Origin of the sequence: Paracoccus ferrooxidans (assembly GCF_029909815.1) — a bacterium.
GTDB lineage: Bacteria > Pseudomonadota > Alphaproteobacteria > Rhodobacterales > Rhodobacteraceae > Paracoccus > Paracoccus versutus.
Genome location: NZ_CP038198.1, coordinates 1335361 through 1389647, shown reverse-complemented (window position 1 = coordinate 1389647; position 54287 = coordinate 1335361). Strand labels below are relative to the sequence as shown.

Below are 54287 nucleotides of genomic sequence, written 5' to 3'. Positions count from 1 at the left end.
CGCCCGCGCCGGGCAGGCCGCGCATGATCTGCAGCGAGGTGTCGAAATCCGGGTCGCAGCCCATCATATAGGCGACGAAGGCCTTGCCGTCCGTTTCGGCCAGCCGCGCGAAAGTGTCGTCGATTCTGCTCATGCGCCCCGTTCCCTCATGGTCCGCCCAGCCCTAGCCCGGCTTGAGGGGCAAGATCAACGGCCCGCCACTGGACTTGCGCGTCATCGCCCCATAATAAGCGCGGAAATCCGGGAAAAGGGGTGCATCATGGGCTTTCGCATGGGGATCGTCGGCCTGCCGAATGTGGGCAAATCGACGCTGTTCAACGCGCTGACGAAAACCGCCGCCGCGCAGGCCGCGAACTTTCCCTTCTGCACCATCGAGCCGAACGTGGGCGAGGTCGCCGTGCCCGATCCGCGGCTGGACAGGCTGGCCGAGATCGCGGGGTCCAAGCAGGTCATCCCGACCCGCATCACCTTCGTCGACATTGCCGGCCTGGTGAAGGGCGCCAGCAAGGGCGAGGGGCTGGGCAACCAGTTCCTGGCCAATATCCGCGAGGTCGATGCCATCGCCCATGTCCTGCGCTGCTTCGAGGATGGCGACGTCACCCATGTCGAGGGCCGCGTCGACCCCATCGCCGACGCCGAGACCATCGAGACCGAGCTGATGATCGCCGACCTGGAATCCGTCGAGCGCCGGCTGGCCAATATCCAGCGCAAGCTGAAGGGCGGCGACAAGGAGGCGGTGGCGCAGGAAAAGCTGCTGAAAGCCGCGCAGGCGGCGCTGGAATCCGGCCGCCCCGCCCGCACCGTCGAGGTCGCGGACGAGGATCGCAAGGCCTGGGACATGCTGCAACTGCTGACCGCCAAGCCGGTGCTGTTCGTCTGCAACGTTGAAGAGGACAAGGCCGCCAGCGGCAACAGCCAGTCCGAGCGCGTGGCCCGGATGGCGGCCGAACAGGGCGCCGGCCATGTGGTGATTTCCGCCAAGATCGAGGAAGAGATCAGCCAGCTTCCGCCCGAGGAGGCCGGCATGTTCCTCGAGGAGATGGGCCTGCACGAGGCTGGCCTGGATCGCCTGATCCGCGAGGGCTACAAGCTGCTGGGCCTCGATACCTATTTCACCGTCGGCCCCAAGGAGGCGCGCGCCTGGACCATCCACAAGGGCACGCTGGCCCCGCAGGCGGCGGGCGTGATCCACGGCGATTTCGAGCGCGGCTTCATCCGCGCCGAGACCATCGCCTATGACGACTATGTCACCTGCAAGGGCGAGGCCGGCGCGCGCGAGGCCGGCAAGTTCCGCGTCGAGGGCAAGTCCTATGTGGTGCAGGACGGCGACGTGCTGCATTTCCTGTTCAACGCCTGACCGGCAGCCTAGCCGGCGCCTTCCGCGTTGCATCCTGGCCGGCGGGTATGGCCACGCATCGTCCTTTTGCCCTCCGAGGCGGAGGATGGAGGGCCTTGGCGCGGGCCGCCGGGGCCGCGCCGGCCTGCGGGCTGACGCCCCGCCCTGTTCCGCATCTTTTCCCAGACCGCGCCGGCCTGCTGGCGGCGCCGATCGCCCTCGCCGGCCTGCACCGGGTTTTGCTCGCGGCCCGGCGCCTGGCCCCGACCGTCCGGGCGGGGCGGATTTGGTCGACCGGAGCGACGGACGCATCGCCTCCGCGGCCCGTGCGGCAGGGCACCCGGCGCCGTTCGCGGCCCGCTGCGGCGAATTTTGCGTGAACCGCCCCTTCCATGCGATTTGCCCTTGTTTTTCCCGCCTCTGCCCTGCTAGACCGCGCGGCGGAGACGTGGCCGAGTGGTCGAAGGCACACCCCTGCTAAGGGTGCAGGCGGGAAACCGCCTCGAGGGTTCGAATCCCTTCGTCTCCGCCACTTCATCAATTTTTCCCAATAAAATCAATCCGCTACAGCCGGTGATGATAGGTTGCCGACCCATCCGCCTATCCACCCGAGAACAATGCACCTCGCCACGTCAGGCCACGATTCGCCACACATGGATTTCGACCCGCGCCAAGTTGACGCAGGGTGAACTGTTCGGTTTAGTGATACAACCTAAGAGCGATCCCTCATCTACAGCAGATCGCAGCGCGCAGGCTTGCATGGCGCGTCCTAGCACAAGCCTGCGCGCCCTTGACTCATCTTTCCGAATGTTCTCTTTATGTTCTCGTGACCGCACCGGCCTTCCCTGCCATCGGTCATAGCGCCCGGCCTTCCTCGACTCGCCATCCATGGCCGGGCGCACCGAACGACAGAGCAAGAACATGGCTAGACGATCCACACCCCAAGCGAAGATAGACGAACGCGCCTTCCCGGTGCGCATCTTCCTACCCGTGCCGCCGCGCGGGTTCGGCACAATGCTAAACGACATGCACCGCTGGCTAGACGCACATGCAGGGCGCGGGAATTATGCGCTTCACGGGGCCGGCACCCTGTCCAGCTTCCCCGATTCCGTGGCGATCTATGTTCGGCACCCTCGGGACGCTGTGGCGTTGCTGGACGCCTTCCCGTCGCTCACGCTGGCCGATGGAACGGAAAGGCCGGGTTACACGTCTCCCACCTTTCCATTTGGGCGGAAGTGATCAAGCCGCCTCTTTAACCCTGTAACCCCTACGCCGCCCGCCTCGGGCCGATCTGGCCCGCAAGATACCTTTCGCGGATCAAACGCCCGTCCAGCCCGGCCAGCGCCGCCACGGTGAGCATGTCCGGGCCGCGCGCGAACCATACCTGTGCCTGCCTTCTGGCTGCATCCGCTGCGGCGCTGTGGCCGGGCGCGTTCAGATCGGAAAGCATCGCATCAAACACAGCGCACCACAAGGTACGGCAGGCCCGTGCGTCGATATGGTCATGGCGGATCATAAGAGGCGCTGTAACCCTTGCCGGTCGTGGCGAACCCGAGTCCAGCGCAACCGCAGGGAAGGCATTGCAGCCTCAATATCTGCGCCTGTGTGGTCAAAGCCTTGCGCGGCTAGGTCATGTTGACAAATGGCGGAGCCAGAGGCGGATCGACGTGATGTCGATGAAGCCCAGGAAGCTTTCGGCGGTCTTGTCGTAGCGGGTGGCGACGCGACGGGCATTCTTGAGCTTGTTGAAGCACCGCTCAACGAGATTGCGCAGGCGGTAGAGCCTGCGGTCAACGGCGACCCGTAGCTTCCGGGTTTTGCGCATGGGGATGACCGGCACCACGTCGCGCACCTCCATGGTCTTGCGGATGTTGTCGGAGTCGTAGCCGCGGTCTGCGAGCAGAACGCTTGGCTCGGGCAGGTTGTCAGCCATGACCAGATCGAAGCCGAGGTAGTCCGATGTCTGCCCGGCCGTGATCTCGGTTCTCATGGGCAGGCCTGCCGCATTGACCCGCAGATGGATCTTGGTCGTGAAGCCACCTCGCGAGCGGCCGAAACCTTGGCGCGGAGTCCCCCTTTTGCGCCCGCTGCCTGATGATGAGCGCGAACCACGGTGCTGTCGATCATCTGCAGCGCATCCGGCACGATCCGGCTCTCGTTCAGCGCCTCCAGGATCTGTTCCCACAGCCCCGCCAACGTCCAGCGCCGGAACTGCCGATAGACAGACGACCATTTGCCGAACTCTTCCGGCAGGTCGCGCCAGGGCGACCCCGTTCGGGCGATCCAGAAAATCCCATCCAGAACAAGCCGATGGTTCGTGGGCTTGCGGCCGTTCGGAGAACGGACAGCCAGGATGAAGCGTTCAAAGAACGCCCACTCGTCGTTCGACATCAGGTTTCGTGCCACGCTGGTCTCCATTGCAGATACCAGCTTGAATCACGATCACCGCGCCCGGTGAATCCCTTTTGTCAACACGCCCTAGACTTCCTGTCCGACACGTTCGGGGCCTGCCGCAAGTTCCGCATTCTGGCTGTGAACGACGATTGCTGCCGCGAGAACCTGGCGTTGATCGCTGACACGAGCATCTCTGGGGCTCGGGTGGCACGGGAACTGGATGCGCTGGTCAGGATTTACGGCAAGCCCGCTTGCATCGTCAGCGACAACGGAACCGAGTTCACCAGCAAGGCCATCCTGAAATGGGCCAACGCGAACGGCGTCGAATGGCACTACATCGACCCGGGCAAGCCGCAGCAGAATGGCTACATCGAAAGCTTCAACGGCAGCCTGCGCGACGAATGCCTGAACGAGGAAATCTTCGACAGCCTGGCTGATGCCCGCCGCAAACTGGCCCTCTGGCGCTACGACTACAACAACGTCAGGCCCCATTCCTCGCTGGGCAACAAGACCCCGTCCGACGCGCGCCGAGCGCTTGAGCAATCTGAGGGCTCCGCGCCCGGCGCGCTTGCCACACCCGAAACCAACCAATATCAACCCCAAGGACTCTCGTTATGAACGAGGGACGACCGGGGGGCAGGTCACAATCAATGAGCAACCGACGCTGAGTTCAACGCCCTGTGCGCACGTCGCCATGCCATGGAAGTGGCCCTAATCGACCTGCCGGCAGCCAACGCGCAAGACGCCCTAGCGAAGGTGGTGGTATATGCCAGCATCGGCGTTGACGACCTGCGCGCAGAAGCCAAGCTTGAAGAAATCTTGGCCGCAGCCCGCGCGCTCGTCGGAGGTGCAGCATGATAGTGAAAGACATCACGATACCGGACGACAGGATCGACCGCTTCATCCTCGACCTGCTGACCGCGCTGGACGAGACGCAGATCAGCATGACGGAGATCCGCGTCTACCTCGTTCTCAGCCAGTCGTCCCTGCCGCTGAGCCTGAGAAAGATCGCGACTCGAATCAACCGGGATCGGAAGACCGTGAGGCCCATCATCGATAAGATGCGCGAATCCGGCTTCGTCACCAGTGATCGAGAAGGCGTTTCCCTCACGCAGGAGGGTGAGGGTGAGCGGCAGAGGCTCAATGGTCTCGTGGCAGATGCTCTTGGGGCTAGTGTCGGGACCAGAAAGCGCAGTTCTGGGCCGAGGCCCGCAGAATGATCGGTTGAAACAGAGGTCCCCAGCTCCAGTCGGGCGCCTCCATTCTTTCATCCCATCTTCAACCGGCGCGAGGGCGCATCTGCATGGACACGGCCTATTCGATCAACCGGCACTGGTCGGATCGTTTTATCCCCGAGATCCGCCGCATCGTCGGCGCGCATCTGCTGCGGGTCGCGCCGGATTACCTCGATACCCGCCATGCCACCGATCTGCTGATGCTGGATGGGCGCGACATGCGGATTGCCGCCAGAGTGCGGCGCCACGGCTATGCCGGCCGCTATCCCTATGACTTCACCATTCGCTCGCGCCTGCCTTCGGGCAACCCGACCGAACTGGCCAAGATTGTGAAGGTGACTGGCTGTTCTACGGCCATGCCAATGCGGGCGAGACGGGCTTTGACCTCTGGGGGCTCCTGGACCTGCGGGCCTTCCGGGCCGGGCTGATCCGCCATGCCTCGAACGGCTACCCCATCGCCTCGGGCGACCGGGTGAACACGGACGGCACCTGCTTCAAGTGGTTCGATATCCGGTCCTTTCCCAAGGAGCCGCCGCTGGTGCTGGCGACCTCGGGGACTCGCAGCGCCAGCCCGTCGCCCGGGCATGCCTGACGGCTGATTTCTCGGCCGGAAGGGGGTGAACAAGAGCGCATTGGCAGCCTCCGCATGGTGCGGGGCTTCGCCGTGTCAGGGGCTGCGGATCTGCCATGCCTCGGCCGATCCCTGTTCCATGGGCTGGTCGACCCTCCCATTCTGGCAAGCACAAAGCACAGCGGCCAGTGTTATCGCTTGTCCGGGACCTCAGGACTTCCTAGCCTAGGCCCAAGCCTTGAAGGGAAAGTGGATCATGCAGAAGAAAGTCATTCTGATCGTCGGGCCGTTGCTGCTCGCCGCCTGCACCGCATCGGACAATTACAGCGAAATCATCGCGCGCTCCACGCCGCCCAGCGCCGCCTTGAAGTCCGAGATTGTGGCTGGTGCCAAGGAACTCATCTATGACCCCGCCTCGATCCGCGATGCCGAGATTTCCAACGTGGCGACCTTGCCGGATGGGTTGCAAGGCGTCTGCGTCCGTGCCGACAGCAAGGATGTCTCGGGCCGCTATCTGGGGGTGCATAGCATCGGCATCCCGATCCGGGACGGCAAGATTGCCGGCGGCAGCCTGGATCACCCCCTCTGTGACCGCTCGGACATTCAGTGGCAGCCCTTCCCCGAGCTTGAGCGGCTTCCTGGCGCATAGGGGCTCCTGCTTCGTGTTTGCCGCTCCCTCCGCTGCATCCCTTGTGTAGTGGAAGGAGCGGTTTGCGATTCCAAAGGGCCATGCTCCTCCCGACGCCTGCGACAGACACGCCCTTTGTCGCGAATGTCGCGACATCCAATCCTCGCCCATGGTGTTATCCTTCGACAGGAGCAATCGGAGCGCGCACAGCCATGGCAGAGGAACGGAACGAGCGGGCAGCGGCGGTGAGAGGGCTGATGGGCAGGTGCCCGCATTGCGGCAAGGGTCGGCTGTTCAGGGGATACCTGACCATCGTGCAGGAGTGCGAATCCTGCGGCGAGCCGCTGGGGCTCTATCGGGCGGCCGATGGCCCGGCCTTCTTCACCATGACCATCATGCTCCTGCTGTTGATCCCGATGATCGGCTTTGCCTGGGGGCTTTATCGACCGGATCCGGTCACGCTGCTGGTCTCGGTAGGACTGGCGACAACCGTGCTGACCCTGGTCATCCTCCGTCTCGTGAAGGGCGCGTTCGTGGGATATCTGTGGGCCAAGCATGAACAGGACAGGGGCGCCTGACCCTGCGCCGGCCAAGGCCAGCCCCTGCGAACCCGTTTCCGCAGGGGCGGCCGCCGGTCAGCCGAGCAGCCAATAGGCGGCCAGGGCAATCGCGCCAAAGCCGGCAAGCATGATGCACCAGTTCAGCAGCACGGCCTTGCCGGACTGGAGCTGTTCGGGTGTGGGCGGTGTTTCGGCAGGTTCAGGCGCATCGCCGGTCTTCGGTTTTTCGGCAAAAGGTGTCCGGCGCGTGGTCGGTTCATCTTCGTGGGAAGTCATCTGTCGTCCTTCGTGAACGCAAGGGTCATGATCTGCCAGCCCGGAACCGGGGGCAGGATGCTGTCAGGCGGTCATGGGAAGGGACGGGGGTGCACGGGCGCAGGGGGCGAGCCTGCCGGCACAGACACCGGTTTGCGGCTGATAGGCATAGGCGAGAGATGCCGCGATGCGCGGCGGAAGAGACGGGTGCTCCGGTGGCGGCAGCGCCGTCGCGGCCAGCGGGCGGATCTGCACCGCATCCTTTCGGGCGATCAGGTCGCGCCCGTGGATCGCCGCCAGGGTCAGGGCCGGCGCGGTCAGTTTCTGGGACTGGCCTGCCGCCGCGGTGACCTGTGGTCCGGGCAACATGACGACCAGCAGGGCCAGCAGCAGGGCCAGCCACAGCCTTGCCACATGCGATGGATTCGCCGTTTCAGGGGCCTGTGGGTCCGTCATGCTCCGACTGATCCATGTATTCCGGCTGGGACGCAAGGCTTCAGGGTTGCCCCCACCCGGCAGAGTAGCAACCGAATAGCCGCAGGTTGCGATTCCTGATCGTCGCGAAAGCCAGCCACGGCAACCCTTCTGACGACCCGATTGCCCAGAATCGCGGAATAGCGACAATCGCAGGTCGAGAAAGATGGAAATGCTCGGGTGCGACAATGCTCGCACAGCGCCGGCAGGCCCGTTCCGCTGGCCGGGGTGTCTGACAGAGCGAATCTCAGCCTGCCTGGGACTATCGCGCCGACCTCCGGGCGCGGGCTGTCGCAGAGGCGCCCGAGGGCTGTCCGATCAAGGGCAACATCTCGAACAAGGGCGAGCGGATCTATCACACGCCCTGGTCGCCAGCCCATGCCAAGACCCGGATCGATGAGAGCAGGGGCGAGCGCTGGTTTTGCGACGAGGCCGAGGCCATTGCGGCCGGGTGGTGCGCGGCGCGCTGGCGCTAGATTCGGAGCGTCCTGAGCGGCTTTGAATTGTCCCCCATGTGTCCCCCAGGGAGGTGTTAGCGCCCAAACCGCCTCGTAGGCAGTTTCGTCTAACTGCTTGTCATATAAGGAAGTTCAGTGGTGAGCCCGACAGGATTCGAACCTGTGACCCACTGATTAAAAGTCAGTTGCTCTACCAACTGAGCTACGGGCCCATCGCACGGGGGCTAACTACGGTCGGCGGCTGACAGGGTCAAGCGGAAAAATCGCGCCTCTGGCAGAATCTTTTCGGCAGGAGTATGTCAGCGCCATGGAACACCAGCAAAACCTCGGTCAGGGTACCCCTCTGCCCTTCATGAAGATGCACGGGCTCGGCAACGACTTCGTCGTCGTCGACAGCCGCCGCTCGGGCGCGCTGCCCGATGCCGCGACCGTGGCCGCCATCGCCGATCGCCATCGCGGCGTCGGATTCGACCAGCTTGCCGTCATCCTGCCCAGCGAAAATGCCGATGCGCGGCTGGTGTTCTTCAACGCCGATGGCTCGGTCTCGGCGGCCTGCGGCAATGCCACGCGCTGCGTCGCGCGCTTCCTGATGGACGAGACCGGCGCCCCCGCGCTGCGGCTGGCCACCGACCACGCCGTGCTTGCGGCCGAGGATGCCGGGAACCGCCTGACCCGCGTCAACATGGGTGCGCCGGTGCTGGACTGGGCCGGGATCCCGCTGGCCGGGGATGTCGATACGCTGCACCTGCCCGTCGAGGGCGACCCGGTGGCGACCGGCATGGGCAATCCGCACATGACCTTCTTCGTGCCCGATGCGGCGGCGGTGGACCTGGACCGCTTCGGCCCGGCGCATGAGCATCATCCACTTTATCCGCAGCGGACGAATGTCGAGATCGTTCAGGTCGTCTCGGACAGCGAGATCATCCTGCGCATCTGGGAGCGCGGCACCGGCATCACGCTGGCCTCGGGGTCGTGTTCCTGCGCGGCCGTCGTCGCCGCCGCAAGGCGCGGGCTGACCGGGCGGCGGGTCAGGGTCAACGTGCCGGGCGGCGTGCTGGAGATCGACTGGCGCGAGGACGGGGTCTGGATGACCGGCCCGACCGCGCATGTCTTCGACGGGGTCTGGCGCGGATGAAGGACATGAAGCCCCCGGTTTTCGCGACCCTCGGCTGCCGGCTGAACGCCTACGAGACCGAGGCCATGCGCGAGATGGCCGAGGCCGCCGGGCTGCAGGGCGCGGTGATCGTGAACACCTGCGCGGTGACGGCCGAGGCGGTGCGCAAGGCCCGGCAGGAGATCCGCCGGCTGGCGCGGGAAAATCCCGGCGCCCCGGTCATCGTCACCGGCTGCGCGGCGCAGACCGAGCCCGAGACCTTTGCCGCCATGGCCGAGGTCAGCCGGGTCATCGGCAACCATGAAAAGATGCAGCCCGCGACCTGGGCCGCGATGCAGGCCCCCGACCTGATCGGCGAGACCGAGAAGGTGCAGGTCGACGACATCATGTCCGTGCGCGAGACGGCGGGCCACCTGATCGACGGCTTCGGCCGGCACCGCGCCTATGTGCAGGTGCAGAACGGCTGCGACCATCGCTGCACCTTCTGCATCATCCCCTATGGCCGCGGCAATTCGCGTTCCGTGCCGGCCGGGGTGGTGGTGGACCAGATCCGGCGGCTGCGCGACCGCGGCTTCAACGAGGTGGTGCTGACCGGGGTGGACCTGACCTCCTGGGGGGCGGACCTGCCGGGGCAGCCGCGGCTGGGCGACCTGGTCATGCGCATCCTGCGGCTGGTGCCGGACCTGCCGCGGCTGCGGATCAGCTCGATCGATTCGATCGAGGCGGACGAGAACCTGATGCTGGCCATTGCCACCGAGCCGCGGCTGATGCCGCATCTGCACCTGTCCTTGCAGGCGGGCGACGACATGATCCTGAAGCGGATGAAGCGCCGCCACCTGCGCGACGACGCCATCCGCTTTTGCGAGGAGGCGCGGCGGCTGCGGCCCGGTATCGTCTTTGGTGCCGACATCATCGCCGGCTTCCCGACCGAGACCGAGGCGATGTTCGACAACAGCCTGAAGCTGGTCGAGGATTGCGGGCTGACCTTCCTGCATGTGTTCCCCTATTCGGCGCGCAAGGGCACGCCCGCGGCGCGGATGCCGTGCGTGCCCGGCCCGGCGATCAGGGAGCGGGCGGCGCGGCTGCGGGCGGCGGGCGATGCGGCGCTGGTCCGGCATCTTGAGGCCGAGGTCGGCGCGGCGCGCATGGTGCTGACCGAGGGGCCGCGCCTGGGCCGGACGGAGCATTTCACCGAGGTTGCCTTTGACCGCGACATGCCCGAGGGCACGCTGATGGATGTGCGCATCGCCGGCCATGACGGGCAGCGGCTGAGGGCCTGAGGGCGGTCCATCGTCGCGGTCGCCGGGGGGGCTGTCTGCCCCCCGTCCATCGGCCTGGGGCCGATGGCCTCCCCCCGAGGATATTTGTCCACGGAAGAAGCCGGGGGAGGGGTGCCGCCATTGCGGTCCTGATGGGCATTTGCCCTGCCGGGGGGCGGGATTTTCGGCCAGGTCGGGAACATTTCCTTGCCGGGCGGGGCGGCTGTCCATAATCCTTGGGCCGATGACCTTGCTTTATACGCATCCCTCGGGGCTTTTGCATGTGACGCCGCCCAGCCATCCCGAGCAGGTGGCCCGGCTGGATGCCGTGCTGGCGGCGCTGGAGGGGGCCGACCTGCGGCGGCGCGAGGCGCCCGAGGCGGCGGATCGGGACATCCTGCGCGCCCATCCGGCCGAATACCTGGCGCTGCTGCGGCGGAAGGTGCCGGCCGAGGGCTGGAGCATGCTCGATTCGGACACCTACCTGGCGCCGGGCAGCCTGGAGGCCGCGCGCCATGCCGCGGGCGGGGTTTGCGCCGCCGTGGATGCGGTGCTGGCGGGCGAGGCACCCAATGCCTTCGTCGCCATGCGTCCGCCCGGCCACCATGCCGAGCGCATGAAGGCGATGGGGTTCTGCATCCTGTCCTCGGTCGCGATCGGGGCCAAGCGGGCGCTGGAGCATCACGGGCTGGACCGGGTGGCGGTGCTGGATTTCGACGTGCATCACGGCAACGGCACCCAGGACGTGCTGTGGGACGAGAAGCGGGCGCTGTTCGCCTCGACCCACCAGGTGCCGCTTTATCCCGGCACCGGCGCGCCGGCCGAGCGGGGCGCGCATGGCCAGGTCGTCAATGTCGCGCTGGCGCCGGGCAGCGGCGGGGACGAGGCGCGTGCCGCCTGGGCGGCGATCTGCGACCGGGTCGCGGCATGGCGGCCGCAGCTGGTGCTGGTCTCGGCCGGGTTCGACGCCCATGCCGTGGACCCGCTGGCCTCGCTGATGTGGGACGAGGCCGATTTCACCGCCATTACCCGGATGATCTGCGATACGGCGGCCGCCTGTTCGGCCCCGGTGGTATCGGCGCTGGAAGGCGGATATGATCTCGCCGCTCTGGGCCGCTCGGCGCGCGCCCATGTCGATGTGCTGAGGGAGACTGCGGCGTGACCGAGATCGAGAACATGTCCTTCGAGGATGCGATGAAAGAGCTGGAGGCGACCGTCGGCCGGCTGGAGCATGGCGAGGCCACGCTGGAGGAATCGATCAAGCTTTACGAGCGCGGCGCCTTGCTGCGGGCGCATTGCGACCAGCGCCTGCGCGAGGCCGAGGAGCGGGTGGAAAGGATCACGCTGGCCGCGAACGGCCAGCCCCAGGGCACCGCGCCGGCCGAGGGGCTGTGATGCAGGAGCGCCTGGGCGAGGTGAAGGCGCAGGTCCAGGCCGCGCTGGACGGGGCCATGGCCGGCCTGCCCGCGGGCGAGCTGGCCGATGCCATGCGCTATGCCTGCACCGGCGGCAAGCGCATCCGCGCCTTCCTGGCCATGGAATCGGCGCGGTTGTTCGGCCTGGGCGACGCGGCCGCACTGCCGGTCGCGGCGGCGGTCGAGGCGCTGCATGCCTATAGCCTGGTCCATGACGACCTGCCCTCGATGGACGACGACGACCTGCGCCGCGGCCTGCCGACCGTGCATGTGCAATGGTCCGAGGCGACCGCGATCCTGGCCGGCGATGCGCTGCAAAGCCTGGCCTTCGGCCTGCTGACCGAGCCGCAGATCGGCCCGCCCGAGGCGCGGCTGGCGCTGGTGCGGGGCCTTTCGGAGGCGGCGGGCGGGCGCGGCATGGTCTGGGGCCAGGCGCTGGACATCGCCGCCGAGACCGCCGCCGCGCCGCTGGACCTTGCCGCCATCACGCGGCTGCAGCAGGCGAAGACCGGGGCGCTGATCCAGTTCGCCGCCACCGCCGGCGCGGTCATGGCCGGCAAGGATCCCGGCCCGCTGGCGGACTATGCCCGCAACCTGGGCCTGGCCTTCCAGATCCAGGACGACATCCTGGACGTGACCGGCAGCGAGGCCGAGACCGGCAAGCGCACCGGCAAGGACGGGGCCGCGAACAAGGCGACCTTCGTCTCGCTCTTGGGGCTGGAGGGCGCGCGGGACAAGGCGCGCGCGCTGGTCCGCGACGCCGAAACCGCCCTGGATGCCTATGGCGAGGGCGCAGGAAACTTGCGGCAGCTCGCGCGTTTCGTTATCGAACGCGACGCCTGACAGCCCGCCCGGAGAGGGGCAAGCCATGACCCATGAGACTTCCGACCGCCCCGCGACGCCGATCCTGGACCGGGTGCATCTGCCGTCCGACCTCAAGGATCTGACCGATCGCGAGCTGCGCCAGCTTGCCGACGAGCTGCGGGCCGAGACGGTCAGCGCCGTTTCCGTGACCGGCGGCCATCTGGGCGCGGGCCTGGGCGTGGTCGAGCTGACCGTGGCGCTGCACGCGGTCTTCGACGCGCCGCGCGACAAGATCATCTGGGACGTGGGGCATCAATGCTATCCGCACAAGATCCTGACCGGGCGGCGCGACCGCATCCGCACCCTGCGGATGGAGGGCGGGCTTTCCGGTTTCACCAAGCGGTCGGAAAGCGCCTATGATCCTTTCGGGGCCGGGCACAGCTCGACCTCGATCAGCGCGGCGCTGGGCTTTGCCATGGCGCGCGAGCTGGGCGGCGATCCGGGCGATGCCATCGCGGTGATCGGCGACGGCGCGATGAGCGCGGGCATGGCCTTCGAGGCGCTGAACAACGCCGGCGACCTGGGCAAGCGGCTGTTCGTGGTGCTGAACGACAACGAGATGTCCATCGCGCCCCCGACCGGGGCGCTGTCGCGCTATCTGACCCGGCTTTACGCCGAGGGGCCGTTCCAGGACTTGAAGGCCGTGGCCAAGGGCGCCGTCGGCTTCCTGCCGCCCAGCCTGCAAGAGGGCGCGCGCCGCGCCAAGGAGATGCTCAAGGGCATGGCCGTCGGCGGCACGCTGTTCGAGGAACTGGGCTTTTCCTATATCGGCCCGGTCGACGGCCATGACCTCGACCAGCTTCTGCCGCTTCTGCGCACGGTCAAGGCGCGGGCGACGGGGCCGGTGCTGCTGCATGTCGTGACCCGCAAGGGCAAGGGCTATGCCCCGGCCGAGCGCGCCGCCGACAAGGGCCATGCCACGGCGAAATTCGATGTCGAGACCGGGACGCAGGCCAAGGCCAAGTCGAACGCGCCCAGCTATACCTCGGTCTTCGCCCGCGCGCTGGTCGATCAGGCCAGCCGCGACGCCCGCATCGTCGCCGTCACCGCCGCCATGCCGGACGGCACCGGGCTGAACCTGATGGCCGAGCGTTTCCCGCGCCGCTGCTTCGACGTGGGCATTGCCGAACAGCATGCCGTGACCTTCTCGGCCGGGCTGGCGGCGGGGGGGATGAAGCCCTTCTGCGCGCTTTATTCGACCTTCCTGCAGCGCGGCTACGACCAGGTCGTGCATGACGTGGCGATCCAGCGCCTGCCGGTGCGCTTTGCCATCGACCGCGCCGGTCTGGTCGGGGCCGATGGCGCCACCCATGCCGGCGCCTATGACATCGCCTTCCTGGCGAACCTGCCCGGCATGGTGGTGATGGCCGCCGCGGACGAGGCGGAGCTGGTGCATATGGTCGCCACCGCCGCCGCCCATGACGAAGGCCCCATCGCCTTCCGCTATCCGCGCGGCGAGGGCACCGGCGTCGAGATGCCCGAGCGCGGCGAGGTGCTGGAGATCGGCAAGGGCCGGGTCGTCGCCGAGGGCAAGCGCGTCGCCATCCTGTCCTTTGGCACCCGGCTTGCCGAGGTCATGCGCGCGCGCGAGGCGCTTTCTGCGCGCGGGATCTCGCCCACGGTGGTCGATGCCCGCTTCGCCAAGCCGCTGGACCGCGCGTTGATCCTGCGCCTTGCCCGCACGCATGAGGCACTGATCACCATCGAGGAGGGCGCGGTCGGCGGCTTCGGCAGCCTGGTCGCGCAGTTGCTTGCGGACGAGGGCGTCTTCGACGGCGGGCTGCGCTTCCGCCAGATGGTGTTGCCCGACACGTTCATCGACCATGCCAGCCCCGAGGCCATGTATCGCGACGCCCGCATGTCCGCCCCCGACATCGAGGCCAAGGTGCTGGAAGTCCTGGGCGTGGCGCTGGCGAAACGGGCCTGAGAGGTGAAAATGCTGCGTATCCTTCTGACCGGCCTTGCCCTTGCCGCGCCCCTGGCGGTGCAGGCGCAGGATCATCTGCCCAACCTGTTCGACGTCACCGTGGTCGAGACCTGGGACACGCTGAACGTGCGCGAGGCGCCGGACGGCAAGGCCAAGGTCATCGGCCGGCTCGCCTCGACCGCCAAGGGCGTGGAACTGCTTTCCCGCGACGCCAGCGGCAAATGGGGCCGGGTGAACGTGGGCGAGACCACGGGCTGGGTCGCGCTGCGCTTTCTCAAGCCGCAGGCGACGGTGTGGAAACCGGCCGAGCTGCCGCTGGCGCTGCATTGCAGCGGGACCGAGCCCTTCTGGTCGGTCAAGACCGTGCAGAAGGGGTTGGTCTTCAGCGAGCCCGACCAGCCCGAGCGCCAGCTTTCGCTGCGCAAGGTCATGGATCGCGGCATCGAGGGCGAGCCCACGCGCGGCATCATCGCCGGCGACGACAAGGGCCGGCTGACCGCCTTCCTGCGGCCCGAGCAATGTTCGGACGGCATGTCGGACCGCAGCTATGCCCTGGCCGTCGCGGTGATCCTGGACGGGCAGGAGCAGCCCTCGCGCATGCTGACGGGCTGCTGCTCGATCGCGCCCTAGCAGGCTGCTGAAAAAGTCCTTGCGACAGGACAGCGCGGGCGGGGAACCGGGAAATCCGCCTCAAATTTGCCGAAAACACCCCATTTTCGGGCCGATATCAGCTGGATCCAGAACGATTTCCGCTGCGTCGCCCTCTCAAAATCCTTTTTCAGCAGCCTGCTAGGCCTCGATCCCCTCGGCGCGGGCCAGTGCGGCCAGCCCGGCGCGATAGTCGGGATAGCGCAGGGTCACGCCCAGCTCGCGCTTGATGCGGTCGTTGGCGACGCGCTTGTTCTCGGCATAGAAGCTGCGCGCCATGGGGGTCATCTCGGCGCTCGCGTAATCCTCGGCGGGGGGCAGGGGCAGGCCCAGCAGCTCCGCGGCATGGCCGATCACCGCCTCGGGCGGGGCCGGGTCGTCGTCGCAGACATTGTAGATCGCGCCCGGCTGCGGCGCGTGGATCGAGGCCAGCAGCACCTGGGCGATGTCCTCGGCATGGATACGCGAGAAGACCTGGCCGGGCTTGACGATGCGCCGCGCCATGCCCGCCCTGACCTTGGCAAAGGGGCCGCGCCCCGGCCCATAGATCCCGGCCAGGCGAAAGATGTGCAGCGGCAGGCCGTGTTCGGCGGCGAGCCGCTGCCAGCCCTGCTCGGCCGCGACCCGTTCGCGCCCGCGCCGGGTCGAGGGGGTGCAGGGCGTGTCCTCGTCCACCCAGCCGCCCTCCCGGTCGCCATAGACGCCGGTGGTGGAAAGATAGCCCAGCCAGCCCGGCCGCGCCGCCGCGATCTCGGCCCCGAAGGCGGCCAGGACCGGGTCCGCGCCCCGTTCCGGCCCGACCGAGACCAGGATCGCGTCGGCCTGGGCGATGGCGCGGCGCACGTCATCCTCTTGCCCCGGCCAGCGCAGCGGCTGGGCGCCGGCCTGCGCCACGCGATCGGTGGCGGCGCGGGTGGTGCCGGTGACATGCCAGCCCTCGGCCAGCAGCAGGGGCGTCAGGAAGCCGGCGGAATAGCCGTGGCCGAAAACCAGCATCCTCGTCATGCGCGCGCCCGCAGGATCTCGGCCGCCATGGCGAAGGAGCGGTGCCGCGCGGCCTGGTCGTAGATATTGCCGACCAGGATCAGCTCGTCGGGCTGGTGGCGGGCGATCAGCCGGTCCAGTTCGGCGGCGACGGTATCGGGGCTGCCGACGGCGCTGACCGCCAGCGCGGCGTTGACCGTGGGCAGGATGCGCACCGGGATCGCCTCCAGCACGTCGTCGACCGGCGGCGGCAGCAGGCCCGGCATGCCCAGCCGCAGCCGGGCGAAGCTGATCTGCTGGCTGCTGCGCAGCCGCTGCGCCTCGGCGTCGCTGTCGGCGACGATGACGTTCACCGCCAGCATGAAGCGCGGCGCCTGGCCGAACTCGGTGGGCTGGAACCGCTCGCGGTAAAGCCGCAGCGCGTCCTCGAGGTCGCCGGGGGCGAAATGGCTGGCGAAGGCATAGGGCAGGCCAAGCGCCGAGGCGAGGCTCGCGCCGTAAAGCGACGAGCCGAGGATCCAGACCGGGACATTCGTGCCCTGGCCCGGATGGGCCGCGACCGGGACGCCGGGGCGGGGCGGGCCGAGATAGTGCATGAGCTCGACCACGTCGTTCGGAAAATCCTGGTTGCCCTGCAGGGACCGGCGCAGCGCATGCATCACCGCCCCGTCGCCGCCCGGCGCGCGGCCCAGGCCCAGGTCGATGCGCGGCCCGTGGATCGTCGCCAGCGTGCCGAACTGTTCGGCGATGGCCAGGGGCGCGTGGTTGGGCAGCATGACGCCGCCGGCGCCGACGCGGATCGTCCGGGTATGGTCCGCCACATGGCCGATCAGCACCGAGGTGGCGGCACTGGCGATGCCCGGCATGTTGTGATGTTCGGCCAGCCAGAAGCGGCTGTAGCCCCAGCCCTCGGCGGCTTGCGCCAATGCCACGGAATTGGCGATGGCCTGGCGCGCGTCCGAGCCCTCGGCCACCACCGCCAGATCGAGAATGGAAAATTCCATGCGCATCACTCCTTTGCCTTCCCCAGATAAGGCGTCCGGTGCCGGCTTGCCAGCCCGCCGCCGCGCTGGCACTCTCCGCCGAAACTGGAGAGCGCGCATGTTGACCGACAGCCGGAGACTTCCCATCGAGACGCCCGAGCCCGCCGAGCGCGTCTATTTCGACGACCCGGCCGCTGCCGTCGCCCGGCTGGTCGAGCTTTACGAGCGCGCCTCGCATTTCCTGCTGGACCATTTCCTTGCCACGCTGAAGGGCGGCCGGCCGGCGGCGCGCTATCGCGCCTTCTACCCGGAACTGCGCATGACCGTGCCGATCCATTCCAAGACGGATTCGCGGCTGTCCTTCGGCCATGTCGCGCTGCCGGGCACCTATTCGACCTCGATCACCCGGCCGGACCTGTTCCGCGGCTACCTGACCGAGCAGATCGGGCTTTTGATGCGCAACCACGGCGTGCCGGTGGCGATCGGCGAAAGCGGCACGCCGATGCCGGTGCATTTCGCCGTGGCCACGCAAAGCGACCTGAACGTGCCGCAGGAAGGCGTGCTGGACTATTCGCTGCGCGACGTCTTCGACGTGCCGGACCTGAACACGATGAACGACGACATCGTCAACGGCACCGCCGGGCCGAACCCGGACGGCAGCCATCCGCTGTCGCCCTTTACCGCGCAGCGCGTCGACTACTCGCTGGCGCGGCTGGCGCATTACACCGCGACCCTGCCCGAGCATTTCCAGAATTTCGTGATGTTCACGAACTACCAGTTCTACGTGGACGAGTTCGAGCTTTTCGCCCGCCGGGCGCTGGCCGATCCGCATTCGGGCTATACCGAGTTCGTCGCGCCGGGCAACCAGGTCCTGGAACGCCCCGAGGACATCATCGCCACCGGCGCCAAGATGCCGCAGATGCCGGCCTATCACCTCAAGCGCGCGGACGGCGACGGCATCACCCTGGTCAATATCGGCGTCGGCCCCTCGAACGCCAAGACCGCGACCGACCATATCGCCGTGCTGCGCCCGCATGCCTGGCTGATGGTCGGCCATTGCGCCGGGCTGCGCAACAGCCAGAGCCTGGGCGATTTCGTCCTGGCCCATGCCTATCTGCGCGAGGATCACGTGCTGGACGACGACCTGCCGGTCTGGGTGCCGATCCCGGCCCTGGCCGAGGTGCAGGTCGCCCTGCAAGAGGCGGTGGCCGAGGTCACGCAGCTGGAGGGCTATGAGCTCAAGCGCATCATGCGCACCGGCACGGTGGCCACCATCGACAACCGCAACTGGGAACTGCGCGACCAGTCCGGCCCGGTGCAGCGGCTGTCGCAATCGCGCGCCATCGCGCTGGACATGGAAAGCGCCACCATCGCCGCGAACGGGTTCCGCTTTCGCGTGCCCTATGGCACGCTCCTGTGCGTCAGCGACAAGCCGCTGCACGGCGAGTTGAAGCTGCCCGGCATGGCCACGGATTTCTATCGCACCCAGGTCGCGAACCACCTGCTGATCGGCATCCGGGCCATGGAAAAGCTGCGCGAGACGCCGTTGGAGCGCATCCACTCGCGCAAGTTGCGCTCGTTCAACGAGACCGCCTTTCTCTAGAATAGGGCCCTTGGCGACGAATTTCGCAGCGTTTGCTGGGGAAAGACGCCGAAAAAGCTTGATCTGCGCTTAAAAAGCTTGTGTAGCGGCAAGCGTGCCGCCAAGGTGGCGTCCGAAAATTTCCCGAACGGGGAACAACGAGGAGACAGAATATGGCCCAGGCCGCTTCGAAACCGATGACCAAGACCCAGCTCGTCGCCACGCTGGCCGATGAAATGGGCAGCGACAAGAAGACCGCCGCGGCGGCTCTGGACGCGCTTTCGGCCGTCGTGTCGCGCACGGTCGCCGAAGGTGGTGCCGTCACCCTGCCGGGCATCGGCAAGGTTGCCTGCCGCACCCGCCCCGAGCGTCAGGTCCGCAATCCGCAAACCCAGGAGATGATGACGAAGCCCGCCGACAAGGTGGTCAAGGTCACCATCGCCAAGGCGCTGAAGGACAGCCTGAACGCCTGATCCCGGCTTTCGCCGCAGAAGGGGCCGCGCATGACCTGCGCGGCTTCTGTCGTTTCCGGCCCTTGCGCCCGCCGGCCCATCTGCTAGCCCATGGGGGTGCGGGCAGGGGGGGGCGACATGGATTTCAGGGCCATTCTGATGGGCTTCGGCTTTGCGGTCGTCTGGGCCTCGGCCTTTACCTCGACGCGCATGATCGTCACGGCCGCGCCGCCGCTGACCGCGCTGGTCATCCGCTTCGGCCTGTCCGCCATGGTCGCGATCCCGCTGGCCCGCGCCATGGGCCAGAACTGGCGCCTCAGCCGGGCCGAATGGCGCACGGTGGTCCTGTTCGGCCTGTGCCAGAACGCGCTTTACCTGGGCTTCAGCTGGGTCGCGATGCAATATGTCGAGGCATCCGTCTCGGCCATCATCGCCTCGATGATGCCGCTGGCCGTGGCCTTCCTGGGCTGGCTGCTCTATGCCGAGCGGCTGCGCCCCATCGCCGTGGCCGGGCTGGTCGCGGGGGTGGCCGGGGTCACGCTGATCATGGGGGTGCGGCTCCGGCACGGGCTGGACGTGCCGGGGGTGATCCTGTGCCTGATCGGCATGGTGGCGCTGACCTTTGCCACGCTGGCGGCGCGCGGGGCCGGGGGCAGCCGCAACATGATGATGATCGTCGGGCTGCAGATGGCGGTCGGCGCCGGCCTGCTGCTGGTCCCGGCCGTGCTGATGGAATGGGGCCGCCCGGTGGAATGGAGCGCGGGCCTGCTCTGGGCCTTTGCCTATACGGTGATCGCGCCGGGCATCGGCGCGACCTGGCTGTGGTTCCGGCTGGTCAACCGCATCGGCGCGGTGCGGGCGGCGACCTTTCATTTCCTGTCGCCGATCTTCGGCGTCGCCATCGCCGCCGCTTTGCTGGGCGAGCGGTTCGGCGCCTCGGACGTGATCGGCGCGCTGATCGTGGCGGCGGGCATCCTGATGGTGCAGCTGGCCAAGCTGCCCGCCGCCGCCGCGGCGGCGCCTCAGCCGTCCAGTTCCGCCGCCCGCGCCATCGAGGGGCGCGACTGAACCCGCCGCGCCCAGTCGTCGATGGCGGGCGTGCGCGGCATCCCCTCGCCAAAGAACAGGAAGGGGCTGGCGATCAGCAGGTCGGCGCCCGAGAAGCGGTCGCCCAGCAGCCAGGGCTGCTTGCCCAGCACCTCGTCCAGCCGCCGGATCGCGGTGTCGTAGTCGCGGAAGGTCGCCTCCAGCGCCGGATGTTGGATCTTGAAGAAGTTCAGGATCGCCACCGGCTCCAGCACGCCCTGATACCAGCTGAGCCAGCTCAGATACTGGCCGCGCCTGGGATTGCCCGGCAGCGGGCCCAGCCCCGCCTCGGGGAACATGTCGGTCAGATACAGGATGATGGCGCCGCGTTCGCGCAGGTGATCCTCGCCATCGACCAGATAGGGCACCTTGCCCTCGGGATGCGGGTTCGCCGGGTCGCGCCCGCCCGAGCCGTCCTGGCGCGGGATCGTGACATGGCGGATCTCGATCTTGTCGAGGATGCCCAACTCGTCCAGCAGGGCAAGGATGCTCGACGAGCGGCTTTTCGGGGCGTGGTATAGGGTCGGCATCTTGGCCTCCTGTGTTGACGGGGGCAGAATGGCGCAGGGCCCCTGACAGAAGGTGACAGCATGTCCCGCACCGACCGGCTGATGCGCCTGATGGATGCGCTGCGCCGCCTGCCCGCGCCGGTGACGGCCGCGCGGCTGGCCGAGGAGACCGGCGTCTCGCGCCGCCAGCTTTACCGCGACATCGCCACGCTGCGCGCCGGCGGCGCGCTGATCGACGGCGAGGCGGGGCTGGGCTATGCGCTGACCGAGGACCCGGCCCTGCCGCCGCAAAGCTTTTCGCGGCTGGAGATCGAGGCGCTGCTGCTGGCCGTCTCGGGCCTGCGCACGCTGGGCGATCCCGAACTGACCCGCGCGGGCGAGGATGCGCTGGCCCGCATCATCGCCACCCTGCCCGAAAGCCAGGGCCGGCACGCCATGCACACCACCATGCGCCTGTTTCGCGAACCGGCGCAGCGTCCCAGCCCGCAGGTGGACATGGCGCTGCTGCGCGAGGCGCTGTGGGAAGAGCGCAGCCTGGTCATCGACTATCTCGACCTGCAGGACGCCGCCACGACGCGCGAGATCTGGCCCTTGGGCCTCAGCTACAGCGACAATCACATGATGCTGCTGGCGCATTGCACGCTGCGGCAGGATTTCCGCACCTTTCACGTGCCGCGCATCCGAGCCATGCGTCCCGGCGGCACCAGCTTTCGCCCGCGCCGGGTGGCCCTGGTGCGGGACTATATCTCGCGCCCCTGCGCTAGGCGGCCGCAACCGGGGTGAAGATCGCGGTGGCGCGGTCGCAGCGGTAATGCGCCAGGTGGTCGGCCGCGTGGTTGGCCAGGTCGCAGACGGCATCCAGGATCGCCTCGACCTCGGCGCGCGGGGCCGCCCAGCACAGGTTCAGCCGCACGAAGCCGGGCTTCTCGATCTCGTCCCCGGCCAGGATCGCGGCGCGCAGCCGGGCCGAATCCTCGGGGCCCAGCCCCAGCAGGTGATGGACATAGGGCCCGGCGCAGGCGCAGCCGCCGCGCGCCTGCACGCCGTAAAGGTCCGACAACATCCGCGTCGCCAGTTGCTGGTGGACAAAGCCGCCCCGCCCGTCACGGATGCGGAAGCTGAAGAAGGGCAGGCGCGGCGCGTCCGGGTTGCCCAGCAGCTCGATCCGCGGATGGTTCCGCAGCCGCGCCATCCCCAGCGCCAGCCATTCGGCATTGCGCGCGTCGATGGCGTCCTGCCCCACGGCGGCCTTGGTCAGAAAGACCAGCGCAGCGCGGATGTCGCCGATCACGTTCGGGGTGCCGCCTTCCTCGCGCGCCTCCAGCGACGGCGCATAATCGTGGCCCTGGGGCGAGACGAAGCGCACCGTGCCGCCGCCGGGCAGGGTGGGGCGACCGGCCAGCACCGTGTCGCGGCGCAGAATCAGGATGCCCGAGGCGCCGGGCCCGCCGATGAACTTGTGCGGCGAGATCGCCACCGCATCCATGCCCAGCCGCATGTCGATGGGCAGATAGGGCGCGCCGCCGGCCTGGTCCCAGACCACCCTGGCCCCTGCCGCCTTCAGGATGCGCGTGACCTCGGCCATGTCGGTCAGCGTGCCGGTGACGTTCGAGGCGGCCGAGAAGCTGCCGATCACCGGGCCGCCCGCGCGCGCCAGCGCCTGCCGCAGCGCCGCCAGGTCCGGCCCGCCGGTCGCGGCCTCGGGGATCGTCACCACCTCGGCCTTGCTTTCGCGCCAGGGCAGGATGTTCGAGTGATGCTCGTAAGGCCCGATCAGCACCGTCGTTCCCGGCCCGGCGGCCATGAGATGCACCAGCCGGTTGATGCCCTGCGTCGCGCCCGAGCCGGTGAAGATCACCGCATGTTCCGCCCCGGCATGGGTGCAAAAGCCGATCGCCTCGCGCGCCGCGCGGCGCATCCGGGTCATGGTGCCGCCGCAATGGCTGGCCTCGGTATGGCTGTTGGCATACCAGGGCAGGACGTTCTCCATCACCCAGTCCTCGATGGGCCGCAGCGCCCGGCCCGAGGCGATGTAATCGGCATAGATCATCCGGCGCGGCCCGAAGGGGCCGTCGATCACCGCGTCGCGGCCGATCACGCCGTCATGGATCACCTGCATCGGGTCGTCGCCCAGCCGGGCGAGATAGCTGTCGAAAGGCGGCATCGGATTCCTCGTCTTCATGCGCGCATCTTGACCCGCCGCTGGCGAGAAATCATTCTGAATATCTGCCAGTATCCCACTGATCGGTTGTCAAATGAACGACAAGACCTCTTCCATCGACGAAATCGACAACCGCCTTCTGGCGCTGCTGCAACGCGATGCCAGCCTGTCGCAGCGCGAGCTGGCCGAGCGGGTGGGCCTGTCGCAGAACGCCTGCTGGCGGCGCCTGCAGCGGCTGACCGAGGCCGGCGTGCTGCAAGGCAGCCGCGCCGTCATCGACGCGGCGGCGCTGGGGCTGGGGCTGACGGTCTTTGTCATGATCCGCACCCGCCATCATGACGACGCCTGGGCGCGGCGCTTTCGCGCCCGCATCGAATCGCTGCCGCAGATCACCGAGTTCCACCGCATCGGCGGCGAATGGGACTATATGGCCAAGGCGGTGGTGGGCGGCATGGCGGGTTATGACGCGCTTTACAAGCAACTGATCGCCGACATGGATCTGGAACGCGTCACCGGCGTTTTCTCGATGGAGACGATCTTCGAGGGCCGGCCGCTGGCGCCGGCTTGATTTTCACGAAATGTTCTACATCTTCGGGTCATGCGCGCCGATTCCATCCTGTTCCCGACCGAAGCCGGCCTTTTCTGCCCCGAGGGCGGTTTTCACATCGACCCGCTGCGTCCGGTCGAGCGCGCGCTGATCACCCATGGCCATTCCGACCACGCCCGTTTCGGCCATGGCGCGGTCATGGCCACGGCCGAGACGCTGGAGATCATGCGGCTGCGCATGGGCGACGGCTTTGCCGGCGCGACCCAGTTGGCCGAGGCCGAGACGCGTATCGGCGGCGTCACCGTCGGCTTCCACCCGGCCGGGCATGTGCTGGGATCGAGCCAGATCTCTGTCGAGGCCGGCGGTTGCCGCATCGTCGTCTCGGGCGATTACGCGCGCCAGCCGAACCCGACCTGCGCGCCCTTCCAGCCGGTGCCCTGCGACGTCTTCGTGACCGAGGCGACCTTCGGCCTGCCGGTATTCCGCTTTCCCGACCCGGCGGTGCAGGTGGCCAAGCTTCTGGCCAGCATGGCAGAGTTTCCCGACCGCCCGCACCTGATCGGCGCCTATGCCCTGGGCAAGGCGCAGCATGTCATCGCGCTGCTGCGCGAGGCCGGCTATGACGCGCCCATCGCCATCCATGGCGCGCTGAAGGCGTTGTGCGATTTCTATACCTCCCGCGGCATCGACCTGGGCGCGCTGGTGCCCGCCACGGCCGAGGATGTGGCGGCGCAGCTGGTGATCGCCCCGCCCTCGGCATTCGCCAGCCCCTGGGTGCAGCGGTTCCGCGACCCGGTGATCGGCTTTGCCTCGGGGTGGATGGCGGTGCGGGCGCGGGCGCGGCAGCGCGGGGTCGAACTGCCGCTGGTCATCAGCGACCATGTCGACTGGCCGGCGCTGACCGGCACGCTGGCTGAACTGGCGCCGTCCGAGGTCTGGGTCACGCATGGCGCCGAAGAGGGCGTGATGCGCTGGTGCGAACTGGCGCAGATCCCCGCCCGGCCGCTGCGGCTGGTCGGCTACGAGGACGAGGCGGAATGAAGGGTTTTGCCGCCCTGCTGGAACGGCTGGCCTTCACGCCGGCGCGCAATGCCAAGCTGCAGCTTTTGCAGCACTATCTGGAGCGCACGCCGGACCCGGATCGCGGCTGGGCCCTGGCGGCGCTGACCGGCGATCTGGCGTTGCGCCGGGTCACGCCCTCGCTTCTGCGGACCCTGGCGGCCGAGCGGGTGGATGCCGAGCTTCTGGCGCTGAGCTATGATTTCGTCGGCGACCTGGCCGAGACCATCGCGCTGGTCTGGCCCGAGGGGGCCGAGGACGACCCCTCGCTGTCCCAGGCGGTGGCCTTGTTGCAGGGCACCGGCAAGGCGGCGCTGCCCGGCGCCATCGCTGCGTTGCTGGACCGGCTGGGCCCGTCCGAGCGGCTGGCCTTCCTGAAGCTCGCCACCGGCAACCTGCGCGTGGGCGTCTCGGCCCGCATGGCGCGGATGGCGCTGGCGGCGATGGGCGTGCCCTCGGTCCCCGAGATCGAGGAGATCTGGCACGGGCTTACGCCGCCCTATGCGCCGCTGTTCGGCTGGCTGGGCGGCGGGGCGCGGCCGGAAAGCGCGGCGCTGGCGCCGTTTCGCCCGGTGATGCTGTCGACGCCGACCGACCTGGACGAATTGCGGGCGCTGGAGCCCGGCGATTATTTCGCGGAATGGAAATGGGACGGCATCCGCGTGCAGGCGGTGGCCGAAGGCGGCATGCGGCGGCTTTATTCCCGCACCGGCGAGGACATCTCGCACGCCTTTCCCGACGTGATCGAGGCGATGGATTTCCACGGCAGCGCCGATGGCGAGCTGATCGTGCGCCGCGAGGGCGAGGTCGCGCCCTTCGGCGAGTTGCAAAAGCGGCTGAACCGCAAGACCGTCGGCAAGGGCCTGCTGGCCAGCCACCCGGCGGGCTTGCGGCTTTACGACCTGCTGCTGTGGGACGGCCGCGATCTGCGTGCCGAGCCGCTGGAGGCGCGCCGCAGGGTGCTGGAGGCGGTGGCTTTCGGCACCCGCATCGACATCTCGCCGCTGTTGGACTTCGCCACCTGGGAAGACCTGGCCGCGCTGCGCGCCGAGCCGCCCGCGGCGGTGATCGAGGGGGTGATGGTCAAGCGCCGCGATTCGACCTATGTCGCCGGCCGGCCGCGCGGGCCCTGGTTCAAGTGGAAGCGCGACCCGATGGTGGTCGACGCGGTGCTGATCTATGCGCAGCGCGGCCATGGCAAGCGCTCGGGCTTTCATTCCGACTTCACCTTTGGCCTGTGGGACGGCGGTGAACTGGTGCCGGTCGGCAAGGCTTATTTCGGTTTTACCGATGCCGAGCTGCGCGAGTTGGATCGCTTCGTGCGCCAGAACACCGTCGAGCGCTACGGGCCGGTCCGGGCGCTGGCGCCGAAGCTGGTGGTCGAGGTGGCCTTCGAGGGGCTGAACCGCTCGGCCCGGCATCGTTCGGGCGTGGCCATGCGCTTTCCCCGCATCAGCCGCATCCGCTGGGACAAGCCGGCGGCCGAGGCGGACCGTCTGGAAACGCTCGAGGCGACGCTGTGATCCTGCCGCCCGCGTTCCAGGACTGGTTCGCGCGCCAGGGCTGGCAGCCGCATCCGCATCAGCTGGCGCTGCTGGCGGCGACGGGCGACAGCCTGCTGATCGCGCCGACCGGCGGCGGCAAGACGCTGGCGGGGTTCCTGCCCTCGCTGGTGGAGCTGGCGCAGGCGGCGCGGCCGGATGGGTATTTGGGCAACAGAGAAGCGGCGCGGGGCGGGCTGCATACGCTTTACGTCTCGCCGCTGAAGGCATTGACTGCCGACATCGGCCGCAACCTGGCGCGGCCGGTGGCGGAACTGGGGCTGGGGGTGCGGGTCGAGGACCGGACCGGCGACACCGGGCAGAGCCAGCGCCGGCGCCAGCGCGTCGATCCGCCCGAGATCCTGCTGACCACGCCCGAGAGCCTGGCCCTGATGCTGAGCTATCCCGAGGCGCCGGCGATCTTTGGCGGTTTGCGCCGGGTGGTGCTGGACGAATTGCACGCCCTGGCGGAAAGCAAGCGCGGCGACCAGCTGATGCTGGGCCTGGCGCGGCTGCGGGCCTTGTCGCCGGGGCTGCGGGTGACGGGCCTGTCGGCGACGGTCGAGGATCCGCAGGCGCTGGCCGGGTTCATGGCAGGCGCCGCGCCGGTGACGGTGGTCGAGGCCGATCCCGGCCCCGATCCCGACATCGCCATGCTGGCCACCGTGCGGCCTGCGCCCTGGTCCGGCGGTGGCGGGCATCATGCCATCCCCGAGGTGCTGGCGGCGGTGAAGGCTGCGCGCACCACCATCATCTTCATCAATACCCGCGCCCAGGCCGAGCTGTTCTTCCAGGCGCTTTGGGCCGCGAATGACGAGAACCTGCCCATCGGGTTGCACCACGGCAGCCTGGCGCGCGAGCAGCGGGCGCGGGTCGAGGCGGCGATGGCGGCGGGCGAATTGCGTGCCGTGGTGGCGACCGGCAGCCTGGACCTGGGCATCGACTGGGGCGCGGTGGACCTGGTGATCCAGGTCGGCGCGCCCAAGAACGTCAAGCGGCTGGTGCAGCGCATCGGTCGGGCGAACCATCGCTATAATGCGCCCTCGAAGGCGCGGATCGTGCCGGCGAACCGTTTCGAGCAGATCGAATGCGTCGCCGCGCTGGAGGCGGTGCGGGTGCGCGACCTGGATGGCGATCCGCGCGGGCCGGGGCCGCTCGATGTGCTGTGCCAGCATATCCTGTTGACTGCCTGCGCTGCGCCCTTCGATGCCGATGCGCTTTATGCCGAGGTCGCCACCGCCGGCCCCTATCGCGGGCTTTCCCGTGCCGATTTCGACGCCTGCCTGGATTTCGCCGCGACCGGGGGCTATGCCCTGCGCGCCTATGACCGCTGGCAGCGGCTGATGCTGCGCGGGGGCCTGTGGCATCTGCGCGACGCGCGGGCGGCGAAGCTGCTGCGGATGAATGTCGGCACCATCGTCGAGGCCGAGATGATGAAGGTCCGCCTGCGCGGCCGCGGCGGGGCGCCCCTGGGCGAGGTCGAGGAAGCCTTTGCTGCCAGCCTGACGCCGGGCGACAGCTTCCTGATCGGCGGGCGGGTGGTGCGCATGGATGCGATGCGCGAGATGGTGATCGAGGTCACGCCCGACCCGACGCGGCAGCCCAAGATCGCGGTCTATTCCGGCGTCAAGCTGGCCATGTCCACGCAGCTTTCGCATCGGGTGCTGGCGCTGATCGGCGATCCGTCGCGGCACGATGCCTTGCCCGCGCAGACGCGGGACTGGCTGGGCTTGCAGGCCGAGGTCTCGGTCCTGCCGGAACCGGGGCTGCTGCTGTCCGAAAGCTTTCCCCATGCCGGGCTGTGGCATTTCGCGCTTTACGGTTTCGCCGGTCGCAATGCCTTGCAGACGCTGGGCCTGCTGCTGACCCGCGAGATGGAGGAGGAGGGGCTGGGCCCGCTGGGGTTCCTGTCGACCGATTACGCGCTGCTGGTCTGGTCGCTGGACCCGCTGTGCGATCCCACGCCGCTGCTGGACCGGGCGCGGCTGCGGGCGGGCCTGGGCGACTGGCTGGGCGGGAATGCGGTGATGAAGCGCACCTTTCGCAATGTCGCCACTGTCGCTGGGCTGATCCAGCGCAACATGCCCGGCCAACGCAAGAGCGGGCGGCAGGCGACATTTTCCAGCGACATCCTTTACGACACCCTGCGCAAATACGACCCCGGCCACCTGATGCTGCGCATCACCGCCGAGGAGGCGGGGCGGGGCCTTGTCGATTTCGGCCGGATCGAGGAGATGCTGGACCGCTCGCCCCGGCGCGAGCATCGGATGCTGGACCGCGTTTCGCCCATGGCCGCGCCCTTGCTGCTGGAGGTCGGCCGGGTGCCGATCCGCGGCGAGGGCCGCGAGCGGCTGGCGCAGATCGAGGCCGAGGCACTGATGCGCGACGCCGGGCTGGAAAGGATCGCATGAGCGGATACGTCTTTGATTTCCATGGCTTGCGGCTGGATGCGCGAGCCTCGGGCGTGCTGTGGTGGGGGATGGGCGGCTGGCTGGTCGTGGCCGACCTGCACCTGGGCAAGTCCGAGCGCATGGCCCGGCGCGGCGGCCCGCTGCTGCCGCCTTACGAGGGGCTGGCGACGCTGGAGCGGCTGGCGGCCGAAATCGCGGCGCTGGACCCGCAGGTGGTGGTCAGCCTGGGCGACGGTTTCGACGACTTGGCGGCGGCCGAGGCGCTGGACCCGCTGGTCGCCGGCGCCCTGGCCCGGCTGGCGCGGGGGCGGGACTGGGTCTGGATCGGCGGCAACCATGATCCCGGCGCGCCCGCGGGCCTGCCGGGCCGGGCGGCGGACAGCCTGCGGCTGGGCCGGGTCACGCTGCGGCACCAGGCGGGGCAGGGGCCGGACATATCGGGCCATTTCCACCCCGCCGTGCGGCTGGCCGGAGAGCGGCGGCGCGCCTTCCTGTTGGGCGGCGATCACCTGCTGCTGCCGGCCTTCGGCGCCTATACCGGCGGGCTTTTGCAGGACGATCCGGCGCTGGCGGCGCTGGTGCCGCAGGGGCTGGCCATCGCTTGCGGCGCCCGCGCCATCCCGCTGCCGCTGGGCCGCCGACGGTCGTGAGAAACGAAAAAGAGCCGCCCAGGGCGACCCTTTCCCGTCCGTGGAGCCGGATCAAGCGTTCGGGGTCAGAACTTGAAGTTCAGGCCCAGTTTCAGGTTGTGATAGTCGGGGGTGGCCTGAGTCGATGCCGTTTCACTATTGAGAGTGAAGGTGCGCGTGGATTTGCCGAAGTTGGCATATTCATATTCGCCCGTTACCGACATGCGATCGTTCAGCTTCTTTTCGACGCCAAGGCCCAGGATATAGCCGCTCTGCTTGTAATTCGCCTCGTCGCTGAAGGAACCGCCTGCGTCATCCGTGGCAGCGACCCGATACTCGATGTCGGCCCTGGCAAGGCCTGCCACGCCATAGACCAGCAGGTCGGGTTGAACCACATAGCCGGTCTTGACGCGCAGGGCCAGGACGCTCTTGACCTTGGAGGACACATCGGTCGAGCCGTCGTATGCGTTGTCATAGGTCAGCACGTCGTCGATATTGCCGCCTTCAAAGCCCAGTTCCGGGCCGAACACCCAGCGGTTGCGCTGCCAGCGATAGCCGATGCGCAGCCCGGCATTGGCGCCGCTAAGCTCAAGCTTGCCGGCGGTGCCCAGATAGCCGCCTGGGATCTCGGTGAAGCCCACGTATTCGCCCTCGCCGAAGGCATAGCCCAGCGTCACACCGGCATAGCCGCCGGCCCATTCACCGGCGGGGACTTCGACGATCGGGTCTGTGACGCCGCTGTCAACGATCGGCAGTGTAAAACCTCCCGCATTCGCGGCCAAAGCGGCGGCCAGCGTCAGCGAGGCGGCGGCCGCAGTGGCGTGAAGGGCGTTCATCCGAACAGCGCACATGTCCACATCTCCTATGCGTGATGCCTATAGAAGGTCCAAAATCCCCGGCATCAAAATCAATTAACAACTCGGCCTGCGGTCGGAAGGCCGCAAGCGGCGCCTGAAGGCGCCGCCGTTTTGTGGCGCAGATCGCGACATGATAGCAACAATAAAACTAAAGATCGTGTAAAATTTAAGGGGTTTGTGGCGCCATTGGCACCGTTAAGCCTTATATGTCCAGATTCTCCACGCTCAGGGCGTTCTGCTGGATGAAATCGCGGCGCGGTTCGACCACATCGCCCATCAGCTTGGTGAAGATGTCGTCGGCCTCGCCCAGATCCTCGACCCGCACCTGCAGCATGGTGCGCGCCGCCGGGTCCAGCGTAGTTTCCCAAAGCTGCTCGGGGTTCATCTCGCCCAGGCCCTTGTAGCGTTGCAGCGACAGGCCCTTTTCGCCCTCCAGGAAGATGGCTTGCAGCAGGCTCATCGGGCCGTGGATCGGAGTGCCGCGATCCTTGCGGATCAGCTGCGCGGTCTGGCCATAGACCTCGTGCAGCGCATCGGTCATGGCGCCCAGCCGCCGGCTTTCGGCGCTGCGCAGCATCGGGCCGTCCAGGGTGCGGCTTTCCTCGACGCCCCGCAGCAGCCGGGTCAGGCGGATGCCGGCATCCTGGGTCGGGCGGCCGGTCCAGCCGCGCTCGTATTCCTCGGCGATCAGGTCCAGCCGCTGGGCCACGGCATTGGCCACGCCCTGCGCATCGGCATCGACCCGGCCCTGGACCAGCGCGCCGGCGATGGCGGCCTGTTCGGTGATATGGGGCGGGTAATGCGTCGGATAGGCGCGCAGGATGCGGCGCACGGTGCGCGCCTCCTCGACCACGCGGGCCAGGTCGGCGCCGGTCAGGGTCTCGCCATTGCCCAGCCGCAGGCTGGCGCCGTCGATGCCCTGCTCGATCAGGTAGTCCTCAAGCGCCGCCTCGTCCTTGAGATAGACCTCGGACCGGCCGCGGCTGACCTTGTAGAGCGGCGGCTGCGCGATATAGAGATGCCCCGCCTCGATCAGCTCGGGCATCTGCCGGAAGAAGAAGGTCAGCAGAAGCGTGCGGATATGCGCGCCGTCCACGTCGGCATCGGTCATGATGACGATCTTGTGGTAGCGCAGCTTGCCCAGGTTGAACTCGTCCCGGCCGATGCCGGTCCCCAGCGCGGTGATCAGCGTGCCGATCTGGTCGCTCGACAGCATCCGGTCGAAGCGTGCCCGCTCCACGTTCAGGATCTTGCCGCGCAAGGGCAGCACCGCCTGGTTCTGGCGCGAGCGGCCCTGCTTGGCGGACCCGCCGGCCGAATCGCCCTCGACGATGAACAGTTCCGACAGCGCCGGATCCTTTTCCTGGCAATCGGCCAGCTTGCCGGGCAGGCTGGCCACGTCCATCGCGGTCTTGCGGCGCGTCAACTCGCGCGCCTTGCGCGCCGCCTCGCGCGCCAGCGCCGCCTCGACGATCTTGCCCAGGATGGATTTCGCCTCGGCCGGGTTCTCCTCGAACCATTCGGCCAGCTTCTCGCCCACCAGCCCCTCGACCGCGGGACGCACCTCCGAGGAGACCAGCTTGTCCTTGGTCTGGCTCGAGAATTTCGGGTCCGGCACCTTCACCGACAGCACGCAGGTCAGCCCCTCGCGCGCGTCGTCGCCGGTGAAATCGACCTTTTCCTTGCGCGCCTGGGCATTGGTCTGCGCGTAATTGTTGATGACGCGGGTCAGCGCGCCGCGGAAGCCGGCCAGATGCGTGCCGCCGTCGCGCTGCGGGATATTGTTGGTAAAGGGCAGCACCGTCTCGTGGTAGCTGTCGTTCCACCACATCGCCACCTCGATGCCGATGCCGCCGCGCTCGCCGGTGATGAAGATCGGCTCGGGCATGACCGGGGTTTTCGAGCGGTCGATGAACTTCACGAATTCCCGCACGCCGCCTTCATAGAAAAGCTCGGTCCGCAGCGGTTCGGCATGGCGCTCGTCCTCCAGGATGATGCGCACGCCCGAGTTCAGGAAGGCCAGCTCCCGCAGCCGGTTCTCCAGCACCTTGTAGCTGAAGTCGCGGTTCGAGAAGGTGCCGTCCGCCCGATCCTCCTTGGACGAGGCCAGGAAACGCACCTCGGTGCCCTTTTCGCCCGGCTCGGCATCGCCGACCACGCGCAGGTGCTCGACGGTGTCGCCGTTCTCGAAGCGGGCGTAATGTTCCTTGCCGTTACGCCAGATGCGCAGCTCCAGCCAGTCCGACAGCGCGTTGACGACCGAGACGCCGACGCCGTGCAACCCGCCCGAGACCTTGTAGCTGTTCTGGTCGAACTTGCCGCCGGCATGCAGCTGGGTCATGATGACCTCGGCCGCGCTGACCCCTTCGGTCGGGTGCATGTCCACCGGGATGCCGCGGCCGTTGTCGCGCACCGAGACGCTGCTGTCGGCGTGAATCCTCACCCGCACGAAATCGGCATGTCCGGCCAGCGCCTCGTCGATGCCGTTGTCCACGACCTCATAGACCATGTGATGCAGGCCCGAGCCGTCGTCGGTATCGCCGATATACATGCCAGGACGCTTGCGCACGGCTTCCAGGCCCTTGAGAACCTTGATGGAATCGGCGCCGTAGTCGGAGGTCTGGGGGGCGGGTTCGGTCATTGTCTTCTTATCCTGCCTTGGACTCGCATCTTATAGTGTGCGCCGCACGGAATGTCACGGGAAAGCCACAAGATTTAGCGGCTTCCCACCGGCCGGCGCCCCGCCATGCCCGCCGCGCCGCGCGCCCGGCCATCCGGCGCGAAACCTCCGGCTTCTTCGTTCCCCAAATACCCATGCCGCCCGCCCCGCCAGGCGCTCCGCCCGCCGCCTTGTCCTTGGGCTTTCACCGTTTCCCAAATACTCCCGCCCGGCGCGCAATGTGCCCCGCCCCGTCCGGCCTGCCACCCTCTCGGGCGATACCCAGGCCGGTTCAAGCCAGCCCGTCCTCCTCCAGCAGGGTCCGGCCGTCGCGGCTCTCGATCTCGATCACCCACAGGTCGGGGTCGCGGGCGATGTTGCGGGCGATCCCGGCGTCGATCTCGCGCTCCTCGGCCTCGTTCAGCTGCAGCCAGGCCCGCCGGTCGGTCTCGAAATCCCATTCCCGGATCCACAGGCTCGCCCGGCCGTCCAGCGTGGCGCATTTCACCATCACGCTGCCGGCGGTGTCGTCGCCATGCCGGGTGACATAGGCCGGGAGGCCGGCCAGCCCCAGCCGGCGCAGATAGGCCGCGACCCAGACGCCGGCGGCCAGGCGCGGCTCAGGCATCGGGCGCCTCAGGCATCGCCGTCGCGGAAATCGAGGCCCATCTCGTTATAGCGCTCGGCCTCGTCCAGCCAGTTCTCGCGCACCTTCACCTGCAGGAACAGGTGGACCGGGCGGCCCATGAACTCGGCCAGCTCGGCCCGCGCCGCCTGGCCGATGGCCTTGATCGTCTCGCCGCCCTTGCCCAGGACGATGCCCTTGTGGCCGGGGCGGGCGACATAGACGATCTGGTCCACGCGGGCCGAGCCGTCCTTGCGCTCTTCCCATTTCTCGGTTTCCACCGTCAGCTGATAGGGGATTTCCTCGTGCAGGCGCAGGGTCAGCTTTTCGCGGGTGATCTCGGCGGCGATCATGCGCATCGGCAGGTCGGCCACCTGGTCCTCGGGGTAGAGCCACGGCCCCTCGGGCACTTCCTGCGCCAGCCAGTCCAGCAGGTCGTCGCAGCCATAGCCCTTTTCGGCCGAGATCATGAAGGTGCGGGTAAAGTCGAAGGCGGCATTCAGCTGTTGCGACAGCGCCAGCAGCGCCTCGGACTTCACCCGGTCGATCTTGTTGATGACCAGCGCCACCGGGGTCTGGCCGGCATGCTGGCGCAGGTTGTCGATGATCGCCTGCGCGCCGTCGGTCAAGCCGCGATGCGCCTCGATCAAGAGCAGGATCACATCGGCATCGGCCGCGCCCCCCCAGGCCGCCTTGACCATCGAGCGGTCGAGCCTGCGGCGCGGGCGAAAGATGCCGGGCGTGTCGACGAAGACGATCTGGCTGTCCCCCCGCATGGCGATGCCGCGGATGCGGGCGCGGGTGGTCTGCACCTTATGCGTCACGATCGAGACCTTGGCCCCGACCATCCGGTTCAGCAGCGTGGATTTCCCGGCATTCGGCTCGCCGATCAGGGCGACGAAGCCCGCGCGTGTCTGGGTCATGGCGTTCTTTCGATCTGTTCCAGCATGGCGCTGGCGGCGGCCTGCTCGATGCTGCGTTTGGTGCCCCTGCCGCTGGCGGCGGCCTCGCGGCCGTCGTCCAGCCGGACGGTGATCTGGAATTCCGGCGCATGGTCGGGGCCGCTGCGCGCGGTCTGGATATAGCGCGGCGGGCTCATGCCCTGCGCCTGCGCCCATTCCTGAAGCGCGGTCTTGGCGTCGCGCGCATCGCTTTCGACATTGGCGAGCCGGCTTGCCCATAGGCGCAGCACCAGTTGGCGCGCCGCCTCGAAGCCGGCATCCAGGTAGACGGCGGCGATCACCGCCTCCATCGCATCGGCCAGCAGCGCCTCCTTGCGCCGGCCGCCCGACAGCATCTCGGAGCGGCCGAGCTTCAGCACCTCGCCCAGCCCGATCTCGCGGGCGACGGCGGCGCAGGTCTCGCCCTTGACCAGCGTGTTGTAGCGCGGCGCAAGCTGGCCTTCGGTCGCGGCGTGGTCGGCCGAGAACAGCGCCTCGGCGATGGTCAGGCCCAGCACGCGGTCGCCCAGGAATTCCAGCCGCTGGTTGTCGGGCCGGGTGGCGCTGGCGATCGAGCCATGGGTCAGGGCGCGGCGCAGCAGGTCGGGGCGCGAGAATTCGTGCCCCAGCCGTTCCGAGAATGCGCGCAGGTCTGCGGAAATCTTCATGTCGCGATCCTGCCACGGCGCGGGGCGCCGCGGCAATTCTTCCCTTAGTCCACGGCCTTCAGGAAACGGTCTGCCCGCCAGGTCCAGAAATACAGAAGCGACTTGCCGGCCGAGGAGAACATGATCCGGTCGGCGCGCCCGATCAGGTATTCCGCCGGCACCATGCCGACGCCGCCCACCGCCGCCGGCCAGCGCGAGTCGCCGGAATTGTCGCGGTTGTCGCCCAGGAAGAAGTAGTTCCCCTCGGGCACGGTGAACTCGGCGGTATTGTCGCCGGGCCCGTTGTCGAAGATGTTCAGCACGTCATGCGTGCGCCCGTTGGGCAGCGTCTCGGTGTGGCGGTCCTTTTCGCAGGCGGCGCCCTCGGGGACCGGCTCGTTGCGGCATTTCGGCAGGCTTTGCTGCGGGCCCTGCGGGGCATAGGGTTCGGTGAAGGTGCCGGCGGGCTGCTGCGGCACCTCCTGCCCGTTGATCCACAGCACGCCGTTCCTCATCTGGATGCGGTCGCCGGGCAGGCCGATCACCCGCTTGATGAAATCGTCGCCCCGCGTCGGGTGGCGAAAGACCACGACATCGCCGCGCTCGGGCTCGGAGCCCAGGATGCGGCCCGAGATCGGGCAGATCGCGAAGGGGCAGGACACCCGCGAATAGCCATAGGCCATCTTGTTCACGAACAGGAAGTCGCCGATCAGCAGCGTGTCCTTCATGCTGCCCGAGGGAATCCAGAACGGCTGGAAGAACAGGGTGCGGAACACGCCCGCGATCACCAGCGCCCAGAAGATGGTCTTGACGGTTTCCCAGATGCCGCCATCCTTGCGGGCTTCGCTTTTGGCCATGGATGCCATTCCCTTCATCGGCAAGTCGCGCGTTCATGGGGCGCGGGGGGCGGCAAAGTCAAGCCGTGCCTGCCCCGCCGTCATCCGGAAGCGCCTCGATCACCACCAGGGCCTGCGCCCAGGGATGGTCGTCGGTCAGCGTCACATGCACATGCGCCCGGTGGCCGGGGGGCGTCATCGCCGCCAGCCGCTCGGCCGCCCAGCCGGTCAGCTCCATGGTCGGCTGGCCGGTCGCAAGGTTCCTGACCGCCATGTCGCGCCAGGCGATCCCCATGGCGAGCCCGGTTCCCAGCGCCTTGGAGCAGGCCTCCTTGGCCGCCCAACGCTTGGCGAGCGTCGCGGCCTCTTGCCGGCGCCGCGCGGCCAGCGCCAGTTCGCGTTCGGTGAAGACCCGCCGGCGGAAGCGGTCGCCGTGGCGCGCGAGCACCCCGGCGATGCGGTCGATGTTGCAGAGGTCCGAGCCTATGCCGAGAATCATGCGCCTGGTTGGTCCTGTGGTGACATGGGTATTTGGGCAACGGAGAAATCAGGCGCGGGTGGCGTCCATGCGCCGGCGCATTTCGCGGATGGCCGGGCCGAGGCCGAGGAAGACCGATTCGGCGATCAGGAAATGGCCGATGTTCAATTCGCGCAATTCGGGGATGGCGGCGATGGGGCCGACCGTGTCGAAGGTCAGGCCGTGGCCGGCATGGACCTCGAGTCCCAGCAGATGCGCCTGGGCCGCGGCCTTGCGCAGCGCCTCGAGTTCCAGGTCGCGTTCGGCCGGCCGGCCCTCGGTGTCGAGGTCGCAATAGGCGCCGGTATGCAGTTCCACCACTGCGGCACCGATGCGGGCGGCGGCCTCGACCTGGCGCGGCTCGTGGCCGATGAAGAGCGAGACCCGGCAGCCCGCCTCGCGCAGCGGCGCGATGAAATCGGCCAGGAAGGCCTCGTTTCCGGCGACGTCGAGCCCGCCTTCGGTCGTGCGCTCCTCGCGCTTTTCGGGGACGATGCAGACGGCATGCGGGCGGTGGCGCAGCGCGATGGCCTGCATCTCGGCCGTCGCGGCCATTTCCAGGTTCAGCGGCAGGTTCAGCGCGGCCATCAGCCGGTCGATGTCCGCGTCCGAGATATGGCGGCGATCCTCGCGCAGATGGGCGGTGATGCCGTCGGCGCCCGCCTCCTGGGCCAGCGTCGCCGCGCGCAGCGGGTCGGGCCAGGGCGTGCCGCGGGCGTTGCGGATGGTGGCGACGTGGTCGATGTTGACGCCAAGGCGCAGCATGGTTTTCCCCTTGTGGATTTCAGCGGCAGGTTAGTGCTTTGCCGGCGCAAGTCCAGATGCCGCCACCCACCAGCCGGGATTTGCCCCGGCGATGCGGGCGCGGGCGGCCTGGGCCTGGGCCGCGGTCGCGAAAAGCCCGAAGCAGGTCGCGCCCGAGCCGGACATGCGGGCAAGCGCCGCCCCGGTCGCGCGGATCGCGGCCAGGCAATCGGCGATCTCGGGCATCAGGGCGATGGCCGGCGCCTCGAGGTCGTTGCGGCATTCCTGCAGGAAGGCGATCAGAGCCGGCGCGTCGGGGAAATCGGGCAAGGGCTCGGGCATGGGCGGATTGTCGCGCTGCGCCAGGGCCTTGAACACCGCGGGCGTGGGCAGGCCGCGGCCGGGATTGACCAGCAGCACATGCAGCTGGGGCAGCGGCGGCAGCGGCACCAGGATCTCGCCCAGGCCCCGCATCCGCAGCGGACGGCCGGCCAGGCAGGCGGGCAGGTCGGCGCCCAGCATTTCCGGCCGCTCGGGGCGGGCATCCAGCGCGCGCAGCACCGCCGCCGCATCGGCCGAGCCGCCGCCGATGCCCGAGGCCACCGGCAGGTTCTTTTCCAGGGTGATCCGCGCCTCGCGCCCGGCCAGCCGCGCGGCGCGCAGGCACAGGTTGTCGGGCTCGGCCGCCAGGCCCTGGGCGAAGGGGCCGGTCAGGCTGAGCGACAAGGGCCCCGGCGCCACCGTCACCACGTCGCCCAGCTCCAGGAACACCACCAGCGAATCGAGCAGGTGATAGCCGTCCGCGCGGCGGCCGGTCACATGCAGGGACAGGTTCAGCTTGGCGGGCGCGGCCTCGCGCCGGGGCAGGGGCATGGGTCAGTCGGCCTTGGCCGGTTCCGGGGCGCGGACCTCGGGGCGCCGGCCGCCGGCTGCCGTTTCCTCTTCCAGCACCGCATCGAGGCCGCGCTCCAGCTTGATGCGGATGCGTTGGGCGTCGGCTTCGGTTTCCGGCTTCAGCGACAGGGCGCGGTGCCACTGGATCTCGGCCTCGCGCTTGCGGCCGACCATCCAGTAGATGTCGCCCATGTGGTCGTTGACCAGCGAATCGCTGGCCATGGCGGCCACCGCGCGCTCCATCGGCGCCACCGCCTCCTGGTAGCGGCCGAGGCGGAAATAGGCCCAGGCCAGCGAATCGAGGATATAACCGTCGTCCGGGCGCAGCTCGACCGCGCGCTGGATCAGCGCCAGCGCCTCGTCCAGCTTTTCGTTGCGGTCCACCAGGCTGTAGCCCAGATAGTTCAGCACCTGCGGCGAATCGGGGCGGATCTTCAGCGCGGCGCGGAAATCCGCCTCGGCCCTGGGAAACTGCCCCGAGCGTTCCAGCGCGATGCCGCGGGCGTAAAGCGGGAACCAGCGCGCCTCGGGGCTGGCGTCGCCGATCAGGTCCAGCGCCTTGTCATAGGCCGGGACCGCCTGGGCGAACTTGTCCTGCTGGCGCAGCATGTCGCCAAGCGCGATCCAGCCCTGGGCCAGTTCGGGATGGGCGGCGGTCAGCGCCAGCGCGGCCTTTTCGGCATCCCCCAGCCGCTCGGCGCGGGCCAGGGCGTCGATGCGTGACAATTCCGCGACCGGGCGCATGTCGCCCAGCTCGCGCAGGGCCTCGAACTCGCGCTCGGCCAGGTCGAACTGGCCGAAGCCCTGCAAGAGCTGCGCCGCCAGAAGCCGCGCCTCGCCCAAGTCGGGGGCCAGGTATTCGGCCAGCCGGGCATGGATCAGCGCCAGCGGATCGGGCTCGTCGGTGGTGGCCAGGACCGAGCCGAAGGTCAGGAACAGCTGCGCCATGCCGTCCGCCGGACCGCGGGCGGAATCGAAGGGCAGCGTCTCGCCCCGTGCCATGCGGTCGCGCAGGGCGACCAGGTAGGGCTCCTCGGCAAAGCCGGGCGTCGCCTCGATCATGGCGATGGCGTCGCGGTTGCGTTCCAACTGCGACAGCACCTGGGCGCGGGCGATGACGCCCAGGATATGCGCCCCGGTGACGGGATCGGCCAGCAGCAGCTCGGCGCCCTCGAAATCGCCGACCCGCGCCTTGGCGAGCGCCAAGTGGTAGTTCACCATCGGCGCGGCGCCGCGCAATTCGGCCATTTTCTTGAAGGCGGTCAGCGACTCGCCTGCCTTTCCGGCGCCCAGCAGCGCCCAGGCCCGCATCATGCCGTCGATCAGCATGCCGCCGCCGGGCGTGCCGGCGTCGCCTTCGGGCGAGGGGGCGGCGTCGATGGCCTCGATCAGCGCGTCCCAGCGCCCGGCGCGGGCCATCTCGGCGCGCTGCACCAGCCGCGCCAGTTCCGTGGCGCGGCCCTGGCCGGACATGGTGCCGGCAAGCGCGGTGGCGCGCTCCATCTCGCCGGCCGAGATCAACGCGACCAGCGCGCTGTCCTGCAGGAAGGGATCGCTGTCGTCATGGGCCAGCGCCTGGAGGTAATAGCGGGCGGCTTCGGGATAGTCGTTCTGGATCGCGGCCATGCGCGCGGCCAGGTAGGGCCCCGAGAGGCCGCGAACCTCGGGCGCCGTATCCGCCGGGCGATGCGCCGGGCGCTCGCTGTTCTGGGGCTCGGGCTTTTCGGCCTGGGCAAGCGAGGGTGCGGCCATGGCGGTGCCCTGCGGCATCGGCGCGGCGATCAGCGCGATCAGCGCCAGCGGGATCAGTCTTGTGGTCACGGCTTGGGCCCATGTCTCGGCGATTTGCGCAGGCGACCCTAGCCGCCGCCGGGCCGATGGGCAACGGCGGGGCGGCGGCGGCGGGCGTCCTGGCGATCACATATTCGGGTAGTTCGGCCCGTCTCCGCCCTGGGGTGTTGTCCAGTCGATGTTCTGGCTGGGATCCTTGATGTCGCAGGTCTTGCAATGGACGCAGTTCTGGAAGTTGATCTGGAAGCGCGGGCCGCCCTCGCCCTCCAGCACCTCGTAGACCCCGGCCGGGCAGTAGCGCTGCGCCGGCTCGGCATAGAGCGGCAGGTTCACCGCGATCGGGATCGCGGGGTCCTTCAGCTTCAGGTGGCAGGGCTGGCTTTCCTCGTGGTTGGTGAAGGAAAACGCCACGTTGGTCAGCCGGTCGAACGACAGCTTGCCGTCCGGCCTGGGATAGTCGATGGGCTGGAAATCGGCCGCCTTGCCGGTCGCCTCGGCGTCGGTCTTGCCGTGCTTCCAGGTGCCCAAGGGGTTCCAGCCGGTCAGGTTCGCCACCCACATGTCGAAGCCGCCGAGCGCCAGCGACGGCCACAGCCCCAGCTTCGACCACAGCGGCTTGACGTTGCGGACCGGCTTCAGGTCGCGGGCGATGGGGCCCGAGCGCAGGTCGGCCTCGTAATCGGCCAGCTCGTCGCCCGCGCGGCCGGCGGCAATGGCGGCCGCCGCCGCCTCGGCCGCGGCGATGCCCGAGAGCATGGCGTTGTGGTTGCCCTTGATGCGCGGCACGTTCACCAGCCCGGCCGAGCAGCCCAAGAGCGCCGCGCCGGGCACCGCCAGCTTCGGGATCGACTGCCAGCCGCCCTCGGAGATGGCGCGGGCGCCGTAAGCGACGCGCTTGCCGCCCTCCAGCAGCTCCGCGACCATCGGGTGGTGCTTGAAGCGCTGGAACTCCATGTAGGGATAGAGGTAGGGGTTGGCATAGTTCAGGTGGACGACGAAGCCGACCAGCACCTGGTTGCCCTCGAGGTGATAGATGAACGACCCGCCGCCGGCGTTCTTGCCCAAGGGCCAGCCCATGGTGTGGGTGACGGTGCCGGGGCGGGCCTTGGCGGGGTCGATCTCCCAGATCTCCTTCATGCCGAGGCCGAATTTCTGCGGCTCATGGCCGGCGGAGAGGTCGTATTTGCCGATGAGTTCTTTCGCCAGCGAGCCCCTCACGCCTTCGGCGATCAGCACGTATTTGCCGCGCAGCTCCATGCCGGGCTCGTAGGCCGGGCCGGGGGTGCCGTCGGCATTCAGCCCCATCTCGCCGGCGACGACGCCGGCGACGCGGCTGCCCTCGTAGACCAGCTGCGAGCAGGCCATGCCGGGGAAGATCTCCACCTCCAGCGCCTCGGCCTGCTCGGCGAGCCAGCGGCAGACATTGCCCATGGAGACGATGTATTTGCCGTGGTTCGACATCAGGGGCGGCATCGGCCAGTTCGGGACGCGGACCTGGCCCTGCGGGCCGAGGATGTAGAAGTTGTCCTGGGTGACTTCGGTGCTGACCGGCGCGCCCTTGTCCTTCCAGTCCGGGATCAGCTTGTCGAGGCCGGCGGTGTCGAGCACGGCGCCCGAGAGGATATGCGCGCCGATCTCCGAGCCCTTCTCCAGCAGCACGACGCTGAGGTCGGGGTTCACCTGCTTGAGCCGGATCGCCGCCGACAGCCCCGCCGGGCCGCCGCCGACGATCACAACGTCGTATTCCATCGACTCGCGTTCAATTTCGGACATGGCTCGGCCCCCAACTTCCCTAGCTCGACAATCTGGGCGCAAGACCTAGCGCGTAATATTCTTGCGGGCAATCTTAACGCGACGCATGATAATCAACTTGCGACGTTTTCTCGGCAGGCTGTCGCGGATCGCATCCGGCGGGACTTGAAACAGGGACGGGATCGCGCCACGATGCCCCTCGGATTTTCAGCGGGCGCCCCCGGCCGATGGCCGGGGGCGTTCCAACAGCTTGTTTCGCGTTGACTGGCGTCGCACCGTTGCGACCGGAAGGACTGGAATGGAAAAGATACCGATGACCCGCGCGGGCTACGACCAGCTGGACGAGGAACTGCGCGAGCTGCGCTCGGTCCAGCGCCCGGCGGTGATCCGCGCCATCGCCGAGGCGCGCGAGCATGGCGACCTGTCGGAAAATGCCGAATATCACGCCGCCCGCGAAAAGCAGAGCTTCGTCGAGGGCCGCATCAAGGAACTGGAGATGATCCTTTCGCGGGCCGAGGTCATCGACCCGAGCCGGCTGAACGGCTCGATCAAGTTCGGCGCCACCGTCACCCTGCTCGACGAGGATTCCGAGGAAGAGCGCACCTACCAGATCGTCGGCGAGGCCGAGGCGGACCTGGAGCGCGGGCTTCTGAACATCCGCTCGCCCCTGGCCCGCGCCCTGATCGGCAAGGACGAGGGCGACAGCGTCGAGGTGGTGACGCCGGGGGGCGGGAAATCCTATGAGATCATCTCGATCCGCTATGTCTGAAGGAAGGGGCCGGGCGCATGGACTCGCTTGATCCGCTGCGCAGGCTGGCCGTCGAACAGGCCCGCAACCGCGTGCTGGCGATCGGCGCGGGGGTCAGCCTGGCCTGGCTGGCGCTGGTCGGGCTGTTTGCGCTTTTCGGCCCGGAGGCCGAAGGGCAGGGCGCGGCGGGCTGGCTGGTCTGGCTGGTGGGCGTGATCCTGCCCTTGGCGCTGGTCTGGCTGGCGGTCTGGTCGGCGCGCAGCCTGCTGCTCCTGCGCCAGGAGGCCGAGGAGCTGCGCGCCATGCTGGCCCGGATGCAGGACCAGGGCATGGCCGGCGAACCCATGGCCGAGCCGCGCGCGGCCGCGTCGTCCTCCACCCCCGTTTCCGCGCCGGCCGCGCGGCGCGGCATGGTGCCGCCCGCGCCGCGGCCCTCTGCCGCGGATGCGCGGCAGGCCAGCCTGGAGCTGGATTCGCCGCCCGCGGCCCAGCTGACGCCGGCCGAGCTGTTCCATGCGCTGAACTTTCCCGACGGCCCCGAGGACCGCGAGGCGATTCGCTGCCTGCGGCTGGCGCTGGCCGATCCGGGCATGGCCCGGCTGATCCGGGCGGCGCAGGACGTGGTCACGCTGCTGGCGGGGCAGGGCGTCTACATGGACGAGCTGGCCGTCCCCGAGGCCGATCCCGTCCTGTGGCGCCGCTTTGCCGAGGGCGCGCGCGGCGAGGCCGTGGCCGACCTGGCGGTGATTCGCGACGAGGCCGCCCTGGCCAGCGCCGGGGCGATGCTGCATGGCGACGAGGTGTTTCGCGACGTCGCCCATCATTTCCTGCGCCATTTCGACCGGCTGATGAGCCGCAAGGTGCAGGACAGCGACCCGCAATTGCTGGCCGCGCTGGCCGAGACCCGCTCGGGCCGGGCCTTTACCCTGCTGGCGCAGGTGACCGGCATGCTGGGCCGCGCCGGCACCCAGGCCGAGGGGGCCGACGGGGCAGAGGGGGCGGGCGCGCGCTAAAGCGGCAGCCGCAGCACATGGGCCGGCGCCGACCAGGGCCAGCCCAGCCTTTGGCGGTCCTGCGGCTGGAAGCCCATCGCCCGCCATGCCGCCAGCCCGGCGCGATTGCCGGCCTGGACCTCGGCGCGCAGGGCGGGGTGGCCTTGCCGGCGGGCATGGGCGGCGGCCGCCTCGACCAGCGCCCGCGCGATGCCGCGCCCGCGCCATTGCGGCAGCACCGCGATCCCGTTCAGGACCAGGTCCGCCGTCTCGGCGCCGGGCCGGTAAAGCCCGGTCGCCAGGTGGCGCAGCCGTCCGCGCACCGGCCCCCAGACCGCGACGAAGCCGCCGTGCCCCGGATCGAGGAAGCCGCCCCCCGCATCGCGCAGCCCGGCGATTCCCAGCAGCCGCCCCGAGGGCGACAGCGCCACCAGCGCGCCTTGCGGCCGCATGGCGGCGCGGACCAGCGCCGCGCCCTGCCGCGGCCCTGCCGGCCAGGGCAGGATCTGCGCCCCGAAATGCCGCCAGTAAAGCGCCGCCGCCGCGCCCCGCAGCTCGGGCGGGATGCCGCGCAGGATGCGGGGCGGGGTCTGCGATCCGGTCATGGCTGTCCCTGCATGTTCTTGTATGGTGGTTCTTGTGTCGGGCGGCGGTTTTGGCCATTGTGCCGCCAGCCTTATCCGCATCGCGAGCCTTTTTCACCATGTCCGCGCAAGCCGGCCTTGCGGCCCAGCCCAGCCACTCTCCCGACCAGAGCCGCGCGCTGCTGCGCAGCCCGGCGCAATGCCTGCGCCACGGCTTCCTGCAGGCGCTGCCCTTTATCCTGGTGCTTCTGCCCTTTGGCATGCTGTTTGGCGTGGTGGCCACGGATGCGGGGCTGGACCTGCCGCAGATCCTGGGCTTCACCGTGCTGGTGCTGGCCGGCGCGTCGCAATTCACCGCCGTCCAGCTGCTGACCGACCAGGCGCCGGCGCTGGTGGTCATCGTCTCGGCCATCGCGGTCAACCTGCGCATGGCGATGTATTCGGCCTCGCTGGTGCCCTGGCTGGGCGGGGCCAGGCCGCGCGACCGGGCCTGGATCTCCTATGTGCTGATCGACCAGACCTATGCGCTGGCGATCCAGCATTATGAAAAGCACCCGCGGCTGAGCATGGGGCAGCGCATCGGCTATTTCCTGGGCGCGGCGCTGGCCACCTGCCCGTTCTGGCTGCTGGCCACGCTGCTGGGCGTCTGGCTGGGCAACGCCATCCCCGAGGGCTGGGCGCTGGATTTCGCCATGCCCGTCACCTTCCTGGCGCTGATCGCGCCGATGCTGCGCAGCCCGGCCCATGTCGCGGCGGCGCTGGTGGCGGTTGTGGCCTCGCTGGCCTTTGCCTTCCTGCCCTCGGGGCTGGGGCTGTTCGTGGCCGCGCCGCTGGCCATGCTGGCCGGCGCCGGGGTCGAGGTATTGATGGAACGCAGAAACGGAGCCCGCCTGTGACCGGCTATAGCGATGTGACGATCTGGCTGATCATCCTAACCGTGGCGCTGGGAACCTATGGGCTGCGCTGGTCCTTTCTTGGCGCCTTCGGCAGCCGGCCGATGCCGCTCTGGGCGCAGCGGCTCTTGCGCTATACGGCGGTGGGGGTGCTGCCGGCCATCGTGGCGCCGCTGGTGGTCTGGCCGGCGGCCACGCATGGCGAGCCCGATCCCGCGCGGATGCTTGCGGCAACGGTGGCCGTGGCGGTGGGCGTGGCGACGCGCAACGTGCTGGCGGCCATCCTGGGCGGGATGGCCACGCTTTACACGGCGCTTTACCTCATGACGTGAAGCTGGCCGTCGCGGCCATAGCCGGCGATCGCGCCGCCTTTCTGGCGCAGCAGCACGTCGTGGTTGTTGGCCGGGTCGCCGTCCATGTGCCGGCGCGAGGTCACGCCCGGCAGCGTCAGGAACCATTCGCGCAGCTTGAGCGGCGAAAAGCCGGTGGGCGCGCCTTCGAATCCGGGCACGCGGCTCAGCGCCTTGCCGGTGTTGACGGCGCAGAAGCTCTTGTTCGAGGCGCCCTGCCGCTCGACCGAGCGGATCGCGGCCTCGGCGATGGCCAGCGGCACCTGCACCGTGTCCTCGGCCACCCAGTAGGTCGAGCGCGCGTGATAGTCGATGTAGAAGTTCCTGAAGTTCGGCGTGATGCCGTAAAGCACGTCGTGCCGTTCGGGGATCGCCGGGTGTTCCCAGCTGCCGGCGGGATCATAGATCACCCGCTGGCTGCCGTTGATCATCACCGCGGAATGCCCGCCTTCGCCGCGGGGGATGCCGATCACGGTGAACAGGGTGATCGAGGGCGGCCCCTCCGCGACATAGCGGGCGCGCCGGATCGACTCGTCGCTGGCCCATTTGTTGTCGGAGCCGCAGGCCGCAAGCGCGGCCGGCAGCGCCAGCGCAAGGAAGGCACGCCTTTGCATCTTTGGTCTTTCCCCGGTCAGGATCAGGCGTTGGCCAGGGCCATGAATACCAGCACGGCAATGGCCAGCACGCTGACCCAGGTCGCGGCCTTGATGAAGCCTGCGAAGGTTGCCTGGTGGTGACGGATGTCCATTTCGCCGTGCTTGTGTTCGGTGATTTCGTGATGCGAGGCCATGATCCTGTCCGTAAAACGATGCGATGCGTCGGGGGCAGGGATAACCCAAGGCGCCGGCCGTGTCACGCCCCCCAAAGCACCGCGCCCGATTCGGTCTGGCCCACGGGCCACACCCGGCCGGTCGCGCGCAGGTGGTTGATGTGGCCCACGGCCTCGGCCAGGGCGAGGCCGAATTCCGGCTTGGCGATCTGGCGGCGATAGAGCAGCGGAAAGCAGCCGACGGTGCTTTGCGGCTGTTGCCGCAGCCCGTCCAGCAGCCGGTCCAGCGCGGCGCGCTGGTTCTCGGCCAGTTGCCGCAGCCGGGTCGGCAGGCCGCGATAGGGCAGCTTGTGGCCGGGCAGGACCAGTTGCTCGGGCTGCGCGAACCCGGCCAGCCGCTCGCAGCTTTCCAGCCAGTCGCCGACGGAATCGGCCTCGGGCTCGGTCGGATAGACGCCCAGGTTGGGCGAGATCGTCGCCAGCAACTGGTCGCCGCCGATCACCAGGTCGTCGTCGAGCGACCACAGGGTGGCATGTTCCGGCGCGTGGCCATGGCCCATGCGCAGGGTCCAGCGCCGCTCGCCGAAGGCCACCTGCTGGCCCTCGGCCAGCCGCCGGTAGCCGGGGGGCAGGGGCGCGCAGACATCGGCGCTGTTGAAGGGGCGCTCGTGGCTGCGTTCCTCCAGCAGCTCGGGCGGCATCCCGGCCTGGCGCCAGAAGGCGATGGCCTGCGGCGTCGGGCGTTCCTGCACGTCCAGGATGCCCATCCGCGCCGTCAGCCAGGCCGAACGCGAGGTCCAAAGCTCGGCCCCCTGGGTCTGGAACCAGCCGGCCAGGCCCATGTGGTCGATGTGGTGATGGGTGGCGATCAGCCGCCTGACCGGCGCGCCGGCCAGCGGGCCCTGCAGGATGCCCTGCCAGATGCCGCGGGTGCGGCGGGTGTCCAGGCCGCTGTCCACCAGCGTCCAGCCATCCGCGTCGCGAAAGGCATAGACATTGACCGTATCGGGCTTGAAGGGCAGGGGCAGCTGGAACCAGAACACGCCGGGGGCGATCTCATGCGCCTCGCCCTCGGCCGGGGGGTTATGTGTCTCGCTGCGTATCACCCGGCCATTTGACCCAGCAGCACGGCGTCGTCAAGCGCCTCAAGATCGGCCAGCCCGGCGCGCGCCGCCGCCAGGTCGGCGGCGAATTGCGGCAGGATGCGGGCGATGTAGAGCCGCGCCAGCGCCTTGCTGCCGCCGCCGGTCGCGGCGCGCAGGTGGTAATGCGCGCCCAGCACCCGCGCAAAGGCGGAGAGGTAGGGCACGGCGCCGGCAAAGCGGTCCGGCATGTCCCGGTCCAGCAGCTCCTGCGTCGTCTCGCGCAGGGTTTCGGCGGCCTGCCACAGCTGGTTGGCCAGGTCCGGCTCGGCCGATTGCGCGGCCTTGGCGCCGTCCAGGATCTCGTCCAGCAGCGCCATCGCCGCGGCGCCGCCATCGGCCAGCTTGCGGCCGACCAGGTCCATGGCCTGGATGCCGTTGGTGCCCTCGTAGATCGCGGTGATGCGCACGTCGCGCAGGTATTGGGCGGCGCCGGTTTCCTCGACATAGCCCATGCCGCCATGCACCTGCACCGCGGTATCGGCGACGCGGATGCCGACATCGGTGCCATGCGCCTTGGCGATCGGCGTCAGGAAGGCGGCGCGCGCCGCCCATTCGTCCAGGCCGGTGGCCCGCGACATGTCCAGCGCCACCGCGCAGGCCATGCAGATGGCGCGGGCGGCAAAGACCTCGGCCCGCGATTCCGCCAGCATCCGGCGCACGTCGGGATGGCGCAGGATCGGCCCCGCCTGCACCCGTTCGGCGGCATAGGCCACGGCCTGCTGCAAGGCCGCCTCGGCCTGGGCCACGCCCTGCACGCCGACGCCCAGCCGCGCCGCGTTCATCATGGTGAACATGGCGGCCATGCCCTTGTGCTCCTCGCCCACGAGCCAGCCCTTGGCGCCCTCGAAGCTCATCACGCAGGTCGGGCTGCCGTGGATGCCCAGCTTGTGTTCCAGGCTGACGACGCGCAGGTCGTTGGCGACGCCCGGCTTGCCGTTCTCGTCCGGGATGAACTTGGGCACCATGAACAGGCTGATGCCGCGGGTGCCCGGCCCGCCGTCGGGCAGGCGCGCCAGCACCAGGTGGCAGACGTTCTCGGTCACGTCGCTGTCGCCCCAGGTGATGAAGATCTTCTGCCCGGTGACGCGATAGCTGCCGTCGCCCGCGCGTTCGGCGCGGGTGGTCAGCGCGCCCACGTCCGATCCCGCCTGCGGCTCGGTCAGGTTCATCGTGCCCGACCATTCGCCCGAGATCAGCTTCGGCAGGTAGAGCGCCTTGAGTTCGTCGCTGCCGTGATGCTCCAGCGCCTCGATCTGGCCCTGGGTCAAGAGCGGGTTCAGCTGCAAGGCCAGGCAGGCCGAGGCGAGCATTTCGTTCACCGCCATGTTCAGCGCCTGCGGCAGGCCCATGCCGCCGTATTCGGGATCGGCGGCGATGCCGATCCAGCCGCCCTCGGCCAGGGCGCGGAACGCCTCGGCATAGCCGGGGGACGAGCGCAGCTTGCCGTTCTCCAGCCGTGCGGGGGTCAGGTCGCCGGCGCGGTTCACCGGGGCGATCACCTCGGTCGCCAGCTTTCCGGCCTCGGTCAGGATGGCGGTCATGGTCTCGGCCGTCGCCTCGGCAAAGCGCTGGGTGACGGACAGGTCTGGAAACGACACGACCCGGTTCAGAATGAACGCGATCTGTTCGACCGGGGCTTGATAGGCCATCCGCACTCTCTCCCTCTGGCGCCTTGGCAAATCCGGCTGCGGCGCGTAACTGATGCCTTGGGCTTCGATCATATTTGCCGGCCCGCGTCCATCAACCACAACCCGACGTAACGAATGCAGACGCTGATCCTTGGCCATGACCCGCAGGGCGTGCGCGCCGCCGCCGACCTGCTGGCGCAGGGCGAACTGGTCGCCATCCCGACCGAGACGGTCTACGGGCTGGCCGGCGACGCCCGCAATCCGCGCGCCGTGGCCCGCATCTACGAGGCCAAGGGGCGGCCCAGCTTCAACCCGCTGATCGTGCATCTGCCGGACCTGGCGGCGGCCGAGCGCATCGCCGTCTTCGACGATGCCGCGCTGGCGCTGGCGCGGGCCTTCTGGCCGGGGGCGCTGACCATGGTGCTGCCGCTGCGGCCCGAGGCCGGCATCGCCTCGCTGGTGACGGCGGGGCTGGATACGGTGGCGATCCGCGTGCCGGCCCATCCGGCGGCGCAGGCGGTGCTGCGCGCCTTCGGCGGGCCGCTGGCGGCGCCCTCGGCCAATCCCTCGGGGCGGATCAGCCCGACCACGGCGGCGCATGTCGCCGACCCCGAGGCCGGGCTGGGCGGGCGCATCGCGGCGGTCCTGGATGCGGGCGCCTGTCCGGTGGGGGTGGAATCGACCATCGTCGGCTGGGTCCGGGGCCGGCCTGCCCTGCTGCGCCCCGGCGGCGTCGCGGCCGAGGCCATCGAATCCGTGCTGGGCCAGCCGCTGGCCCGACCCGAAGGCAATGCCGAGGCGCCGACCTCGCCGGGGCAGCTGACCAGCCATTACGCGCCGCGCGCCAGCCTGCGGCTGAACGCCGGGGACGCGCGGCCGGGCGAGTTGCTGATCGGCTTCGGCCCCGTCGCGGGCGAGATGACGCTGAGCCAGACGGGCGATCTGGCCGAGGCCGCGGCGCGGCTGTTCGACCTGCTGCACCGTGCCGATGCCGAGGGGCGGCCCATCGCCGTCGCGCCGGTGCCGGACGCGGGCCTGGGCGCCGCGATCAACGACCGGCTGCGCCGTGCTGCCGCGCCGCGCTAGGGCTCAGGCGTGGCCCGCGCTGGGCGACAGCATCAGGGGGTCGATGCCCAGCGATTTCAGCGCCGCGCGCCATTTGCCGGGATTGTCGGTGCCGAAGATGATCTCGTCGCCGCGCTCCGAGGTCAGCCAGCCGTTGTCGCGGATTTCCGAATCCAGCTGCCCCGGCCCCCAGCCGGCATAGCCAAGCGCCAGCACGGCGGGCTGCGGGCCCTGGCCGCGCGCGAAATCTTCCAGGATGTCGCGGGTGGTGGACATGGCGAGGTCGTCGGTGATGCGCATCCGGTTCTCGCCCAGGTCGATGTCGCGGGGGGCGCGATGCAGCACGAAGCCGCGCCCCGGCTCGACCGGGCCGCCGAAGCGGACGGGGATGTCCAGCGCATTCGCGCCGGCCTGGATGCCAAGCTGTGCCAGCAGGTCGGAAAAGCCGATCTCGGGCAGCGGGCGGTTGACCACCAGCCCCATGGCGCCGTCCTCGGAATGGGCGCAGACCAGGATCACGGATTGCTCGAAGCGCGGGTCGCGCATGCCGGGCATGGCGATCAGCATCTTGCCGGTCAGGTTGCTCGACTGGTCCATGATCTGCTCCGTCCTTTTCCTCAAGATCGGCCCTGTCGGCTGTTTTCGCAAGGGATTGCCGCTAATGTGACTTCACCCCGAGGGGGCGGGACGACTAGAACGGCAGCATGAAGACCCTTGCCCTGCTATTCATGACCGCCGCGCCGGCACTGGCGCAGGATCTGCCGCCCGGACTGGCATCCGCCGAACTGCTGCCCGGCTGGACCACGGCCGAAGGCCAGCGCATGACCGCGCTGCACCTGCGGCTCGAGCCGGGCTGGAAGACCTATTGGCGCAGCCCCGGCGATGCCGGCGTGCCGCCGCGCTTCGACTGGGGCGCCTCGCGCAACCTGGCCCAGGTGCGGCTGCTCTGGCCGCGCCCCGAGGTGATCGAATCGGGCGGCGAGCGCACGCTGGGCTATCACGGTGAACTGGTCCTGCCGATCGAGATCACCCCGGCCAGCCCCGCCGCGCCGGTCGAGCCCAGGGCGGTGGTGGATTTCGGCATCTGCCAGGACATCTGCGTGCCGGTGCGGGTGGAATTGCAGGCCGGCCCCCCCGGCCCGGCGCCCGATCCGCTGATCGAGGCGGCCATCGCCCGCCAGCCCGAGACCTCGGACCGCCAGCCCGAATGCCGTATCGCCCCGATCCAGGACGGCATGCAGGTGACGGCCACCCTGCCCGCGGCGGACAGCGCCCGCGGCGACGAGGTGGCGATGGAACTGGCCGACGACGAGATCTGGGTCTCGGCCCCGGAAATGCATGCGGCCGGCGGCCGGCTGGCGGCGCAGGCGGATTTCGTCGCGGCCTCGGGCAAGCCCTTTCCGCTGGATCCGCAGGCGCTGCGGGTGACGCTGATCGGCCCCGACGACGCGGTCGAGTTCCGCGGCTGCCGCGAGGCGGCGGACTAGCCGTCCAGCCTAGCCCTCCAGCCGGGCCGCCACCGACAGCAGGTCGGCCCAGGCCTCGCGCTTGGCCAGCGGCGTGCGCAGCAGATAGGCCGGATGCGCCATCGGCAGCGCCGGCAGGCCGAAGGCCGTCGTCCAATTGCCGCGCAGCTTCAGGATGCCCTGCTGGTTCAGCGCCGCGATGCAGGGCGTGTTGCCCATCAGCACCAGCAGTTGCGGCTGCGCCAGCTCGACATGCCGGGCCAGGAAGGGCAGCATCATCGCGATCTCGGCCGGCTCGGGGCGACGGTTGCCGGGTGGCCGCCAGGTCAGCACGTTGGTGATATAGAGCGCGCGTTCCGCATCCACCGCCTTGCGCGACAGGCCGATGGCGCCGAACATCTGGTCCAGAAGCTGGCCGGCGCGGCCGACGAAGGGGCGGCCCTGGCGGTCCTCTTCCTCGCCCGGCGCCTCGCCGATGATCATCACCCGCGCCGCCGGATCGCCGTCGCAGAAGCAGAAGTTGCGCGCGCCCTTCTTCAGCTCGATGCCGTCGAAGGCTTCCTGCGCCTCGGCCAGTTCGGCCAGGCTGGTCGCGGCGGTGGCCATGGCCTCGGCGCGGGCGACCACATCCTCGGCCTCGTCGCGCGGCTGCGCCACGACCGACGCGGCCTGGACGGCCGGGGCAGGGGGCGGCTCGGCACGGTCGGGCGCGGCATAGCGGTCGAGCGGCGCGTCGAGGCATGGCTCGTCCGCGCCCAGCTCGGCCTGCCATTGCAAAAGCGCCAGCGCCGTCTCGGCGTCCAGCGCGAATCCCCTGTAGGTCGGTTCGGCGGTCATGGCCGCAGGCTAGGGCGCGGCGCGGGCGCGGGCAAGATGCGACGTACAGCTGCGATTGCGCGAGCGGCACGATGCCTTGCCCCGGTCGCGCGACGCCAGCGTTACTGCGATTGCGTCAAGGGCGTGGTGCCGCCGCCCATGCCGACCAGCCGCTGGATCAGCGGCCTTGCCGTCGGCCCGATGCGGTCGCAGGCGCCCGGATCGTCCAGCAGCTTGAAAGCGGGGCCGTAATAGGTGCGGTCATAGGCCGCGGCGTCCAGCCCCAGCTTCGCCGCCAGAAGATCGCCCGTGCCGGTGATCAGCGTCCATTCCCCGTCGGTGATCGCGTAATCGGGGCAGTTCGAGGTGATGACGTTCACATTCGCCAGTTCCGCGATCAGCGATTTCGCCTGTGGGTCGGACAGGCCCGAGACATCGGGAAGCTTCACGGTGATGCCCCCGTCCGCCAGCGCCGCGCCGGTCCCCAGGACCAATGCGCCGGCCAGAGCCGCGAGTGCTTTCATGGATTGCCCCCTTGCTTGTTCTGGACGTTCGGTTTCGCGCGCCCATCCCGCCCGATCCGCCGGTCCCGTGCAACCCAATTCGCCGTGAACTTGACGCAGCACAGGCGCAAGGATACGCGATTGCCAACAGCCAGAAGCATAGAGGATGCCTGCGATGACGACCTATTCCCTTCTGATCCTGCCCGGCGACGGCATCGGCCCCGAGGTCATGGCCGAGGTGCGCAAGGTCATCGGCTGGTTCCAGCAGAACCGTGGCCTGTCCTTCGACGTCAGCGAGGATCTGGTGGGCGGCGCGGCCTATGACAAACATGGCAAGCCGCTGGCGGACGAGACCATGGCCAAGGCGCAGGCGGTCGATGCGGTGCTGCTGGGCGCCGTCGGCGGGCCGAAATACGACGACCTGGATTTCTCGGTCAAGCCCGAGCGCGGCCTGCTGCGCCTGCGCAAGGAGATGGACCTGTTCGCCAACCTGCGTCCCGCGCAATGCTTCGACGCGCTGGCCGATTTCAGCTCGCTCAAGCGCGAGGTGGTGGCCGGCCTCGACATCCTGATCGTGCGCGAACTGACCTCGGGCGTCTATTTCGGCGAGCCGCGCGGCATTTCGGCCGACGACACCCCCGGCAACGAGGGCGGCCGCGTCGGCGTCAACACCCAGCGCTATACCTCGGGCGAGATTCGCCGCGTCGCCCGCTCGGCCTTCGAACTGGCCCGCAAGCGCGGCAACCGCGTCTGCTCGATGGAAAAGGCCAACGTCATGGAATCCGGCATCCTCTGGCGCGAAGAGGTGCAATGGGTCCATGACAACGAATATCCCGACGTGGAGCTGTCGCACATGTATGCCGACAACGGCGCCATGCAGCTGGTGCGCAATCCGCGCCAGTTCGACGTGATCGTGACCGACAACCTGTTCGGCGACATCCTGTCGGATGCGGCGGCGATGCTGACCGGCAGCCTGGGCATGCTGCCCTCGGCCAGCCTGGGCGCGCCGATGGAGAACGGCCGGCCCAAGGCGCTTTACGAGCCGGTGCATGGCTCGGCCCCCGACATCGCCGGGCAGGGCAAGGCCAACCCGATCGCCTGCATCCTCAGCTTCGCCATGTGCCTGCGCTATTCCTTCGGCCTGGGCGCCGAGGCCGACCTGCTGGAAAAGGCGGTCGAGAAGGTGCTGGCCGACGGCGTGCGCACCGGCGACCTGATGGGGGCCGAGGGCGGCCAGCCGGTCTCGACCGCCGAGATGGGCGACCACATCGTCGCGGCGCTTTCGGCGCTGTGACCGGCAGGCCGCGCCCGCATCGCCGGGCGCGGCCCAACCTGCGAACCGTCGGGGAGGGGCATGACGGCGGGCAACATCAAGGGCGCGCTGCTCGCCCTGCTGGCCATGGGGCTCTATTCGACCCATGACGTGATCATCAAGGTTCTGGGCGCCACCTATCCGGCGCTGCAGATCCTGTTCTTCTCGGCGCTGCTGTCCTTTCCGCCGCTGGCGGTGCTGCTGCTGCGCGACCCGACGCATGGCACGCTGCTGCCGCGCAACCCGTTCTGGGTCGGGCTGCGCTCGCTTTGCATCGTCATCTCGGGGATCGGCGGGTTCTATGCCTTTTCGGTGCTGCCGCTGGCGCAGGTCTATTCCATCCTCTTCGCCGCGCCGCTGATCGTCACCGTGCTGTCGGTGCCTCTCTTGGGCGAAAAGGTCGGGCTGCATCGCTGGCTGGCGGTCTGCGCCGGGCTTTGCGGCGTGCTGGTCGTGCTGCGCCCCGGCGTGACGCCCTTGGGGCTGGGGCACCTGGCGGCGCTGATGGGGGCGACGGCCACGGCGCTTTCCGCCATCGCCGTGCGACGCCTGGGTCGGTCCGAGCGCACGGTGATCCTGCTGCTTTGGCCGATGATCGGGAATTTCCTGCTGACCGGCGCCTCGCTGGGCTTTGCCTATCGCCCGATGGAGCTGGGCGACCTGGCGCTGAC

Annotated in this window: 58 protein-coding genes, 2 tRNA genes and 2 pseudogenes (2 of these 62 only partly in view); 33 read left to right on the top strand and 29 right to left on the bottom strand. The window is 69.0% G+C overall.

Features of this window, described 5'->3' with window-relative positions:
• Positions 1-133, bottom strand: partial view of a tryptophan synthase subunit alpha gene (trpA, locus tag E3U26_RS06975; RefSeq protein WP_499104634.1) — the start only. The gene continues 665 nt to the left of window position 1, outside the view; the window shows 133 of its 798 coding nt (coding positions 1-133); its start codon is at positions 131-133; its stop codon lies off the left edge, out of view.
• Between the two features lie 126 nt (positions 134-259).
• Here trpA and ychF point away from each other — a divergent pair, with 126 nt between their 5' ends.
• Complete coding sequence (ychF, locus tag E3U26_RS06970; protein ID WP_499104633.1) at positions 260-1357, top strand: redox-regulated ATPase YchF; 1098 nt, start codon at positions 260-262, stop codon at positions 1355-1357.
• Between the two features lie 421 nt (positions 1358-1778).
• Positions 1779-1868 (top strand) — tRNA-Ser (locus E3U26_RS06965).
• 735 nt (positions 1869-2603) lie between these two features.
• Here E3U26_RS06965 and E3U26_RS06960 read toward each other — a convergent pair.
• Together E3U26_RS06960 and E3U26_RS06955 are read right to left on the bottom strand one after the other, a co-directional pair.
• Positions 2604-2852 (bottom strand): hypothetical protein, encoded by a 249-nt coding sequence (locus E3U26_RS06960; RefSeq protein WP_499104632.1) that lies wholly within the window; start codon positions 2850-2852, stop codon positions 2604-2606.
• Between the two features lie 114 nt (positions 2853-2966).
• A pseudogene (locus E3U26_RS06955) lies at positions 2967-3727 on the bottom strand (IS5 family transposase).
• 45 nt (positions 3728-3772) lie between these two features.
• Between E3U26_RS06955 and E3U26_RS06950 the strand changes: the two are divergent.
• The 6 genes and pseudogenes from E3U26_RS06950 to E3U26_RS06925 all read left to right on the top strand — a co-directional run.
• Positions 3773-4348: pseudogene (locus E3U26_RS06950) on the top strand (integrase core domain-containing protein); the annotation flags it as partial.
• An 81-nt stretch (positions 4349-4429) separates the two neighbouring features.
• Positions 4430-4588 carry a hypothetical protein gene (locus E3U26_RS06945; protein ID WP_175562410.1) on the top strand — a complete coding sequence of 53 codons (159 nt, stop codon included), beginning with the start codon at positions 4430-4432 and terminating at the stop codon, positions 4586-4588.
• The gene (locus E3U26_RS06940; protein ID WP_499104631.1) at positions 4585-4950 is read left to right on the top strand and encodes a hypothetical protein; all 366 of its coding nucleotides are present in this window, start codon (positions 4585-4587) and stop codon (positions 4948-4950) included. Before E3U26_RS06945 ends, E3U26_RS06940 begins: the two co-directional genes overlap by 4 nt.
• Positions 4951-5033: 83 nt before the next feature.
• Positions 5034-5393, top strand: coding sequence for a hypothetical protein (locus E3U26_RS06935; protein WP_243784556.1), 360 nt, complete (start codon positions 5034-5036; stop codon positions 5391-5393).
• Between the two features lie 399 nt (positions 5394-5792).
• On the top strand, positions 5793-6185 hold the full coding sequence (locus tag E3U26_RS06930) for a hypothetical protein (protein WP_036749968.1): 393 nt from the start codon (positions 5793-5795) through the stop codon (positions 6183-6185).
• A gap of 236 nt (positions 6186-6421) precedes the next feature.
• A complete protein-coding gene (locus E3U26_RS06925) occupies positions 6422-6742 on the top strand; it encodes a DUF983 domain-containing protein (protein WP_499104630.1) in 321 nt (106 codons plus the stop codon).
• Between the two features lie 57 nt (positions 6743-6799).
• On the opposite strand, the gene E3U26_RS06920 is transcribed toward E3U26_RS06925, so the two are convergent.
• Positions 6800-7000, bottom strand: a complete 201-nt coding sequence (locus E3U26_RS06920) for a hypothetical protein (RefSeq protein ID WP_499104629.1) — start codon at positions 6998-7000, stop codon at positions 6800-6802.
• Between the two features lie 63 nt (positions 7001-7063).
• Positions 7064-7435 carry a hypothetical protein gene (locus tag E3U26_RS06915; protein WP_072463708.1) on the bottom strand — a complete coding sequence of 124 codons (372 nt, stop codon included), beginning with the start codon at positions 7433-7435 and terminating at the stop codon, positions 7064-7066.
• Between the two features lie 335 nt (positions 7436-7770).
• Between E3U26_RS06915 and E3U26_RS06910 the strand changes: the two genes are divergently transcribed.
• Entirely contained in the window at positions 7771-7929 is a 159-nt protein-coding gene (locus E3U26_RS06910) for a sunset domain-containing protein (protein ID WP_499105784.1), read from the top strand.
• Between the two features lie 118 nt (positions 7930-8047).
• On the opposite strand, the gene E3U26_RS06905 is transcribed toward E3U26_RS06910, so the two are convergent.
• Positions 8048-8123 (bottom strand) — tRNA-Lys (locus E3U26_RS06905).
• Positions 8124-8218: 95 nt separating this feature from the next.
• On the opposite strand from E3U26_RS06905, the gene dapF reads away from it, so the two are divergent.
• From dapF to E3U26_RS06870, 7 genes are all read left to right on the top strand, one after another.
• On the top strand, positions 8219-9046 hold the full coding sequence (gene dapF / locus E3U26_RS06900; protein WP_499104628.1) for a diaminopimelate epimerase: 828 nt from the start codon (positions 8219-8221) through the stop codon (positions 9044-9046).
• 5 nt (positions 9047-9051) lie between these two features.
• Positions 9052-10305, top strand: coding sequence for a MiaB/RimO family radical SAM methylthiotransferase (gene mtaB / locus E3U26_RS06895; protein WP_499104627.1), 1254 nt, complete (start codon positions 9052-9054; stop codon positions 10303-10305).
• Between the two features lie 223 nt (positions 10306-10528).
• Positions 10529-11446 (top strand): histone deacetylase family protein, encoded by a 918-nt coding sequence (locus E3U26_RS06890; RefSeq protein ID WP_499104626.1) that lies wholly within the window; start codon positions 10529-10531, stop codon positions 11444-11446.
• Entirely contained in the window at positions 11443-11679 is a 237-nt protein-coding gene (locus tag E3U26_RS06885) for an exodeoxyribonuclease VII small subunit (protein ID WP_036749981.1), read from the top strand. The genes E3U26_RS06890 and E3U26_RS06885 overlap by 4 nt, the downstream gene beginning before the upstream one ends.
• The gene (locus E3U26_RS06880) at positions 11679-12542 is read left to right on the top strand and encodes a polyprenyl synthetase family protein (protein WP_036749984.1); all 864 of its coding nucleotides are present in this window, start codon (positions 11679-11681) and stop codon (positions 12540-12542) included. Before E3U26_RS06885 ends, E3U26_RS06880 begins: the two co-directional genes overlap by 1 nt.
• A 25-nt stretch (positions 12543-12567) precedes the next feature.
• On the top strand, positions 12568-14490 hold the full coding sequence (dxs, locus tag E3U26_RS06875; RefSeq protein ID WP_036749987.1) for a 1-deoxy-D-xylulose-5-phosphate synthase: 1923 nt from the start codon (positions 12568-12570) through the stop codon (positions 14488-14490).
• 9 nt (positions 14491-14499) lie between these two features.
• The gene (locus E3U26_RS06870) at positions 14500-15120 is read left to right on the top strand and encodes a COG3650 family protein (protein WP_036749990.1); all 621 of its coding nucleotides are present in this window, start codon (positions 14500-14502) and stop codon (positions 15118-15120) included.
• Between the two features lie 159 nt (positions 15121-15279).
• Here E3U26_RS06870 and E3U26_RS06865 read toward each other — a convergent pair whose 3' ends face one another.
• Positions 15280-16143, bottom strand: coding sequence for an SDR family oxidoreductase (locus E3U26_RS06865; RefSeq protein ID WP_499104625.1), 864 nt, complete (start codon positions 16141-16143; stop codon positions 15280-15282).
• Positions 16140-17126, bottom strand: a complete 987-nt coding sequence (locus tag E3U26_RS06860) for an LLM class flavin-dependent oxidoreductase (protein ID WP_036750087.1) — start codon at positions 17124-17126, stop codon at positions 16140-16142. Before E3U26_RS06860 ends, E3U26_RS06865 begins: the two co-directional genes overlap by 4 nt.
• Positions 17127-17223: 97 nt before the next feature.
• Between E3U26_RS06860 and E3U26_RS06855 the strand changes: the two genes are divergently transcribed.
• The 3 genes from E3U26_RS06855 (at position 17224) to E3U26_RS06845 (ending at position 20207) form a co-directional block, all read left to right on the top strand.
• Positions 17224-18708: an AMP nucleosidase gene (locus E3U26_RS06855; protein ID WP_036749994.1), complete on the top strand. Its 1485-nt coding sequence runs from the start codon at positions 17224-17226 to the stop codon at positions 18706-18708.
• A gap of 152 nt (positions 18709-18860) precedes the next feature.
• Positions 18861-19160: an HU family DNA-binding protein gene (locus E3U26_RS06850; protein WP_499104624.1), complete on the top strand. Its 300-nt coding sequence runs from the start codon at positions 18861-18863 to the stop codon at positions 19158-19160.
• 117 nt (positions 19161-19277) lie between these two features.
• Positions 19278-20207, top strand: a complete 930-nt coding sequence (locus E3U26_RS06845) for a DMT family transporter (RefSeq protein ID WP_499104623.1) — start codon at positions 19278-19280, stop codon at positions 20205-20207.
• Here E3U26_RS06845 and E3U26_RS06840 read toward each other — a convergent pair.
• On the bottom strand, positions 20162-20755 hold the full coding sequence (locus E3U26_RS06840) for a glutathione S-transferase family protein (RefSeq protein WP_499104622.1): 594 nt from the start codon (positions 20753-20755) through the stop codon (positions 20162-20164). The two genes, E3U26_RS06845 and E3U26_RS06840, sit on opposite strands and share 46 nt — an antisense overlap.
• 60 nt (positions 20756-20815) lie before the next feature.
• Between E3U26_RS06840 and E3U26_RS06835 the strand changes: the two genes are divergently transcribed.
• A complete protein-coding gene (locus E3U26_RS06835; protein WP_036750003.1) occupies positions 20816-21517 on the top strand; it encodes a helix-turn-helix transcriptional regulator in 702 nt (233 codons plus the stop codon).
• Here E3U26_RS06835 and E3U26_RS06830 read toward each other — a convergent pair.
• Positions 21495-22916 (bottom strand): aminotransferase class V-fold PLP-dependent enzyme, encoded by a 1422-nt coding sequence (locus E3U26_RS06830; RefSeq protein WP_499104621.1) that lies wholly within the window; start codon positions 22914-22916, stop codon positions 21495-21497. The genes E3U26_RS06835 and E3U26_RS06830 overlap by 23 nt on opposite strands.
• A 73-nt stretch (positions 22917-22989) precedes the next feature.
• On the opposite strand from E3U26_RS06830, the gene E3U26_RS06825 reads away from it, so the two are divergent.
• The 5 genes from E3U26_RS06825 to pdeM are packed head-to-tail and all read left to right on the top strand — an operon-like array spanning position 22990 to position 29103.
• A complete protein-coding gene (locus E3U26_RS06825; protein WP_499104620.1) occupies positions 22990-23463 on the top strand; it encodes an Lrp/AsnC family transcriptional regulator in 474 nt (157 codons plus the stop codon).
• Positions 23464-23493: 30 nt separating this feature from the next.
• Positions 23494-24483, top strand: coding sequence for a ligase-associated DNA damage response exonuclease (locus E3U26_RS06820; RefSeq protein ID WP_243784566.1), 990 nt, complete (start codon positions 23494-23496; stop codon positions 24481-24483).
• A complete protein-coding gene (locus tag E3U26_RS06815) occupies positions 24480-26024 on the top strand; it encodes an ATP-dependent DNA ligase (RefSeq protein ID WP_499104619.1) in 1545 nt (514 codons plus the stop codon). The genes E3U26_RS06820 and E3U26_RS06815 overlap by 4 nt, the downstream gene beginning before the upstream one ends.
• Positions 26021-28453, top strand: coding sequence for a DEAD/DEAH box helicase family protein (locus E3U26_RS06810; RefSeq protein ID WP_499104618.1), 2433 nt, complete (start codon positions 26021-26023; stop codon positions 28451-28453). Before E3U26_RS06815 ends, E3U26_RS06810 begins: the two co-directional genes overlap by 4 nt.
• On the top strand, positions 28450-29103 hold the full coding sequence (pdeM, locus tag E3U26_RS06805; RefSeq protein ID WP_499104617.1) for a metallophosphoesterase family protein: 654 nt from the start codon (positions 28450-28452) through the stop codon (positions 29101-29103). Before E3U26_RS06810 ends, pdeM begins: the two co-directional genes overlap by 4 nt.
• A gap of 65 nt (positions 29104-29168) precedes the next feature.
• Here pdeM and E3U26_RS06800 read toward each other — a convergent pair whose 3' ends face one another.
• The 11 genes from E3U26_RS06800 to E3U26_RS06750 form a co-directional block, all read right to left on the bottom strand.
• Positions 29169-29933, bottom strand: coding sequence for an outer membrane protein (locus E3U26_RS06800; protein WP_499104616.1), 765 nt, complete (start codon positions 29931-29933; stop codon positions 29169-29171).
• Positions 29934-30141: 208 nt separating this feature from the next.
• Complete coding sequence (gene gyrB, locus E3U26_RS06795) at positions 30142-32580, bottom strand: DNA gyrase subunit B (RefSeq protein WP_499104615.1); 2439 nt, start codon at positions 32578-32580, stop codon at positions 30142-30144.
• 310 nt (positions 32581-32890) lie between these two features.
• Positions 32891-33226 carry a DUF1491 family protein gene (locus tag E3U26_RS06790; RefSeq protein ID WP_036750029.1) on the bottom strand — a complete coding sequence of 112 codons (336 nt, stop codon included), beginning with the start codon at positions 33224-33226 and terminating at the stop codon, positions 32891-32893.
• An 8-nt stretch (positions 33227-33234) separates the two neighbouring features.
• The gene (gene era / locus E3U26_RS06785) at positions 33235-34146 is read right to left on the bottom strand and encodes a GTPase Era (protein ID WP_072463724.1); all 912 of its coding nucleotides are present in this window, start codon (positions 34144-34146) and stop codon (positions 33235-33237) included.
• Positions 34143-34832, bottom strand: a complete 690-nt coding sequence (gene rnc / locus E3U26_RS06780; protein ID WP_116221928.1) for a ribonuclease III — start codon at positions 34830-34832, stop codon at positions 34143-34145. The genes era and rnc overlap by 4 nt, the downstream gene beginning before the upstream one ends.
• A gap of 44 nt (positions 34833-34876) precedes the next feature.
• The gene (lepB, locus tag E3U26_RS06775; RefSeq protein WP_036750036.1) at positions 34877-35677 is read right to left on the bottom strand and encodes a signal peptidase I; all 801 of its coding nucleotides are present in this window, start codon (positions 35675-35677) and stop codon (positions 34877-34879) included.
• Between the two features lie 49 nt (positions 35678-35726).
• Complete coding sequence (gene acpS / locus E3U26_RS06770; RefSeq protein WP_072463727.1) at positions 35727-36146, bottom strand: holo-ACP synthase; 420 nt, start codon at positions 36144-36146, stop codon at positions 35727-35729.
• A gap of 48 nt (positions 36147-36194) precedes the next feature.
• Entirely contained in the window at positions 36195-36929 is a 735-nt protein-coding gene (locus tag E3U26_RS06765; protein WP_072463728.1) for a pyridoxine 5'-phosphate synthase, read from the bottom strand.
• Between the two features lie 30 nt (positions 36930-36959).
• A complete protein-coding gene (locus tag E3U26_RS06760; protein ID WP_449043621.1) occupies positions 36960-37781 on the bottom strand; it encodes a 4-(cytidine 5'-diphospho)-2-C-methyl-D-erythritol kinase in 822 nt (273 codons plus the stop codon).
• Positions 37782-37784: 3 nt separating this feature from the next.
• Positions 37785-39623 (bottom strand): tetratricopeptide repeat protein, encoded by a 1839-nt coding sequence (locus tag E3U26_RS06755; protein ID WP_052095688.1) that lies wholly within the window; start codon positions 39621-39623, stop codon positions 37785-37787.
• A gap of 96 nt (positions 39624-39719) precedes the next feature.
• Positions 39720-41366, bottom strand: coding sequence for an electron transfer flavoprotein-ubiquinone oxidoreductase (locus tag E3U26_RS06750; protein WP_499104614.1), 1647 nt, complete (start codon positions 41364-41366; stop codon positions 39720-39722).
• A 277-nt stretch (positions 41367-41643) separates the two neighbouring features.
• Here E3U26_RS06750 and greA point away from each other — a divergent pair, with 277 nt between their 5' ends.
• Together greA and E3U26_RS06740 are read left to right on the top strand one after the other, a co-directional pair.
• Complete coding sequence (gene greA, locus E3U26_RS06745; RefSeq protein WP_024845767.1) at positions 41644-42114, top strand: transcription elongation factor GreA; 471 nt, start codon at positions 41644-41646, stop codon at positions 42112-42114.
• 17 nt (positions 42115-42131) lie between these two features.
• Positions 42132-43106 (top strand): RAD23 family protein, encoded by a 975-nt coding sequence (locus E3U26_RS06740; RefSeq protein ID WP_499104613.1) that lies wholly within the window; start codon positions 42132-42134, stop codon positions 43104-43106.
• Here the strand turns inward: E3U26_RS06740 and E3U26_RS06735 are convergent.
• On the bottom strand, positions 43103-43690 hold the full coding sequence (locus E3U26_RS06735) for a GNAT family N-acetyltransferase (protein ID WP_499104612.1): 588 nt from the start codon (positions 43688-43690) through the stop codon (positions 43103-43105). The two genes, E3U26_RS06740 and E3U26_RS06735, sit on opposite strands and share 4 nt — an antisense overlap.
• A gap of 98 nt (positions 43691-43788) precedes the next feature.
• On the opposite strand from E3U26_RS06735, the gene E3U26_RS06730 reads away from it, so the two are divergent.
• On the top strand, positions 43789-44565 hold the full coding sequence (locus tag E3U26_RS06730; protein WP_083539059.1) for an AzlC family ABC transporter permease: 777 nt from the start codon (positions 43789-43791) through the stop codon (positions 44563-44565).
• Positions 44562-44894 carry an AzlD domain-containing protein gene (locus E3U26_RS06725; protein WP_072461693.1) on the top strand — a complete coding sequence of 111 codons (333 nt, stop codon included), beginning with the start codon at positions 44562-44564 and terminating at the stop codon, positions 44892-44894. The genes E3U26_RS06730 and E3U26_RS06725 overlap by 4 nt, the downstream gene beginning before the upstream one ends.
• Here the strand turns inward: E3U26_RS06725 and E3U26_RS06720 are convergent.
• From E3U26_RS06720 to E3U26_RS06705, 4 genes are all read right to left on the bottom strand, one after another.
• Positions 44879-45526: a hypothetical protein gene (locus E3U26_RS06720; protein WP_052096194.1), complete on the bottom strand. Its 648-nt coding sequence runs from the start codon at positions 45524-45526 to the stop codon at positions 44879-44881. The genes E3U26_RS06725 and E3U26_RS06720 overlap by 16 nt on opposite strands.
• 23 nt (positions 45527-45549) lie before the next feature.
• Positions 45550-45702, bottom strand: coding sequence for an aa3-type cytochrome c oxidase subunit IV (locus E3U26_RS06715; protein WP_024845773.1), 153 nt, complete (start codon positions 45700-45702; stop codon positions 45550-45552).
• Between the two features lie 62 nt (positions 45703-45764).
• Positions 45765-46787 carry an MBL fold metallo-hydrolase gene (locus tag E3U26_RS06710; protein WP_036759335.1) on the bottom strand — a complete coding sequence of 341 codons (1023 nt, stop codon included), beginning with the start codon at positions 46785-46787 and terminating at the stop codon, positions 45765-45767.
• Positions 46784-48475, bottom strand: coding sequence for an acyl-CoA dehydrogenase family protein (locus tag E3U26_RS06705; RefSeq protein WP_499104611.1), 1692 nt, complete (start codon positions 48473-48475; stop codon positions 46784-46786). Before E3U26_RS06705 ends, E3U26_RS06710 begins: the two co-directional genes overlap by 4 nt.
• Positions 48476-48589: 114 nt before the next feature.
• On the opposite strand from E3U26_RS06705, the gene E3U26_RS06700 reads away from it, so the two are divergent.
• Positions 48590-49540: an L-threonylcarbamoyladenylate synthase gene (locus E3U26_RS06700; RefSeq protein WP_499104610.1), complete on the top strand. Its 951-nt coding sequence runs from the start codon at positions 48590-48592 to the stop codon at positions 49538-49540.
• Between the two features lie 3 nt (positions 49541-49543).
• Here the strand turns inward: E3U26_RS06700 and E3U26_RS06695 are convergent, their stop codons facing one another.
• On the bottom strand, positions 49544-50116 hold the full coding sequence (locus E3U26_RS06695; RefSeq protein ID WP_499105783.1) for a YqgE/AlgH family protein: 573 nt from the start codon (positions 50114-50116) through the stop codon (positions 49544-49546).
• A 107-nt stretch (positions 50117-50223) separates the two neighbouring features.
• On the opposite strand from E3U26_RS06695, the gene E3U26_RS06690 reads away from it, so the two are divergent.
• Positions 50224-51006 carry a protein-disulfide reductase DsbD domain-containing protein gene (locus E3U26_RS06690; protein WP_499104609.1) on the top strand — a complete coding sequence of 261 codons (783 nt, stop codon included), beginning with the start codon at positions 50224-50226 and terminating at the stop codon, positions 51004-51006.
• Between the two features lie 9 nt (positions 51007-51015).
• Here the strand turns inward: E3U26_RS06690 and E3U26_RS06685 are convergent, their stop codons facing one another.
• Entirely contained in the window at positions 51016-51822 is an 807-nt protein-coding gene (locus E3U26_RS06685) for a uracil-DNA glycosylase (RefSeq protein ID WP_052096193.1), read from the bottom strand.
• 101 nt (positions 51823-51923) lie between these two features.
• Positions 51924-52325, bottom strand: a complete 402-nt coding sequence (locus E3U26_RS06680) for a carbohydrate kinase family protein (protein ID WP_036759324.1) — start codon at positions 52323-52325, stop codon at positions 51924-51926.
• Between the two features lie 154 nt (positions 52326-52479).
• Between E3U26_RS06680 and leuB the strand changes: the two genes are divergently transcribed.
• Both leuB and E3U26_RS06670 read left to right on the top strand, forming a co-directional pair.
• A complete protein-coding gene (gene leuB / locus E3U26_RS06675; RefSeq protein WP_499104608.1) occupies positions 52480-53598 on the top strand; it encodes a 3-isopropylmalate dehydrogenase in 1119 nt (372 codons plus the stop codon).
• A 60-nt stretch (positions 53599-53658) separates the two neighbouring features.
• On the top strand, positions 53659-54287 hold the 5' portion of the coding sequence (locus E3U26_RS06670; RefSeq protein ID WP_072461696.1) for a DMT family transporter. Its footprint extends 325 nt past the window's final position; only the first 629 of its 954 coding nucleotides appear in the window; it begins with the start codon at positions 53659-53661; its stop codon lies beyond the right edge, outside the window.

Excerpts from the sequence above, each read along its gene's own strand:
- ychF (WP_499104633.1), top strand. The coding sequence starts at position 260 with ATGGGCTTTCGCATGGGGATCGTCGGCCTGCCGAATGTGGGCAAATCG.
- E3U26_RS06960 (WP_499104632.1), bottom strand. The coding sequence starts at position 2,852 with ATGATCCGCCATGACCATATCGACGCACGGGCCTGCCGTACCTTGTGG.
- E3U26_RS06945 (WP_175562410.1), top strand. The coding sequence starts at position 4,430 with ATGGAAGTGGCCCTAATCGACCTGCCGGCAGCCAACGCGCAAGACGCC.
- E3U26_RS06940 (WP_499104631.1), top strand. The coding sequence starts at position 4,585 with ATGATAGTGAAAGACATCACGATACCGGACGACAGGATCGACCGCTTC.
- E3U26_RS06935 (WP_243784556.1), top strand. The coding sequence starts at position 5,034 with ATGGACACGGCCTATTCGATCAACCGGCACTGGTCGGATCGTTTTATC.
- E3U26_RS06930 (WP_036749968.1), top strand. The coding sequence starts at position 5,793 with ATGCAGAAGAAAGTCATTCTGATCGTCGGGCCGTTGCTGCTCGCCGCC.
- E3U26_RS06925 (WP_499104630.1), top strand. The coding sequence starts at position 6,422 with ATGGGCAGGTGCCCGCATTGCGGCAAGGGTCGGCTGTTCAGGGGATAC.
- E3U26_RS06920 (WP_499104629.1), bottom strand. The coding sequence starts at position 7,000 with ATGACTTCCCACGAAGATGAACCGACCACGCGCCGGACACCTTTTGCC.
- E3U26_RS06915 (WP_072463708.1), bottom strand. The coding sequence starts at position 7,435 with ATGACGGACCCACAGGCCCCTGAAACGGCGAATCCATCGCATGTGGCA.
- dapF (WP_499104628.1), top strand. The coding sequence starts at position 8,219 with ATGGAACACCAGCAAAACCTCGGTCAGGGTACCCCTCTGCCCTTCATG.
- mtaB (WP_499104627.1), top strand. The coding sequence starts at position 9,052 with ATGAAGCCCCCGGTTTTCGCGACCCTCGGCTGCCGGCTGAACGCCTAC.
- E3U26_RS06890 (WP_499104626.1), top strand. The coding sequence starts at position 10,529 with ATGACCTTGCTTTATACGCATCCCTCGGGGCTTTTGCATGTGACGCCG.
- E3U26_RS06880 (WP_036749984.1), top strand. The coding sequence starts at position 11,679 with ATGCAGGAGCGCCTGGGCGAGGTGAAGGCGCAGGTCCAGGCCGCGCTG.
- dxs (WP_036749987.1), top strand. The coding sequence starts at position 12,568 with ATGACCCATGAGACTTCCGACCGCCCCGCGACGCCGATCCTGGACCGG.
- E3U26_RS06870 (WP_036749990.1), top strand. The coding sequence starts at position 14,500 with ATGCTGCGTATCCTTCTGACCGGCCTTGCCCTTGCCGCGCCCCTGGCG.
- E3U26_RS06865 (WP_499104625.1), bottom strand. The coding sequence starts at position 16,143 with ATGACGAGGATGCTGGTTTTCGGCCACGGCTATTCCGCCGGCTTCCTG.
- E3U26_RS06860 (WP_036750087.1), bottom strand. The coding sequence starts at position 17,126 with ATGGAATTTTCCATTCTCGATCTGGCGGTGGTGGCCGAGGGCTCGGAC.
- E3U26_RS06855 (WP_036749994.1), top strand. The coding sequence starts at position 17,224 with ATGTTGACCGACAGCCGGAGACTTCCCATCGAGACGCCCGAGCCCGCC.
- E3U26_RS06850 (WP_499104624.1), top strand. The coding sequence starts at position 18,861 with ATGGCCCAGGCCGCTTCGAAACCGATGACCAAGACCCAGCTCGTCGCC.
- E3U26_RS06845 (WP_499104623.1), top strand. The coding sequence starts at position 19,278 with ATGGATTTCAGGGCCATTCTGATGGGCTTCGGCTTTGCGGTCGTCTGG.
- E3U26_RS06840 (WP_499104622.1), bottom strand. The coding sequence starts at position 20,755 with ATGCCGACCCTATACCACGCCCCGAAAAGCCGCTCGTCGAGCATCCTT.
- E3U26_RS06835 (WP_036750003.1), top strand. The coding sequence starts at position 20,816 with ATGTCCCGCACCGACCGGCTGATGCGCCTGATGGATGCGCTGCGCCGC.
- E3U26_RS06830 (WP_499104621.1), bottom strand. The coding sequence starts at position 22,916 with ATGAAGACGAGGAATCCGATGCCGCCTTTCGACAGCTATCTCGCCCGG.
- E3U26_RS06825 (WP_499104620.1), top strand. The coding sequence starts at position 22,990 with ATGAACGACAAGACCTCTTCCATCGACGAAATCGACAACCGCCTTCTG.
- E3U26_RS06820 (WP_243784566.1), top strand. The coding sequence starts at position 23,494 with ATGCGCGCCGATTCCATCCTGTTCCCGACCGAAGCCGGCCTTTTCTGC.
- E3U26_RS06815 (WP_499104619.1), top strand. The coding sequence starts at position 24,480 with ATGAAGGGTTTTGCCGCCCTGCTGGAACGGCTGGCCTTCACGCCGGCG.
- pdeM (WP_499104617.1), top strand. The coding sequence starts at position 28,450 with ATGAGCGGATACGTCTTTGATTTCCATGGCTTGCGGCTGGATGCGCGA.
- E3U26_RS06800 (WP_499104616.1), bottom strand. The coding sequence starts at position 29,933 with ATGTGCGCTGTTCGGATGAACGCCCTTCACGCCACTGCGGCCGCCGCC.
- gyrB (WP_499104615.1), bottom strand. The coding sequence starts at position 32,580 with ATGACCGAACCCGCCCCCCAGACCTCCGACTACGGCGCCGATTCCATC.
- E3U26_RS06790 (WP_036750029.1), bottom strand. The coding sequence starts at position 33,226 with ATGCCTGAGCCGCGCCTGGCCGCCGGCGTCTGGGTCGCGGCCTATCTG.
- era (WP_072463724.1), bottom strand. The coding sequence starts at position 34,146 with ATGACCCAGACACGCGCGGGCTTCGTCGCCCTGATCGGCGAGCCGAAT.
- rnc (WP_116221928.1), bottom strand. The coding sequence starts at position 34,832 with ATGAAGATTTCCGCAGACCTGCGCGCATTCTCGGAACGGCTGGGGCAC.
- lepB (WP_036750036.1), bottom strand. The coding sequence starts at position 35,677 with ATGGCATCCATGGCCAAAAGCGAAGCCCGCAAGGATGGCGGCATCTGG.
- acpS (WP_072463727.1), bottom strand. The coding sequence starts at position 36,146 with ATGATTCTCGGCATAGGCTCGGACCTCTGCAACATCGACCGCATCGCC.
- E3U26_RS06765 (WP_072463728.1), bottom strand. The coding sequence starts at position 36,929 with ATGCTGCGCCTTGGCGTCAACATCGACCACGTCGCCACCATCCGCAAC.
- E3U26_RS06760 (WP_449043621.1), bottom strand. The coding sequence starts at position 37,781 with ATGCCCCTGCCCCGGCGCGAGGCCGCGCCCGCCAAGCTGAACCTGTCC.
- E3U26_RS06750 (WP_499104614.1), bottom strand. The coding sequence starts at position 41,366 with ATGTCCGAAATTGAACGCGAGTCGATGGAATACGACGTTGTGATCGTC.
- greA (WP_024845767.1), top strand. The coding sequence starts at position 41,644 with ATGGAAAAGATACCGATGACCCGCGCGGGCTACGACCAGCTGGACGAG.
- E3U26_RS06740 (WP_499104613.1), top strand. The coding sequence starts at position 42,132 with ATGGACTCGCTTGATCCGCTGCGCAGGCTGGCCGTCGAACAGGCCCGC.
- E3U26_RS06735 (WP_499104612.1), bottom strand. The coding sequence starts at position 43,690 with ATGACCGGATCGCAGACCCCGCCCCGCATCCTGCGCGGCATCCCGCCC.
- E3U26_RS06730 (WP_083539059.1), top strand. The coding sequence starts at position 43,789 with ATGTCCGCGCAAGCCGGCCTTGCGGCCCAGCCCAGCCACTCTCCCGAC.
- E3U26_RS06720 (WP_052096194.1), bottom strand. The coding sequence starts at position 45,526 with ATGCAAAGGCGTGCCTTCCTTGCGCTGGCGCTGCCGGCCGCGCTTGCG.
- E3U26_RS06715 (WP_024845773.1), bottom strand. The coding sequence starts at position 45,702 with ATGGCCTCGCATCACGAAATCACCGAACACAAGCACGGCGAAATGGAC.
- E3U26_RS06705 (WP_499104611.1), bottom strand. The coding sequence starts at position 48,475 with ATGGCCTATCAAGCCCCGGTCGAACAGATCGCGTTCATTCTGAACCGG.
- E3U26_RS06700 (WP_499104610.1), top strand. The coding sequence starts at position 48,590 with ATGCAGACGCTGATCCTTGGCCATGACCCGCAGGGCGTGCGCGCCGCC.
- E3U26_RS06695 (WP_499105783.1), bottom strand. The coding sequence starts at position 50,116 with ATGGACCAGTCGAGCAACCTGACCGGCAAGATGCTGATCGCCATGCCC.
- E3U26_RS06690 (WP_499104609.1), top strand. The coding sequence starts at position 50,224 with ATGAAGACCCTTGCCCTGCTATTCATGACCGCCGCGCCGGCACTGGCG.
- E3U26_RS06685 (WP_052096193.1), bottom strand. The coding sequence starts at position 51,822 with ATGACCGCCGAACCGACCTACAGGGGATTCGCGCTGGACGCCGAGACG.
- E3U26_RS06680 (WP_036759324.1), bottom strand. The coding sequence starts at position 52,325 with ATGAAAGCACTCGCGGCTCTGGCCGGCGCATTGGTCCTGGGGACCGGC.
- leuB (WP_499104608.1), top strand. The coding sequence starts at position 52,480 with ATGACGACCTATTCCCTTCTGATCCTGCCCGGCGACGGCATCGGCCCC.